Source organism: Streptomyces sp. enrichment culture (assembly GCF_964272895.1).
Lineage (GTDB): Bacteria > Actinomycetota > Actinomycetes > Streptomycetales > Streptomycetaceae > Streptomyces.
On sequence record NZ_OZ186832.1, the window covers coordinates 287369 to 342407 of the forward strand.

52 protein-coding genes and 5 pseudogenes (1 of these 57 only partly in view) are annotated in these 55039 nt (G+C 72.4%); 25 read left to right on the forward strand and 32 right to left on the reverse strand.

Features of this window, described 5'->3' with window-relative positions; all coding sequences use genetic code 11:
• Window positions 1–183 precede the first annotated feature (183 nt).
• Window positions 184–1497, forward strand: a complete 1314-nt coding sequence (locus tag ACSU6M_RS01150) for a hypothetical protein (protein WP_437066206.1) — start codon at window positions 184–186, stop codon at window positions 1495–1497.
• A 54-nt stretch (window positions 1498–1551) separates the two neighbouring features.
• A complete protein-coding gene (locus ACSU6M_RS01155; protein ID WP_437066208.1) occupies window positions 1552–3177 on the forward strand; it encodes a gamma-glutamyltransferase in 1626 nt (541 codons plus the stop codon).
• Window positions 3178–3226: 49 nt separating this feature from the next.
• On the opposite strand, the gene ACSU6M_RS01160 is transcribed toward ACSU6M_RS01155, so the two are convergent.
• Together ACSU6M_RS01160 and ACSU6M_RS01165 are read right to left on the reverse strand one after the other, a co-directional pair.
• Entirely contained in the window at window positions 3227–4312 is a 1086-nt protein-coding gene (locus ACSU6M_RS01160; protein WP_437074952.1) for a hypothetical protein, read from the reverse strand.
• Window positions 4313–5099: 787 nt separating this feature from the next.
• Complete coding sequence (locus ACSU6M_RS01165; protein WP_437066209.1) at window positions 5100–5930, reverse strand: class I SAM-dependent methyltransferase; 831 nt, start codon at window positions 5928–5930, stop codon at window positions 5100–5102.
• 361 nt (window positions 5931–6291) lie between these two features.
• On the opposite strand from ACSU6M_RS01165, the gene ACSU6M_RS01170 reads away from it, so the two are divergent.
• Window positions 6292–7671, forward strand: a complete 1380-nt coding sequence (locus ACSU6M_RS01170) for an alpha/beta hydrolase domain-containing protein (RefSeq protein WP_437066211.1) — start codon at window positions 6292–6294, stop codon at window positions 7669–7671.
• A gap of 80 nt (window positions 7672–7751) precedes the next feature.
• Here ACSU6M_RS01170 and ACSU6M_RS01175 read toward each other — a convergent pair whose 3' ends face one another.
• The 7 genes from ACSU6M_RS01175 to ACSU6M_RS01205 form a co-directional block, all read right to left on the reverse strand.
• On the reverse strand, window positions 7752–9455 hold the full coding sequence (locus ACSU6M_RS01175) for a PP2C family protein-serine/threonine phosphatase (RefSeq protein ID WP_437066212.1): 1704 nt from the start codon (window positions 9453–9455) through the stop codon (window positions 7752–7754).
• Window positions 9455–10516, reverse strand: a complete 1062-nt coding sequence (locus ACSU6M_RS01180; RefSeq protein ID WP_437066214.1) for a SpoIIE family protein phosphatase — start codon at window positions 10514–10516, stop codon at window positions 9455–9457. Before ACSU6M_RS01180 ends, ACSU6M_RS01175 begins: the two co-directional genes overlap by 1 nt.
• Window positions 10516–10959: an anti-sigma regulatory factor gene (locus tag ACSU6M_RS01185; protein ID WP_437066215.1), complete on the reverse strand. Its 444-nt coding sequence runs from the start codon at window positions 10957–10959 to the stop codon at window positions 10516–10518. The genes ACSU6M_RS01180 and ACSU6M_RS01185 overlap by 1 nt, the downstream gene beginning before the upstream one ends.
• Entirely contained in the window at window positions 10956–11378 is a 423-nt protein-coding gene (locus ACSU6M_RS01190) for an STAS domain-containing protein (RefSeq protein WP_437066217.1), read from the reverse strand. The genes ACSU6M_RS01185 and ACSU6M_RS01190 overlap by 4 nt, the downstream gene beginning before the upstream one ends.
• On the reverse strand, window positions 11375–12265 hold the full coding sequence (locus ACSU6M_RS01195) for an STAS domain-containing protein (RefSeq protein WP_437066219.1): 891 nt from the start codon (window positions 12263–12265) through the stop codon (window positions 11375–11377). Before ACSU6M_RS01195 ends, ACSU6M_RS01190 begins: the two co-directional genes overlap by 4 nt.
• Before the next feature lie 216 nt (window positions 12266–12481).
• Window positions 12482–12844: an anti-sigma factor antagonist gene (locus tag ACSU6M_RS01200; RefSeq protein WP_437066221.1), complete on the reverse strand. Its 363-nt coding sequence runs from the start codon at window positions 12842–12844 to the stop codon at window positions 12482–12484.
• A 105-nt stretch (window positions 12845–12949) separates the two neighbouring features.
• Window positions 12950–13825 (reverse strand): RNA polymerase sigma factor SigF, encoded by an 876-nt coding sequence (locus tag ACSU6M_RS01205; protein ID WP_437066222.1) that lies wholly within the window; start codon window positions 13823–13825, stop codon window positions 12950–12952.
• Between the two features lie 285 nt (window positions 13826–14110).
• On the opposite strand from ACSU6M_RS01205, the gene ACSU6M_RS01210 reads away from it, so the two are divergent.
• Together ACSU6M_RS01210 and ACSU6M_RS01215 are read left to right on the forward strand one after the other, a co-directional pair.
• Window positions 14111–14971: a SigB/SigF/SigG family RNA polymerase sigma factor gene (locus tag ACSU6M_RS01210; RefSeq protein ID WP_437066224.1), complete on the forward strand. Its 861-nt coding sequence runs from the start codon at window positions 14111–14113 to the stop codon at window positions 14969–14971.
• A 201-nt stretch (window positions 14972–15172) separates the two neighbouring features.
• Window positions 15173–15619, forward strand: a complete 447-nt coding sequence (locus ACSU6M_RS01215) for an ATP-binding protein (protein ID WP_437066226.1) — start codon at window positions 15173–15175, stop codon at window positions 15617–15619.
• A 97-nt stretch (window positions 15620–15716) separates the two neighbouring features.
• Here the strand turns inward: ACSU6M_RS01215 and ACSU6M_RS01220 are convergent, their stop codons facing one another.
• On the reverse strand, window positions 15717–16151 hold the full coding sequence (locus tag ACSU6M_RS01220) for an ATP-binding protein (RefSeq protein WP_437066228.1): 435 nt from the start codon (window positions 16149–16151) through the stop codon (window positions 15717–15719).
• A gap of 251 nt (window positions 16152–16402) precedes the next feature.
• Between ACSU6M_RS01220 and ACSU6M_RS01225 the strand changes: the two genes are divergently transcribed.
• Window positions 16403–16759 carry a PRC-barrel domain-containing protein gene (locus ACSU6M_RS01225; RefSeq protein ID WP_437066229.1) on the forward strand — a complete coding sequence of 119 codons (357 nt, stop codon included), beginning with the start codon at window positions 16403–16405 and terminating at the stop codon, window positions 16757–16759.
• 15 nt (window positions 16760–16774) lie between these two features.
• Window positions 16775–16942 carry a hypothetical protein gene (locus tag ACSU6M_RS01230; protein WP_437066231.1) on the forward strand — a complete coding sequence of 56 codons (168 nt, stop codon included), beginning with the start codon at window positions 16775–16777 and terminating at the stop codon, window positions 16940–16942.
• A gap of 12 nt (window positions 16943–16954) precedes the next feature.
• Here ACSU6M_RS01230 and ACSU6M_RS01235 read toward each other — a convergent pair whose 3' ends face one another.
• The gene (locus ACSU6M_RS01235; RefSeq protein ID WP_437066232.1) at window positions 16955–18160 is read right to left on the reverse strand and encodes an FAD-dependent oxidoreductase; all 1206 of its coding nucleotides are present in this window, start codon (window positions 18158–18160) and stop codon (window positions 16955–16957) included.
• A gap of 87 nt (window positions 18161–18247) precedes the next feature.
• Here ACSU6M_RS01235 and ACSU6M_RS01240 point away from each other — a divergent pair, with 87 nt between their 5' ends.
• From ACSU6M_RS01240 to ACSU6M_RS01255, 4 genes are all read left to right on the forward strand, one after another.
• Complete coding sequence (locus ACSU6M_RS01240; RefSeq protein ID WP_437066234.1) at window positions 18248–19069, forward strand: GntR family transcriptional regulator; 822 nt, start codon at window positions 18248–18250, stop codon at window positions 19067–19069.
• 82 nt (window positions 19070–19151) lie between these two features.
• Window positions 19152–20507 (forward strand): rhodanese-like domain-containing protein, encoded by a 1356-nt coding sequence (locus tag ACSU6M_RS01245; protein ID WP_437066236.1) that lies wholly within the window; start codon window positions 19152–19154, stop codon window positions 20505–20507.
• 17 nt (window positions 20508–20524) lie between these two features.
• On the forward strand, window positions 20525–20890 hold the full coding sequence (locus tag ACSU6M_RS01250; protein WP_437066237.1) for a rhodanese-like domain-containing protein: 366 nt from the start codon (window positions 20525–20527) through the stop codon (window positions 20888–20890).
• Window positions 20887–21636: a sulfite exporter TauE/SafE family protein gene (locus ACSU6M_RS01255; protein ID WP_437066239.1), complete on the forward strand. Its 750-nt coding sequence runs from the start codon at window positions 20887–20889 to the stop codon at window positions 21634–21636. The genes ACSU6M_RS01250 and ACSU6M_RS01255 overlap by 4 nt, the downstream gene beginning before the upstream one ends.
• A gap of 54 nt (window positions 21637–21690) precedes the next feature.
• Here ACSU6M_RS01255 and ACSU6M_RS01260 read toward each other — a convergent pair whose 3' ends face one another.
• The 3 genes from ACSU6M_RS01260 to ACSU6M_RS01270 form a co-directional block, all read right to left on the reverse strand.
• Window positions 21691–22518: a DUF1206 domain-containing protein gene (locus ACSU6M_RS01260; protein WP_437066240.1), complete on the reverse strand. Its 828-nt coding sequence runs from the start codon at window positions 22516–22518 to the stop codon at window positions 21691–21693.
• A 96-nt stretch (window positions 22519–22614) separates the two neighbouring features.
• Entirely contained in the window at window positions 22615–22962 is a 348-nt protein-coding gene (locus ACSU6M_RS01265; RefSeq protein ID WP_437066242.1) for a hypothetical protein, read from the reverse strand.
• A gap of 43 nt (window positions 22963–23005) precedes the next feature.
• Window positions 23006–23254, reverse strand: a complete 249-nt coding sequence (locus ACSU6M_RS01270; RefSeq protein ID WP_437066243.1) for a hypothetical protein — start codon at window positions 23252–23254, stop codon at window positions 23006–23008.
• Window positions 23255–23546: 292 nt separating this feature from the next.
• Here ACSU6M_RS01270 and ACSU6M_RS01275 point away from each other — a divergent pair, with 292 nt between their 5' ends.
• Together ACSU6M_RS01275 and ACSU6M_RS01280 are read left to right on the forward strand one after the other, a co-directional pair.
• Window positions 23547–23762 (forward strand): mannan-binding protein, encoded by a 216-nt coding sequence (locus tag ACSU6M_RS01275; protein WP_437066245.1) that lies wholly within the window; start codon window positions 23547–23549, stop codon window positions 23760–23762.
• Complete coding sequence (locus ACSU6M_RS01280) at window positions 23711–24550, forward strand: terpene synthase family protein (protein WP_437074954.1); 840 nt, start codon at window positions 23711–23713, stop codon at window positions 24548–24550. The genes ACSU6M_RS01275 and ACSU6M_RS01280 overlap by 52 nt, the downstream gene beginning before the upstream one ends.
• A 1-nt stretch (window position 24551) precedes the next feature.
• On the opposite strand, the gene ACSU6M_RS01285 is transcribed toward ACSU6M_RS01280, so the two are convergent.
• Window positions 24552–24917: a CAP domain-containing protein gene (locus ACSU6M_RS01285; RefSeq protein ID WP_437066246.1), complete on the reverse strand. Its 366-nt coding sequence runs from the start codon at window positions 24915–24917 to the stop codon at window positions 24552–24554.
• A 266-nt stretch (window positions 24918–25183) separates the two neighbouring features.
• Here ACSU6M_RS01285 and ACSU6M_RS01290 point away from each other — a divergent pair, with 266 nt between their 5' ends.
• The gene (locus ACSU6M_RS01290) at window positions 25184–25426 is read left to right on the forward strand and encodes a hypothetical protein (RefSeq protein ID WP_437066247.1); all 243 of its coding nucleotides are present in this window, start codon (window positions 25184–25186) and stop codon (window positions 25424–25426) included.
• A gap of 80 nt (window positions 25427–25506) precedes the next feature.
• Here ACSU6M_RS01290 and ACSU6M_RS01295 read toward each other — a convergent pair whose 3' ends face one another.
• From ACSU6M_RS01295 to ACSU6M_RS01305, 3 genes are all read right to left on the reverse strand, one after another.
• On the reverse strand, window positions 25507–26268 hold the full coding sequence (locus ACSU6M_RS01295; protein WP_437066249.1) for an ABC transporter permease: 762 nt from the start codon (window positions 26266–26268) through the stop codon (window positions 25507–25509).
• Window positions 26265–27137: an ABC transporter ATP-binding protein gene (locus ACSU6M_RS01300; RefSeq protein WP_437074955.1), complete on the reverse strand. Its 873-nt coding sequence runs from the start codon at window positions 27135–27137 to the stop codon at window positions 26265–26267. The genes ACSU6M_RS01295 and ACSU6M_RS01300 overlap by 4 nt, the downstream gene beginning before the upstream one ends.
• 200 nt (window positions 27138–27337) lie before the next feature.
• On the reverse strand, window positions 27338–28381 hold the full coding sequence (locus tag ACSU6M_RS01305; RefSeq protein ID WP_437066251.1) for a polyprenyl synthetase family protein: 1044 nt from the start codon (window positions 28379–28381) through the stop codon (window positions 27338–27340).
• A 241-nt stretch (window positions 28382–28622) separates the two neighbouring features.
• Between ACSU6M_RS01305 and ACSU6M_RS01310 the strand changes: the two genes are divergently transcribed.
• A complete protein-coding gene (locus ACSU6M_RS01310; RefSeq protein ID WP_437066253.1) occupies window positions 28623–29162 on the forward strand; it encodes a GNAT family N-acetyltransferase in 540 nt (179 codons plus the stop codon).
• 51 nt (window positions 29163–29213) lie between these two features.
• Here ACSU6M_RS01310 and ACSU6M_RS01315 read toward each other — a convergent pair whose 3' ends face one another.
• The gene (locus ACSU6M_RS01315; protein WP_437066255.1) at window positions 29214–31994 is read right to left on the reverse strand and encodes a SpoIIE family protein phosphatase; all 2781 of its coding nucleotides are present in this window, start codon (window positions 31992–31994) and stop codon (window positions 29214–29216) included.
• Between the two features lie 222 nt (window positions 31995–32216).
• Here ACSU6M_RS01315 and ACSU6M_RS01320 point away from each other — a divergent pair, with 222 nt between their 5' ends.
• Window positions 32217–32537 carry a hypothetical protein gene (locus ACSU6M_RS01320; protein ID WP_437066257.1) on the forward strand — a complete coding sequence of 107 codons (321 nt, stop codon included), beginning with the start codon at window positions 32217–32219 and terminating at the stop codon, window positions 32535–32537.
• 58 nt (window positions 32538–32595) lie between these two features.
• On the opposite strand, the gene ACSU6M_RS01325 is transcribed toward ACSU6M_RS01320, so the two are convergent.
• The 3 genes and pseudogenes from ACSU6M_RS01325 to ACSU6M_RS01335 form a co-directional block, all read right to left on the reverse strand.
• Window positions 32596–33867 carry a cellulase family glycosylhydrolase gene (locus ACSU6M_RS01325; protein WP_437074956.1) on the reverse strand — a complete coding sequence of 424 codons (1272 nt, stop codon included), beginning with the start codon at window positions 33865–33867 and terminating at the stop codon, window positions 32596–32598.
• Between the two features lie 3 nt (window positions 33868–33870).
• Window positions 33871–34128 (reverse strand): annotated as a pseudogene (locus tag ACSU6M_RS01330) (carbohydrate-binding protein); the annotation flags it as partial.
• A 62-nt stretch (window positions 34129–34190) separates the two neighbouring features.
• Window positions 34191–35114: a Tat pathway signal sequence domain protein gene (locus tag ACSU6M_RS01335; RefSeq protein ID WP_437066259.1), complete on the reverse strand. Its 924-nt coding sequence runs from the start codon at window positions 35112–35114 to the stop codon at window positions 34191–34193.
• Window positions 35115–35318: 204 nt separating this feature from the next.
• Between ACSU6M_RS01335 and ACSU6M_RS01340 the strand changes: the two genes are divergently transcribed.
• On the forward strand, window positions 35319–36422 hold the full coding sequence (locus ACSU6M_RS01340) for an ABC transporter substrate-binding protein (protein ID WP_437066261.1): 1104 nt from the start codon (window positions 35319–35321) through the stop codon (window positions 36420–36422).
• A 378-nt stretch (window positions 36423–36800) separates the two neighbouring features.
• Window positions 36801–37398: pseudogene (locus ACSU6M_RS01345) on the forward strand (ATP-binding cassette domain-containing protein); the annotation flags it as partial.
• A gap of 84 nt (window positions 37399–37482) precedes the next feature.
• Here ACSU6M_RS01345 and ACSU6M_RS01350 read toward each other — a convergent pair.
• On the reverse strand, window positions 37483–38373 hold the full coding sequence (locus ACSU6M_RS01350) for a Gfo/Idh/MocA family protein (protein ID WP_437074957.1): 891 nt from the start codon (window positions 38371–38373) through the stop codon (window positions 37483–37485).
• Between the two features lie 211 nt (window positions 38374–38584).
• On the opposite strand from ACSU6M_RS01350, the gene ACSU6M_RS01355 reads away from it, so the two are divergent.
• A complete protein-coding gene (locus ACSU6M_RS01355) occupies window positions 38585–40018 on the forward strand; it encodes a Gfo/Idh/MocA family protein (RefSeq protein ID WP_437066262.1) in 1434 nt (477 codons plus the stop codon).
• A 70-nt stretch (window positions 40019–40088) separates the two neighbouring features.
• Here the strand turns inward: ACSU6M_RS01355 and ACSU6M_RS01360 are convergent, their stop codons facing one another.
• A complete protein-coding gene (locus ACSU6M_RS01360) occupies window positions 40089–44243 on the reverse strand; it encodes a molybdopterin-dependent oxidoreductase (protein ID WP_437066264.1) in 4155 nt (1384 codons plus the stop codon).
• Between the two features lie 500 nt (window positions 44244–44743).
• Here ACSU6M_RS01360 and ACSU6M_RS01365 point away from each other — a divergent pair, with 500 nt between their 5' ends.
• The 6 genes and pseudogenes from ACSU6M_RS01365 to ACSU6M_RS01390 all read left to right on the forward strand — a co-directional run.
• Window positions 44744–46441, forward strand: a complete 1698-nt coding sequence (locus ACSU6M_RS01365) for an ATP-binding SpoIIE family protein phosphatase (RefSeq protein WP_437066266.1) — start codon at window positions 44744–44746, stop codon at window positions 46439–46441.
• Between the two features lie 125 nt (window positions 46442–46566).
• The gene (locus ACSU6M_RS01370) at window positions 46567–46998 is read left to right on the forward strand and encodes a hypothetical protein (RefSeq protein ID WP_437066268.1); all 432 of its coding nucleotides are present in this window, start codon (window positions 46567–46569) and stop codon (window positions 46996–46998) included.
• Between the two features lie 218 nt (window positions 46999–47216).
• On the forward strand, window positions 47217–47588 hold the full coding sequence (locus ACSU6M_RS01375; RefSeq protein WP_437074959.1) for a phage holin family protein: 372 nt from the start codon (window positions 47217–47219) through the stop codon (window positions 47586–47588).
• Complete coding sequence (locus ACSU6M_RS01380) at window positions 47585–48067, forward strand: DUF3618 domain-containing protein (protein WP_437066270.1); 483 nt, start codon at window positions 47585–47587, stop codon at window positions 48065–48067. The genes ACSU6M_RS01375 and ACSU6M_RS01380 overlap by 4 nt, the downstream gene beginning before the upstream one ends.
• A gap of 185 nt (window positions 48068–48252) precedes the next feature.
• Entirely contained in the window at window positions 48253–48666 is a 414-nt protein-coding gene (locus ACSU6M_RS01385; protein ID WP_437066272.1) for a cytidine deaminase family protein, read from the forward strand.
• A 71-nt stretch (window positions 48667–48737) separates the two neighbouring features.
• A pseudogene (locus ACSU6M_RS01390) lies at window positions 48738–48875 on the forward strand (Cmx/CmrA family chloramphenicol efflux MFS transporter); the annotation flags it as partial.
• On the opposite strand, the pseudogene ACSU6M_RS01395 reads toward ACSU6M_RS01390, so the two are convergent.
• From ACSU6M_RS01395 to ACSU6M_RS01430, 8 genes and pseudogenes are all read right to left on the reverse strand, one after another.
• Window positions 48825–49019 (reverse strand): annotated as a pseudogene (locus ACSU6M_RS01395) (LLM class flavin-dependent oxidoreductase); the annotation flags it as partial. The pseudogenes ACSU6M_RS01390 and ACSU6M_RS01395 overlap by 51 nt on opposite strands.
• 32 nt (window positions 49020–49051) lie before the next feature.
• Complete coding sequence (ssuE, locus tag ACSU6M_RS01400) at window positions 49052–49609, reverse strand: NADPH-dependent FMN reductase (RefSeq protein WP_437066274.1); 558 nt, start codon at window positions 49607–49609, stop codon at window positions 49052–49054.
• A 49-nt stretch (window positions 49610–49658) separates the two neighbouring features.
• Window positions 49659–49976, reverse strand: a pseudogene (locus ACSU6M_RS01405) (F420-dependent methylene-tetrahydromethanopterin reductase); the annotation flags it as partial.
• 79 nt (window positions 49977–50055) lie between these two features.
• Window positions 50056–51039 (reverse strand): ABC transporter substrate-binding protein, encoded by a 984-nt coding sequence (locus ACSU6M_RS01410; RefSeq protein ID WP_437066276.1) that lies wholly within the window; start codon window positions 51037–51039, stop codon window positions 50056–50058.
• Between the two features lie 38 nt (window positions 51040–51077).
• Window positions 51078–51884: an amino acid ABC transporter ATP-binding protein gene (locus ACSU6M_RS01415; protein WP_437066278.1), complete on the reverse strand. Its 807-nt coding sequence runs from the start codon at window positions 51882–51884 to the stop codon at window positions 51078–51080.
• Window positions 51881–52903: an amino acid ABC transporter permease gene (locus ACSU6M_RS01420; RefSeq protein ID WP_437066280.1), complete on the reverse strand. Its 1023-nt coding sequence runs from the start codon at window positions 52901–52903 to the stop codon at window positions 51881–51883. Before ACSU6M_RS01420 ends, ACSU6M_RS01415 begins: the two co-directional genes overlap by 4 nt.
• A 21-nt stretch (window positions 52904–52924) precedes the next feature.
• Entirely contained in the window at window positions 52925–53911 is a 987-nt protein-coding gene (locus ACSU6M_RS01425) for an ABC transporter substrate-binding protein (protein ID WP_437066281.1), read from the reverse strand.
• Window positions 53908–55039, reverse strand: the 3' portion of a protein-coding gene (locus tag ACSU6M_RS01430; RefSeq protein ID WP_437074961.1) for an LLM class flavin-dependent oxidoreductase. It continues 5 nt past the right edge of the window; the window shows 1132 of its 1137 coding nt (coding positions 6–1137); its start codon lies beyond the right edge, outside the window — the gene reads right to left on this strand; the stop codon is at window positions 53908–53910. Before ACSU6M_RS01430 ends, ACSU6M_RS01425 begins: the two co-directional genes overlap by 4 nt.

Consider the following 55039-nt stretch of genomic DNA (forward strand, 5'->3'; position numbering starts at 1 on the left):
GCAGGCGGTGCAGGAAGATGGTGCCGGGGTCTACGCGCGTTGGCCAGAGGACAAAACGCCCGGTTCTCGAGAAGCATTCTTGGGGATGCCTGGCCACCCGCAACGTCACCTGAAGGGAGAGGGGTGGCCAACTAGAGGCCCGGAGGTGCAAGCTGATCCGTTTCCCATCGTGAGGAGAAGTACATGGAGATCCGGTCGCTTAAGGAGTTGCGCGCTGCGGACGATCTTTCGCTGGCGTTCAGCCCCTGGGGGCTCGGCGGCCGTATGAGGCCCGAGGACGCCACGGAGTTCCAGCAGCGGCAGATCGCCGACTGCGACTTGGCGGAGGGCGTCGCGGCAGGAACGCGCGACTCCTTCGAGCGGCTGCGCACCGTCTTCGCCTACGGCGTGCTGTGTTACGACGTGTACACCATGGTCGGCGACCAGGCGCTCTTGATCTACGAGCAGGCGTTGCGCGACCGCTTCATGGAGTGGTGCTCCGGCACCATCACCTTCCGTCTCACCCACGCCTCGGACGTCTCCTACACCGTCACGTCGTACGACGACGTCAAGAAGCGCGCGGACAGGATGATGCGGCAACGGGCGAAGCTGGTCGTCGACACCCAAGCCATCGAGTTCAACGGGATGCTGCACGGGCTCCGCCTGTGGGCGCGTACGGCGGGTCTGCTCCGCGGGCGGCGCAGCCGAGCGGTCGAAGACGCGCTGGCCAAGCTGCGCAACCACGTTGCCCATCCCTCCGGCCACCATGTCGACACTCCTGTCGGGGCGGCCCGAACGGTGCGGGATCTGGCGGAGCTGATCAACCAGCTGTGGGGGCAGGCCACCCCCGATGGGCGCCTGTACCCGGCACCTCTGCACCGGGAGATCACCGTGCTGAGCTGGAACGGTTCCGGGCAGGCACGGATGGAACCCGCCGACGCGCTCATCACCCCCGACACCATGGAAGATCACGAGAGCGACGAGTACCAATACGTCGTGGTGCGGGCCGTCCCGTTCATTCCGGGCAGTCGCTGGAATGACGCTCACTGGGCGGAGTTCGACACCCGCTACGAGACCACACGGTTCCCGACGGATTACCTGTGGGGCCCGGGCACCCGCGAGGAGGCTCGTGCGTGGCTGGAGCAGGAGCGCCCCGAGGGGGACGGCGTCGACTTCACTGACCGGGTGTTCCTCGTCCAGGACCGCGGGCGCCTGCTGCCGCCGATGCGGCCGGAGGTAGCGGCCGGGCTGCCCGAGGACGAACGGGCCGGGGTCTGGCATGCCGTGCGGGCCGACTTTCCTGACGACGCCTTCGCGCACGTCCGAGGCTCCGGGGATCGCAGCGCCGGTCACGCCCGCCGCCGCGGAGACTGTCCTGCCTGCTCTGCTGAGGTCCTCGGCTCCGGCACCTACGACGAAGCCCTTCGTGCTGCTGCCATCGCTCTGGGGCCAATCCAGGCGGTGCACCTGCCCTCTGTCCGGCTCCCCTCGTCGATCTTCTGGCCCGACCGACCGTGAGCAGTAGAACGTGGGTAGCCGGTGGCAGGCCGACAACACCAGTCACCATGAATCTTGTCCCGACTGCGCAACGGCCTCAAGAGCCATGCAGAGCGGCAGCCCGCCGTCGGCCCCCGGGAGGGCCCGAGTCCGTGCCAGGGTTATCCCATGGACCCCATGATCCCCGCACACGTCGCCGACAAGCCGCCGCTCACCTACGCCGACAGCTTCGACATACCGGTTCTTTTTCGTAATGGGCCCGCGGACAAGCCCAAAAGGCAGTGGCGGACAGCCGAGCACAAGGCGTGGACCGGGTCGGACGGGTTCCCTGCAGCGAATGGCTGGTATGCCCCGACCACCACATGGCGCGAGATCATCAAGGCCGCCACCGAGGTCGGCCGCGACGTCACCCCGCACCTGCAGAACCAGCCGCGGTACGCGCACGGGGAACTCGTCGCCCGGGTCGCCCCCCTGTACGCCTACCTCGGTGCGCACCTCGTCGAGCCCCGGCACCCCGTAGCGGGCGCCAAGGGCCGACGCCTGACGCTGAACCCGGTCTACGCGCACGGCACCGAGCGCACGGCGAAGAACGCCGCTGCCTACCGGCTGGGCATGACGATGACCGAGTGGGCCTGCCGTTCGCTGCTCGGTCTCGGGCAGACCGAACACCTCGAACTCGGCGGCCCTGTCCCCGCCCTGAGCGAAACCTTCAAGGACCCGAAGAAGAGGCTGCCCGACCTGTGGGGACGGCACGAGAAGGAGGAGATGTACTGGCTTATCGAGGCCAAGGGCGGCAACGTCGGTGTCGACGTACTCCGCAAGGGGTGGGCACAACTGGCGGCCGGCAGCAAGATCCTCGGCTCGTACGCGCACCGCACCGTGCTGGTCGGTGCCTCCGTACGGCCCGGAGACGATCTCTTCCTCACCATCGACCACGACCTGCACCCCGGCCAGCCGCCGCTCATCCCAAGCGGATCCGACACCGACGACCAGGCAGCGGATCCGGGGAACCTCGAAGACCGTATCGGCGACAGCGACGACGCGCTCATCGGCGCGGCCCGTGCCCAGATGCTCGCTTACCTGGCGCTGCGGTCCGCTCCCGCCTCTCAGCTGCGCACGGTGCCTGTGCCGGCCGACCGCGCTTCGCGTCGCCGGCGCTCCGGTGTGACCACTCCCCTGGAAGACGACTCACTCACACTCGCCATGCGGGCCGATGCCCGCGGAGCGGCGCTTCACGAGGAAGAGCACAACGTGCGTACCGGGATCCGATCCATGGGGCTCGACGACTTCCTCATCTGTCGTATCCCAGGCACCGAGGTCCACCTCGGCATGTCCCGGAAGCTGTTCGCCGCCTGCGAGCGCCTCCACGAGGAAGATCTCGCCATCGCCCGGCGTACCCCGGGGCTGCGCGCCGAGGACCAACTGGCCGACGACTCAAGGCTCAGCGAGGATGCTCAGGAAGAACAGCGACTCACCCGGCGGCGGATCTTCCACGAGCAGCAGGAGGAAGCCCGTCCCCGGCTGCGCCCCCTGCTCCGTGAAGCGTACGAGCGGGGTGCGACGAGCGACTGGAGCGACCTGCTGCGCCGTCCGGAGGAACCGAAGCTTGATCTGGAGGGTGACGAGGGTCTTCTCGAAGCAGCGACGCCGGAGACGTACCTGGCCGTCAGCCGCTACGACGTACCCCCGATCCACGCCTAGCCCGTGGAGAGGTGACGGTGGTCTGGCGTTCTCAGCTCCGCTCCGGTGATCAACGGCTGCAGGGCGTGGGGATCTGGTTTCCCCAGCCGTGACCGCAGGTGGACCACTTACCGCGGCCGCAGGGGCAGGCGCGGCTGCCGCGCGTGGGATGGAAGGCGCGCCAGTACGTACGGCGGGTGAGCGTTGCCGCTGACGTCGTCAGGCCGAAGTCGTCCACGATGGCCAGGCCATCTTCGAGAACGTTCAACATGTGGGTGCCGGCGGAGATCAAGGAGTCCGCAACTGCGAAGGCGACAGTCGGTTCCAGAACTTGGACAGATCCTCCATCAGCGAGCGACATGGGAGATCGGGCATAACTGCGCACTGTGACAGCGTTTGAGGTGTGTACGAGCGGAGGTGTGGCGAAGGCGATTCTGGCTCCGAAGGCGGGGTGCGCGGCGTCGGAGAGCAGGTCATACCACTTCGGGAACCGGTCATCGCCCGTCGCTTTGGTCAGCTTCTTCACGAGAGTCAGGACGTTGGTGGCCTGGAGCTGTTCGTTGCTGCCGTTCATCCTTGAGCCAAACCCGGCCTTCAGCAGGACAGGAGCAAGCATCTCGCGGACAAGGGCGGGACGTTTCAAGGAGTCTTTGGCGGCGGCTTTGCCGATCCGCCATGCCTCAGCGATGGCGTTCTGCTCGTCTACCAGGGCTCCTGCTTCTTCGATGAGAGCCCGGGCCGTGACCGCGCCGGAGGTGATGCGCCACCGGGTCAGGTTCTCCAGGGTGTCAGCGAGGAGGTCGGCACTGCGCCAGGCGTGGACGAGCCACCAGCTGACCAGTCGTGTGTGCAGCTCAGGGTAGACGACAGCTGCTGCCGGATCGCGGACTCCGGCTTCGGACGCCTGGTCCACTGCAAGGACGGTTGCACCATCGTCGGAACGGACATACACCCAGTCCTCAGCCTCCCGCCGGGCAAGTCGTTCCCACTTTTCCGCAGCGCGGCCTTTCAGCGGGGCCAACAGCACTTCGGTGGTTCCCGCGTCCTCGGTCATGGAGCGCAGCGCGGTGACACGCTCGGTGAGTTCCGTTAGGGCAGTGGTGCGCTGAGCGCCCAGCGCCTCAGCAACCGCCTTGGTCAGTCCAGGTTCATCCATGCTCACCACACGAGACCTTAGCGGCATGTCCCCTTGCCCGTGACGTGTTGGTGTGGCTGAGTACACGCTGAGCTGGTCGGCACCTGGCCAAGTGCGACCGGGTCGGCGCCTCACGCGCCGACTTCACGCAGCCGTAGCGGCTGCCGCTCCAGTCGATGGTCTCCGGAGGGCCGGGTGAAGAGCAGGCGGTGACGCCGCTTCCCTCACCGCACAGGACCCGTCGTCCCAGCCGATCCGGAGGACATCGTCGCAGCGATACGTCCGGGCGGGCAGCAGGACGGTGCCGCCGTGCTGCCCCACCTTGCGGATGACCCGGTTGATGGCCGGGGCCGCGTCCTCCGAACCGTCGTACTTGGCGCCGTAGCGCAGCACGTGGCGCGCGGACGGGCGGGGGGAAGGGCGGCGGAGCGGCCCGAACGGAATCCTGCTAACACGATGTGGGGGATCTGCGCGTGGGTGAACGGGTCCGCGGTGAAGTTCTGCCGCAGCTGCGGGACGTGGAGCGGCGCCGCCAGGACCGGTGAGGCGCTGCCGGCCACAACCGCACGGCCGCGAGTCCGACAGCGCCGCCGAGGAGACTCCGTCTGCTGATCGCCATGACACGCCTTTCCCGGCAGGTGCGCACCCGCCTCGGCGGGCGAACGCGTCCTGAGCGGGAAGCGGCCGGCGAGTGCCCTGGCCCTCCGGCCAAGAAGATTTTTTAGCAGTTTGGGGGCGTTGGAGCGCGCGACAGGACGCATCAATACACCACGCCACCGCTGGGCGCGCTACACGGTCGGGGGTCCCGTCAGTGCGGCCGGTCCGGTTCCGGGTCCTGGTGCGGGGTCGGTGTGCCGTGCGTGACGCGGAGCTTGGACTGGCCGTGCGGCAGGCGCTCCCAGTCGTCCATGAAGCGTGCCTGAAGGCCGTGTCTGCGGGCCAGTTGGACGAGGGTCTGGGTGCGGTAGTAGAAGTCCTCGCGCAGCACCTGGTGCCCGGCGCTCTCCGTGCGGTCGAAGGTGAAGTCGAAGAAGCCGCCCGGCGCGAGGACCCGGCCCACATGGGCCAGGCACTCGTCGATGACCTCCAGCGGCGAGTGCGAGAAGACGCTGTGCGCGTGGACGACCGTGAACCAGGCGTCCGGGAGGAAGTCCAGCCGCAGATCGTCCACCACGGTCAGGTAAGGCACCTTGTGCTGGAGCCCGTAGCGCACCAGGGTCCTCTTCGCCTCGATCAGGATGTCGGGCGAGATGTCGATGCCGTAGTAGTGGCCTGGTTCCAGATGGCCGATGAAGCGCCAGCCGGCGCGCAGATTGCCGCAGCCGATCTCCAGCATCCGGTCCTGCGGCCGCAGGCCGTGCCCGAGGAGGTAGTCGAACTGCATCCGGCCGATCTCCAGCCACCGCTCCTGCGAGGGGTTCCCGCCGACCGCCGCCTGCGGGCTGCGGGCGGTGTCCCTGGCCATCACCGCCCTGTAGTAGGCCACATGGCTGCCCCGGTGCTTCAGCCGTAGCCAGGCGTCCCGGCCCGCGCGCCGCATGTACGGCACCACCCGGTCCGGATGGCGCAGCGCGTAGCGCAGTCGGTAACCCAGCCGCGCCCGGTTCCGTGACAGACGCGCCTCGGGAGTTCCCGGCATGACACCCTCCTGCTCCGGCAGCCGCGTGACATCCCCACCATGCCCCGCGAGCCGGCGACCGGCAGCCTGGTGCGGTGCGGACGGCCGCCATGCCACCCGCGCGGGGGTGTCCGGTACGCCGTTCACCACCGCCGCAGCACCGCGGCCCGGACCTCGCCGGTCCACCGGCGACGCGCCGCCCGCCGAGCTCGTATGCCGGGCGCGGCGGCGGGAGCGCGGCCCTGTCCGCCCCGATCGGCTGCGCGAGTGAGGTGCCTCGCTCCTTCGGTCTTGCCGGAAGGCCGCCGCGGACGGCGGGTGGTCCGCTGGGCTCAGCGCCGGGGCCGTGCGAGTGCCCGTGGCGCGGAAGGAGAGGCACCTGATGTTCTGGCTGAGTCTCGCGCGCCGGCGAAGAGCGCGCTGTGTCCGGGTGGGTGTGCTGGTGACGGCGGCGCTGGCGGCCGCCCTGCCGGCCTCCCCCGCCCAGGCCGTCACCGAGGACCACCGTCCAGGTCATGATCCCCGTCCCGCTGTGAGCGGCCCTCACGGCGGCGGCGGGGACCGGCTGAGCGAACCGGTGGTCACGCCCCTCGGTTCGTACGGCGGCATCCGCTATGTGCAGTACGACGGTGTGTTCGAGGGCCGCACCTCGACGGGACGGTTCCGCGTCCCCTACCGGATCAGCGCGCCGGCCGATCCGCGCCGCGGCAACGGGACCGCCGTCGTGGAGCCGTCCCACTTCGTGGTGGGGCTCGGCGCCCTCGACGTCTATCTGCGCAGGGACTTCCTGTTCCGGCAGGGCTTCGTGCACGCCGGCATCGGCTGGAGCACCCTGGGCAACCGCATCCTCGACCCCACGGTCCGCGGCACCTACATCCGGGGCGGCGTGGCGGAGGACGGGGCCCGCGTCGACGACGAGATCATCTCCGACTTCGCCCGAGCGCTGTCCTCGCGCTCCTCCGGCGCGCGTCCGATGGTCGGCAAGGTGCACCGCCGTTACGGCACCGGCTTCTCCGACAGCTCGTACCCGCTGCTGCGTCTCGTCCGGTCCGGGGACGCCACGGGCGCGTTCGACCTGACGCTGCCGATCACTACGGAGGGCTTCGACCCGCAGGCCGACCTCGCCGCAGGCCGGTACAGGGGCAAGGTGCTCATCGTGAACTCTGAGGCCGACGACCCGACGGGGCTGACCGACCGGGGCGTCAGCCCCCACCGCTACCGGTTCTACGTCGTCGCCGGCAGCCCGCACATCCCCGATCCGCTGGACGCGCCGCTGAACGTGCCGTTCCCGGTGCGGCGTTCGACCCCTGCGAGCTTCGTGCCCCAGCTGCGGGCCCACTTCCAGCAGGCCCACCGGTGGGTGCACAAGGGGTCACCGCCGCCGCCGAGCACCCAGCTGCGCAGGGCGAGCGACAACAGCGTCGTCCGCGACGCCAACGGCAACGCCGTCACCGAGGACCGCACCGGACGGCGCGTGCCCCGGCTGCCCTTCGTCGAACTCGGCGAGGCCCGCTTCATCACCGGCTTCGTCGGCCGCTACGACCGCGTGCGCACCCTGCGGCAGCTGGGATTCCGCAGCCACGACGCCTATGCGGCGGCCTTCGCCCGCAAGCTGCGCGCCTACGGCGAGGCGGGCTTCATCCTCCCCGGTGACGCGCGCGAGATGAACCGCCGCGCCCGGCTGTGCCCGCCGTCCACGTTCACGCAGACCTACCGCGACCACTACACCGAGTTCGTCGCGGTCCGCCCCTGCGCCCCGTGACGGACCGCCGGCCCGGCGCAGCGGCGCACGGCAGCCCTTGAGGAACGGCCGCCCGCCGCTCGGGCCCGCTCGCGCCCCTCTCACTCCCCGTCGCGCACATGGCACAGCAACAGGCATACGTCGTCGTCGTGCTCGGAGTCGTCGAGCAGCGGATGCAGCAGCCGGTCGGCCGAGGCGTCGAGGTCGTCGGCGAGGTCCGCCGGGCGGACCGTGGACAGGGCGTGGGCCAGGCGGTGGATGCCGGGGTCTATGCCCTGGGCGCGGCGTTCCACGAGTCCGTCGGTGTAGAGGGCGAGCGTGGAGCCGGGCGGCAGGGGCACGGTGTGGTCGGGGATCCGCTGGTCGAGGGGGATGCCGAGCATCGCGCCGGGCCTGGCGTCCAGGGTGTGCACCTCGCCGTCGGGGGTGCGCAGTACGGGCGGGGGATGTCCGGCGGCGGCCCAGGTGAGCTCGGGCTCGTGCGGGCGGAAACGGGCGATGACCGCTGTGGCGTAGAGGTCGAGCCGCAGATGGTGGAGGAACTGGTGCAGCTGGGTCAGCAGCGCGCCGGGGCTCGCGCCGTCGACGGCGTAGGCGCGCAGGGCGGTGCGCAGTTGGCTCATCATCACCGCCGCGTGCAGTCCGTGGCCGGTGACGTCGCCGACCACGGCGATGAGGCTGCCGTCGGGCTGGCGGAAGGCGTCGTACCAGTCGCCGCCGATGTTCATGCCGCGGGTCGCGGGCAGGTAGCGGGCGGCGAGGTTCATGCCGGGGATGGTGGGCAACTCGGTGAGCAGGGCCCGCTGCAGGGTCTCGGCGATGTCGCGGTTGTGCTCGTAGCGGCGGGCGTTCTCCAGGGCGATGCCCGCCCGTCTGGTCAGCTCGATGAGCATGACGGCGTCGTCGGGGTCCCAGCGTTCGCCGGGCGGGGTGAGGGTGAGGACGCCGAGCGGTGTCCGGTGGGCTAGCACGGGGATGCAGAGCAGGGGCCGGTCGGGGGCGAGGGCCGACGGCGGGCGGTCGTCGACGCCGGGGAGCCCGCCCGGGTGGTCCGCGGCGTACTGCGGCCGGCCGCGCCGGGCGGCGACGACGGCGGCGGCCGGGCGCGGGTGGGTGGGGCGCTCGTCGTCGGGGTTGTCGAACAGCCAGACGTCCACGGTGCGGGCGTAGCGCGGCACCAGCAGGTCCGGCAGCAGCCCGACGATGGCGTCCGGGTCGAGCGAGGCGGTCAGGGCGGCGCTGGCGTCGGCGAGGAAGGTCAGTCTTCCCCGCGCGCTCTCCGCCTCCCTGCGGGCGCTCTGCTCGGCCGCGAACAGCTCGCGCTGCCGTTGCCCGGCGGCGTCCAGCTCGGCGTGCAGGACGAGGACGCCCTGGTTGGTCTGGTGCAGCTCCTCGCGGTGGAAGGCGACCAGTGCCTGCTGTTCGTCGAGCTTGTCCAGCAGCAGTCCGGCGTCCTCGTCGGCGGAGAACAGCGCCTCGGCGAGGGTGCCGACGTCCTCGGGCACGTGTTCGGCGGGCTCGGTGTCGGACTCCGCCGAGCGCACGGCGTACGCCTGCCAGACGGTGCGCCCGTCGGCGGGTCGCAGCTCGACGGTGAGGCGGCCGTCGTCGGACGGCTCGTCCGTGCGCGCGGTCACGATCCAGGTGCCGCCCTTGGTCAGGCTCTGTCTGAGCTGGGCGGTGAGCGCGACCACCAGGCGGGTGCGCTCAAGGGGGCTCACTCCGCAGGCCGCCGCCAGCCGTGCGGTCCCGATACGGGCCCGGGCGGCGTCGGTGACGGTGCGGACATACCAGGTCGGGTTCATCAGAGTCGGTCCGGCGGTGAGGGGCTCAGCACGACGACGGCCGTGTCGTCGCGCACCGGTAGGGCGGGGCTGCTGGCGTCGCGCACGATCGTGGCGGCGACGACAGCGGGGTCACGGGTGCGGTCGTGGTCGAAGGGTCCGTCGCTCCAGCGGCTGGGCAGGCCGTCGGAGTGCAGGACGAGCAGGCATTCGTCGGTCCACTCCTCGGTGTGCCAGGGGAGGTGGACGGGAAGGTGGGCGCCGACGATGCCGGGGTGCGAGAGCAGGGGACGCCAGCGGTCGCCGCGGCGCAGCCTGGCCCCTATGTTGCCGACGCCGGTGAAGGACAGCCGTCCGCTGGCGGTGTCGAGCTGGGCCACGGCCACGGCCGCGCCGCGGGTGCCGCGCAGTGCTCCGTGCAGCGCGCGCAGCAGCCGGTCGGCGGGCAGATGGGCGCAGCGGTGCACCTCGGCCACCGCCGCGGAGGAGGCCCGTGCGGCGTGCTCGCCGTGGCCGAGGCCGTCGGCCAGCATCAGCGTCAGCCGGTCGCCCGAGCGCACCCAGGCCCAGGCGTCGCCGGAGAACTCGGCTCCGGCGAAGGGGAAGTTGACGCCTCCGGCCCGCGCCGGGCCGGCGTCCGGCGGCGCACCCGCCCTGGTCCGGGGGGCGATCCTCGCCACCGCGATCGTCCCCCTGCCGGGAGTGCTGTGCAGGGCGAAGTCGTCGGCGGTACGCCGGCAGGTGCCCAGTCCCGCGCCGAGGGAGCCGGTGGTGGACTGGCCGTCGCGCAGGGCGGCGGCCACGTCGGCTATGCCGGGGCCGTGGTCGACGGCCATGATCTGCACGGTGGTGACGGCCCGTTCGCCGCTGTGCACGGGCACGGGCGGGCCCGTGGTCTCCAGCAGGACGCGGCCGCCGCCGGCGTGCTTGAGCAGGTTGGTGGCGAGTTCGGTGGCCACCAGTGCCGCCCCGGCGGTCCGGCTCTCGTCGAGGCCGGCCCGGACCGCGGCGGCCTCGGCGGCGACCCGCACATCACGGACGCGGGTCGAGTCGTGCACCGGCACCTCCCACACGCGCGGCATCAGCGGCCCTCGCGAGGACGGGGCGGGCGGGTGACCCACGAGGTCACCGTCACCGTCGTACCGGCGCCGGGGCGGCTGTCGATCTCGAAGTCGTGGACGAGGCGCCGTGCCCCGCCGAGACCCATGCCGAGCCCGCCCCCGGAGGTGTAGCCGTCACCGAGGGCCTGCTCCACATCGGCGATGCCGGGGCCGTCGTCGCTGAACGTCAGCCGCAGCCCCTGCACACCTCCCCGGCTGACCCGGGCGCACTCCACCTGGCCGCCGCCGCCGTGGACGAGGGCGTTGCGGGCCAGCTCACTGGCCGCGGTGACCAGTTTCGTCTGGTCGACGAGGCCGAATCCGACGCTGATCGCCAGTTGCCGCACCTGCTGGCGCACCCAGACCAGATCCAGGTCCGAGTGGATCGGCAGGCAGGCGGAGACCTCCCCGGCGGTGTGGGTCACGGACGCTCCCGGCGCTCATGAGCGTCGCCCACGAGGCTCGCGCCCTCGTTGCCGAGCATCCGCATCGCCTCCTCGGTGCTGAGCGCGGTGCGCAGCCCCGGCAGGGTCAGGCCCAGTTCCACCAGGGTGATGGCCACCGCGGGCCGCATGCCGGCCACCACCGTCTCGGCGGCCAGCAGCCGGGTCTGCGCGGCGATGTCGCTGAGCACGCGGCCCATGAACGAGTCGATGATCTCCACGCCGGACAGGTCGATGACGACCCCGGCGACGCCGCTGTTCGCGACCGTCTCGCCGATGTCCTGCTGGAGTTGCTCCGCCGTACCGTCGTGCAGATCGCCCTGGAGCGTCACCAGCAGGACGCCGCCGAGCCTGAGCACGGGGACGCGCCCTTCCTGGTGCGAGGCGAACAGGCCGCTCACCGCGGGTCCGCCACGTGCGGCACGATGTCGGCACCCTGCTGGCGCAGCGCGTAGGCCAGCGCGTCGGCGAGGCTGGCCCGGGTGAGCACGGAGCTCAGGTCGATGCCGAGGTGGACGATGGTCTGCGCGATGGCCGGGCGGATTCCGGAGACGATGCATTCCGCTCCCATCAGGCGCGCGGCGGCCACGGTCTTCATCAGGTGCTGCGCCACCAGGGAGTCGACGGTCGGCACCCCGGTGATGTCGAGGATGGCGAAGCGTGCCTGCTGCTCGACGACGGCGTTCAGCAGGGTCTCCATCACCACCTGGCTGCGGGCGCTGTCGAGCGTGCCGATCAGCGGCACGGCGACGATGCCGTCCCACAGCCTGATGACCGGCGTGGCGACCTCCATGAGCTGCATCCGCTGCCGGTTGATGAGTTCCTCCCCCGCGCTCGTCCCGGTGTCCTGGACGACCAGCCGGAGCGTGCCCATCAGGACCGTGAGCGCCGTCGTGCACTCAAGCACATGCTCGGCCGGCGCCTTCGCCAGGTCGGCGGCGAGGAGTTCGGCCACCGGCGGCCGCAACGCGTCCACCTCGACGGCGATCTGGGCCGCGCCGGCACCGGCCCGGGTCCGGGCGTCGGCGGTACGGCCCAACTGGTCGCGTACGACGGCGAAGCCGCCCGCGTCCGGGTCCTCCACGCGTCCGTCCGCGGCCACCGCGGCCAGGGCCTCCACGACGGCCCGGCCCGCCTCCACCGCCTCGTCCCGGGACACCGTGAAGACCGTGCGGAACAGCGCCGCATCGGCCCAGCGTTGGGCGATCTGCTCCCGCCGTCGCCGCAGGAATTCGGCGACCTCCTCTGTCGGCGGCGTCGGATGCGCTGGCGTCTGCTCCTGCGGCACGTACCTCTCTCCTCTATCTGTCAGACCGGCTCGGTGACCTCTCGGAGCATGCTCCGAACCGGTTCCGGGACGGCAACACCCCGCTGTGGGGACGCGTAGATCCGTTGCCGCCCTCGCGCCGGTGAAACCCCTCGGTCGGGTACAAGGTCTCATGCCGCAGGACCGGCCGTGCCCCCCGGGCCGCCGGTCCCCGTGCCCCGAGCCGTGGGGGCCCGGTCAACGCGCCGCCGCCGAGAGCGCCTCGTCGACGCTGTCGAGTATCGGGACGGTGAGGCTGACCCCGGTCAGGTCCAGGATGCGCCGGACCGCGGGCGTCGGTGAGATGACGTACACACCGCCGGAGGCGTCGCGGACCTCCTGGTAGACGCGCAGGATGATGTTCATGCCGGAGGAGTCCATGAAGGGCACACCGGCGATGTCGAGCAGGACATGGCGTCGACCCTGCCGGAGCTGCGCGGCGAGGTGCTGCTGCAGCTCGGCGGCGGTGACCGCGTCCAGGTCTCCCCCGACCGTGAGGAGCACGGCGTCCTCACGGGGCACTTCCACGGTGACGGACAGAGAGTTCTGGGCGTCGGACACGAGACCTCCCACAGGCGGCGGCGATCGGGACGAGTGCCCCGACGGACGGATTCGATGCGTCGGGGCGCATCGGCGCCCCGTGAACTGACCGGTTCTTCGCGTCGGTCAGGCCACGCCGGGCTCCAGCAGCCCGGTGCGCAGCCGCTTGATGATGCGGCTGATCAGCCGTGAGACATGCATCTGGGAGACGTCGAGCCGGGCGGCGATCTGCACCTGGGTGAGTTCCTCCACGAAGCGCATGTGGATGATCCGCCGGTCCCGTTCGTCGAGTTCGGCGATGAGCGGGGCGAGGGACCTGAGGTCCTCCACGAGCTCCAGCGACGGGTCCTCCTCGCCGAGGCGGTCGGCCAGCGGCATCTCGGCGCCGTCCGCCTCGGTCGTCAGCGCCGCGTCCAGGGAGGCGGACTGGTAGCCGTTGGCCGCCTTGCGGGCCTCGACGACCTCGTCCTCCGACAGGGACATCAGCTCGGCCAGTTCGCGGGTGGTCGGCGTGCGGCCGAGCCGTGAGCGCAGTTCGTCCGTCGCCTTGGCCAGCTCCACCCGCGCCTCCTGCAGCCGGCGCGGCACATGGACGGCCCAGGTGGTGTCGCGGAAGAAGCGCTTGATCTCCCCCACGATGTAGGGCACGGCGAAGGTGGCGAACTCCACCTCGCGCGACAGCTCGAAGCGGTCGATGGCCTTGATCAGCCCGATGGTGCCGACCTGGACCACGTCTTCCTGCGAGTCCCCGCGGGCACGGAAGCGCGAGGCGGCGTAGCGCACCAGCGACAGGTTCAGCTCGATGAGCGTGTTGCGCACGTACTGGTGTTCGCGGGTGCCTTCCTCCAGCACGGCCAGCCGCTCGAAGAACCGCCGCGACAGCTCGCGCGCGTCCTTCGGTGTCACCCCGGACGGATCCTCGATGTACGGCAGCTCCGCCTCGCCGGTGGTCACCGTCTCCCCCGCCGTGGCCGTCGCCCGCGCCGCCGTCACGGCTGCCATGCGCCCTCCCCAAGTTCCGGAACAGTTGTCATCCACCCGACTGCCCGGCTTCCCGCGCTTCACTCCTCCCTTTTTTCGGAAAACCCTGCGTCGGCCAGGGATCGGCTCGATTCCACATGTCCGCCGCATGGCCCTGTTTGCGGGGCGAACGGCAGGGCAGGCGGGATTACGTGCTTCGGAGCAGAGGCACGCCGGCGAGGGCACCGTGCCCGTTCAGGGCCGTCGAGGGCCCCGCCGCGTTTCCCACGGCAACTCCTTGGCATCGGCGTTCAGGAGATCTTTCGCATGCTGGTCGAGACGTCCGCGAACAATTCCGCTCCCTCCCCCCACACCGCTCCTCCCCGCAGGCACCCCCACGACGACGCGCCCGACACGGGCGCGGACTTCGCGCGGCTCGCGGAACTGCCCGACGGGCCCGAGCGCGACGCGGTGCGCGAGGAACTCACCGAGGCATGGCTCCCCATGGCCCACCGCATCGCCGGCCGCTTCCGCAACCGCGGCGAGTCGCTGGAGGACCTGCGCCAGGTCGCGGCGCTCGGTCTGGTCAAGGCCATCGACCGGTACGAACCCGGCCGCGGCGCCTTCGAGAGCTACGCCGTGCCGACCATCACCGGCGAGATCAAGCGCCACTTCCGCGACCGTATGTGGGCCCTGCGCGTCCCCCGCCGGGTGCAGGACCTGCGCAACAAGGTGCGCCTGGCCCGGCACGAGCTGATGCAGTCGTCCGGCGGCGCCGAGCCGTCGGTCGCCGAGCTCGCCGACCGCACGGGGCTCACCGAGGATGAGGTCCGCGCCGGGCTGGAGGCGTTGGACAGCTACAGCACCCTCTCCCTCGACGCCGAGGTGTCCGGGGACGACGACGGCTACAGCCTCGCCGACACCCTCGGGGTGGCCGAGAAGGCGTACGACGTGGTCGTGGACCGCGAGGCCGCCAAGGAGGGGCTGCGGCGCCTGCCCGAACGGGAGCGTGCCATCCTCTACATGCGCTTCTTCGAGGACATGACACAGAGCCGCATCGCCGACCGGCTGGGCATCTCCCAGATGCATGTCTCCCGGCTGATCAGCCGCTCCTGCGCGCGGGTGCGGGCGGAGGTCATGGAGCAGGAGCACGGCGACGGCCCCGGCTCCGACGGCCGACGCGCCTGACGGCCCGGAAGGGGCCATGACATGACGGCCCGGAAGGGGCCATGACACGGACCCGAGCGGGTAGACGACACCCGCTACGATCCCCGAGTGGTGCGCGACGGAGGTGTACAGGCTCTTGGCCACGGAAAACACGCATTCGCCCCTGGGTCCCGGCGGTGTTCCGGCACCGCCGCACGTCCCGCCGACGGTCTCCGGAACACGATGACGGCCGCCGAGCACCGTCCGGCCGGGCCCGACCAGCGGTCGGCGGCCCCGGCCCGGCCGGTCGCGATCACGAGCGCGGCCGCGGCCCGGCGCTACGTACGGTCCCTGGTGGAGGAACGCTGGCGCGGACCTTCCGGACCCCCGGCCGAGGAGGCCGTGATCGACCTGATGCTGGTCGTCTCGGAACTCGTCACCAACGCCATCCGGCACGGCGGCGGACTCGCCCGCTTCGAGGTGACGCTGGTGCCCGACGGGGTCCGGCTGGGCGTGCACGACCACAGCGGCGTCGTGCCCTCGGCGGCCCTCGGTCACGGCGGCTTCCCGCGGCCGCGGGAGAACGGCGGCTACGGATGGCCGCTGATCATCCGCCTGGCCCGCGAGATCCAGGTCCGGGCGCACCGGGAGGGCGGCAAGGAGATCAACGTCCTGGTCCCGCTGACCTGATCCGCGCAGGCGTGCGGGGCCGGGCGGGGCGGCGCTCAGGCCCCCGCCCGGCCGTCGGCAGCCCTGGGCCGTCGCCGGGGCGGAGACAACCGGACCGTCACCAGGGCAGGAAGACGTGCACGTCCTTGCCGTTCTCCCGCCCGACCACGCTCACCTGGTCGCTCAGGGTCTGGATCAGATACCAGCCGATCCCCCCGCTGCCCTTGCCGGGGCTGAAGGAGCGGGGGGCGGGAAGAGTGGTGCTGGTGTCGGCCACCGTCACATGGACGCCGTCGAACGTCCTGCGCATGGTCAGCACGAAGGGACCGGGCGCGTACTGGATCGCGTTGGCCGCCAGTTCCGTGACCACCAGCAGGATGTCGTCCCAGTGCTCCATGGCCGACGGGGGGTCCGACCGGCCGAGGCGGGCGAGGAATGCCTCCGCCGTCAGCCGGGCGTCCGTGACGTTCTCCAGCCGCCCGTCGAACGCGGCGATGCACTCCCACGTCCTGTCGTACGACGGCTTCTCGCTCCACCGCGGTTCGGTCGACATCGCACCTTCCCGGCCGTTCCACTGCGCACCGTGTGACTTCGGGTCTCTTCCCTGCTGCTGGTTCCCCGCGTGGGACGGTCTACGCGCGGGGAGGGCGTGAGGAATCCGCGACCGGCATGTGCCCGTTCCGCGGCCCGGCGCTCGTATGCATGAGCCACCGCGTCCTGGTGACCCGTACGTGGACGGCAGCGGCCGCGGCCCGGCATCTCGGCGGGCGGCGGGAACCGGAGCGGGAACACGGAGGCCGGCGGATGATCCAGATCGCAGACATCCGGGAGTGGCGCGACCACGACGTGGTCGACGAGCAGGGCAAGAAGATCGGCACGCTCGAATCGGTCTACGTCGACACCGCGACCGACGAGCCCTCGTTCGCGACCGTCACCGTGGGCCTGCCGACCCGGCATCGCCTGGTCTTCGTGCCCCTCGCCGACGCCACCGTGGGCCCCGGCTATGTGAAGGTCGCCCACCCCAAGGCACTCGTCAAGGACGCTCCTTCCATCGGCACCGACGGGGTGCTGGCGGCCGAGGAGGAGCCGCCCGTCTTCGCCCACTACGCGCTCGAGTACGCGCCCGGCGCGGGCGGCGAGCGCCGGCTCGCGCGTCGCTGACGGCGGAGGGCGGACATGGCCTGGGTGCTCTTCCTGATCCTCGCGGCCGTCGTGCTCGGCCTCATCGGTGCCGTGGCCGACGGGCTGTTCTATCTGCTGCTCATCGGGATCGCCGTGTTCCTGGCCGCGCTCGCCCTGGCGGGCGTCCTGCTGCGCCGCACCGGCCGCCGCCCCACCCGCTGAGGGCCCACCGGGTCAGGCCCGGCCGCGCAGCATCAGATGCCAGTACAGCAACGGCAGTCCGTAGCGCTTGAGGTACCACATGTCGCGGCGTTCGCGCGTGGTGTCGATGAGGGGGAAGGTGGGGCGGTGCCGCAGCGCGTAGTCGAACTCGGCGAGCAGCATCCGGTGCCGTGAGGTGGTGATCGGGCAGGAGGAGTACCCGTCGTACGAGGCGGGCGGCGGGCCGCCGTGCACGAGTCCGGCGGCGATGTTCCGGGCGACGACGGGTGCCTGCTTGCGGATCGCGGCGCCCGTCTTGGAGTTGGGGGACGATCCGGCGTCGCCGAGGGCGAAGACCTCGGGGTAGCGCACATGGCGCAGCGTGTGCCTGTCGATCTCCACATAGCCGGCCGGGTCCGCGGGGTCGGCGAGCGGTGTGGCCTTGAGCCAGTCCGGTGCCGACTGGGGCGGGACGACGTGCATCATGTCGAACCGCAGGGACTCCTCGGCCCCGGAGCTGTGGTCGACGACGACGGCGTCACGGCCGTCCGGGTCGACCTCGGTCAGTTCGCTGTTCGTGCGCACCTCGATGCCGTAGCGGGCCGCGACCCGCTGGAGTTCCGCGGCGAAGACGGGGACGCCGAACAGGCCGGGTGTGGGCAGCACGAGCACCACACGGATGTTCTTCAGCACCCCCTGCTCGCGCCAGTGGTCGGCGGCGAGGTAGGCGATCTTCTGGGGTGCCCCGCCGCATTTGATCGGGCCGGAGGGCATGGTGAACACGGCGGTCCCCGAGCGCAGCGAGCGGATCAACTCCCAGGTCTTGGGCGCGAGTTCGTAGGAGTAGTTGCTCGACGTGTGCGGTGCCACGACCGCCTGCGCCATGCCGGGCACGGTGTCCCAGTCGAGCTGGATGCCGGGGCAGACGACGAGCCTGTCGTAGCCGACGGTCCGTCCGTCGGCCAGGCCGACCGTGCGCTGCTCGGGGTCCACGGTCTCCGCCCTGCCGCGCAACCAGGACACGCCCTTGGGCATGACGGACCGCTGGGGGCGGGCACTCGCCCTTGCCCGTGCGCGTCCGCCGCCGACCAGCGTCCACAGCGGTTGGTAGTAGTGCGTGGTCGAGGGTTCGACGAGCCCGATGTCGCGTAAGCCCAGGCGCAGCAGACGCGCCGCGACGGTCACGCCGGCCGCTCCCCCGCCGACGATGAGCACCTTGTGGTGAGCATGCGTGGTCATGGAGTTCTCCGTCCGCCCGGTCTTGCCTCCCGCCAGCTAATGTACGTACATTAGCTTTCGAAATGTACGTACACAAGGACGGGCATCATGCGTGAGGACCCCTCTCCCCCGGCCGGCGGGGGCCGCGGCGGCACCCCGCTGTGGCGTCATGTGCGGGACGACCTGCGGGCCCGGCTGGAGCGGGGCGAGTTCGTCGACTTCTTCCCCGGTGAGAACGAGCTGGCCGCGCGGTACGGGGTGAGCCGGCACACCGTGCGCGCGGCGCTGCGCGAGCTGCGGGAGGCGGGTCTGGTCACCGCGGCGCGGGGCCGCCGGCCGCGACCGGTGGGCGAGGCGCTGATAGAGCAGCCCGTCGGCGCGCTGTACAGCCTGTTCGCCTCCGTGGAGGAGGCCGGCCTCGAACAGCGCAGCATCGTCCGTACGCTCGACATCCGCGCCGACGCCCATGTGGCGGTCCGGCTGGGCCTGGAGGAGTCCACACCGCTGCTGTACCTGGAGCGCATCCGCCTGGCCGACGGCGAACCGCTCGCCCACGACAAGGTGTGGCTGCCGGCCGCGGACGCCCGGCCGCTGCTGGACGCCGACTTCGGTCACACCGCGCTCTACGACGAGCTCGCCGAGCGCTGCGGCCTCCGGCTGGCCGGCGGGGAGGAGCACATCAAGGCCGTCGTTCCCACGGCCGCCGAACAGCGGCTGCTCGGCCTGCCCGAGGGCGTGGCGGCCTTCTCCATCGAGCGGCTCGGCCATGCGCGGGGCCGGACCGTCGAGTGGCGCAGGACCCTCATCCGCGGCGACCGGTTCAGCGTCGTCGCCCGGTTCGACGCCCGCGCCGGGTACCGCCTCGACCCGGCGGCGGTCCCCTTCACCCGCCCGGCCCGCCGGGTACGACGGCTCGACCCGGCGCGGTGAGCGGCCCCGTCCGCACGAGCCGGCCGACCACGCTCACGCCCCGCGCTCTCGGGCTCGAGGGGCGCCGGAAGGAGTGCTGCCCATGTTCTTCATCGACACGATCGAGGTCGCGGGGCTCGGCAACCGCGGCTATCTGGCGGGAGGCGAGCGCACGGCCGTGGCCGTCGACCCGCCGCGCGACGTCGACCGCGTGCTGACGGCCGCCGCACGCAGGGGGGTGCGGATCTCGCACGTCGTCGAGACGCACATCCACAACGACTACCTCACCGGCGGCCTGGAACTGGCCCGTCTCACCGGTGCGGCCTACGGCGTCCCCGCCGGTGCCACCGTGTCCTTCGAGCGCACACCGGTCCACGACGGCGACCGCACGCACATCGACACGGACCTGACCCTGCTGGCGCTGGCGACACCGGGCCACACCCCGCACCACACCGCCTACGCGCTCGAAGAACAGGGCACCGCGGTCGCGGTGTTCACGGGAGGTTCGCTGCTGATCGGCACGGTGGGCCGCCCCGACCTGGTCGAGCCCCGCCTGACCGAGGACCTGGCCCGCGCCCAGCACGCCTCCGCGCACCGCCTCGCCGCGCAACTCCCCGACACCGCCGCCGTACTGCCCACGCACGGGTTCGGCAGCTTCTGCTCCGCCGGTCCGGCCACCGGCGAGGACACCACCATCGGGAAGGAGAAGGCGTCCAACGCGGCCCTCACCCAGGACGTCGACACCTTCGTCGCCCGCCTGCTCCGGGGGCTGGACGACTTTCCCGCGTACTACGCCCATATGAGCCCCGCCAACTCCGCCGGCCCCGCCCCCGTCGACCTCACCCCGCCGGCCGTCGCCGACGCCGGGGAGATCGCGGCACGGCTGGCGGCCGGGGAGTGGGTGGTCGACGTGCGCCACCGGATCGCGTTCGCCGAAGGGCATGTCAGGGGCACCTACAACTTCGAGGCCGACGGTCGACTGGCCACCTATCTGGCCTGGTTGATCCCCTGGGGCAAGCCGGTCACCCTGCTCGCCGAATCGGCGGAACAACTGGCCCGGGCCCAGCGCGAGTTGGTGCGCGTCGGCATCGACCGTCCGGCCGCCGCGGCCACCGGCGGCCCCGCCTCCTGGACCCCCGAGGGCACGGAACCGGCCCGTTTCCCGCGCGCCGCCTTCGCGGACCTGGCCCGGCGCCGCGCGGACGTGGTCGTGCTGGACGTCCGCCGTGCCTCCGAGCGGGCCGCCGGATACATCGAGGGCTCGGTCCACATCCCCCTGCACGCGCTGCACCGGCGCCTCGGCGACGTGCCGCCGGGCCAGGTGTGGGTGCACTGCGCCGGCGGTCTGCGGGCCGCCATCGCCGCCTCGCTGCTGGACGCGGCGGGCCGCGACGTCGTCGCCGTGGACGACTCCTTCACCGCCGCCGGACAGGCCGGCCTTCCCCTCCGTACCGGCTGAAGGGCGAGGACCCCTCCATGCACACATCCCCTTCCGGCACGGGCCGGGTCACCGCGGAGGAAGCCGCCGAACGCACCGGTGGGGCCGCGGGCAGCTGGGTCCTGCTCGATGTGCGGGAATCCGACGAATGGCGGGCCGGTCACGCCCCCGGAGCCGTCCACGTCCCCCTCTACCGGCTCGCCGAAGGCGTGCCCCTGCCTCCCGAGGCCCAGGGCCGGGGCCTGGTCGTGATCTGCCGGTCGGGCAACCGTTCCCGACGGGCCGCGGAGCTGCTGGCCCACCTCGGGATCGAGGCCGTGGACGTGATCGGCGGCCTGCACGCGTGGGCACGGGCGGGGCTGCCCGTGGTGGACGGGCGGGGCCGGCCCGGTACGGTCGCGTGAGCGCACTGGTCCTCGCCCTCGCGGCCGGCGCGGCGGTCGGGCTGACGCTCGGCGCCCTCGGCGGCGGAGGCGGTGTGGTGGCCGTCCCCGCCCTGATCTACCTGCTCGGCCTCACACCCGTGGCGGCCACCACCGCCGCCCTGGTGATCGTGAGCCTCACCTCGGCGACGGCTCTGACCGCGCACGCCCGTGCGGGGCACGTGCGCTGGGGCGCGGGGCTGCTGTTCGCCCTGGCCGGGGTCGGCCCGGCCATGCTGGGCTCCGCGCTCGCCGCCCAGCTGCCGGCGCGTGTCCTGCAAGCGGCCTTCGCGCTGGTCGCCGCGGGAGCGGCGGCACGGATGCTGCGCCCCGGCCCGCAGCAGCGGGCCGCCCGGCGCGCCCGGCCCGGTCGGGCCGCGGGGGCCGGCGCGGGACTCGGCGCGGTCACCGGTGTCCTCGGTGTCGGCGGGGGCTTCCTCGCCGTGCCGGCGCTGGTGGCGTTGCTCGGCCTTCGGATGCGCGAGGCGGTCGGCACCAGCCTGCTGGTGATCACGGTCACCTCGCCCGCCGCGCTCTGCCTGCGCGGCGGCACCCTGGCCGGGCTGGACTGGGCGGTCCTCGCCCCCTTCGCCGGGGCGGCGGTGCTGGGGGCGTGGGACGGCCGGCGGCTGGCGTCGAAGGTCACCGGGGAGACCTTGCGGAGGGCCTTCGCCGTGGGGCTGCTGGCCGTGGCCGCGTTCATGGCCCTCGACGCCGTGCCGCTCTGAGGGGCCCGGGCCGCCGCGTGCGCCGAGGGGCCGGGGGCCGCTGCCGGGTGCGGATCACACCCGGCGCCACCTGGCCTGCCCGAAGGAGAACACCCCGAACAGCGCGAGGCCCACCGCCACCGCGACGAGCAGCCACGGCCCCGCAGGGGTCTGCGCGAACGCCCGGAGCGCGTCGTCCATGCCCTTGGCCTCGGCGGGGTCGAACTCGGCGGCCGCCTTGAGGCCGAAGTAGCCGATCGCGGCGAGGACGACTCCCCGGCCGACGCCGCCCGCGATGCCCGTGACATCCATGAGGCGCCGCTGGTTCCTGGACATGCTCCCCCAGCTCAGATGCTTGCGGTACGTCCGCATCACGGCCCGTACGGCGATCACGGCACCCGTGCCCAGGACGACGGCGGCCACCGCGCCCACCCACCACGGCCCGCCCGGCAGCTCCAGCAACCGGCCGGTGATGTCCTGGCTCTGGCGGTCGGTCGAGCCCGCGCCGCTGCCCCGGTCGCCCGTCGCGAAGGACAGCACCAGGAACGCGATCACTCCGTAGAAGAGGAACCGCGCACCGGCCGCGAGCCGCTTCGCCGTGCCGCTGTCGGAACCGGCCGCCCCGAACAGTGCCTCCGACAGCCGCCACAGCGCCATGCCGGCCAGCCCCAGCCCGAGGGCCCACAGCAGGACGGCACCGAACGGCGTGGCGGCGACCTCCGTCAGCGCCCCGCCCCGGTCGGCCTGCTCCTTGGAACCCGTCAGGGCGACCCGTACCGCGAGCACCCCGACGAGCAGGTACAGCAGTCCCCGCGCCACGAATCCCGCGCGTGCGCCCGTCCGCACCGCGTCCTGCCGGGAAGCGCGTCTCGCCATGGCCGTCGCGGACCCCGCGTTCGTCATACACCCTCACCCCACTCGCTCGGTCACACCGAGTGCCCCGCGTCCACCTGCCGAATCCTCGGCGGCGTGCGGGACGGGGCGAGCGGCGTGCGCAGGTCAGCCACGGCCCTCCAGGGCCTCCGCCCGGCTCACCAGGTCGGCCGCGACGGCGTCCCAGTCCGGACCGTGCGTCCACAGGCTCTGGGCGGCCTCGCGCAACAGGGCCGGGTCGTCCGGCCGTTGCAGCAGCACCAGCCGGTAGGCGAGGTTCCGGATCCGGACCGGGAGCCGGCCGTCGACCACGTGCGGGCAGAGCTCGCGGAGCATGGCGAGGATGGTGTCCGCGTCGGCGAACGTCAGCTCCTCGATGAAGTAGTGCTCGTCGTGCTCCAGCCCGCACTCCGGCGTGGGCCGGTACTCGTCTCCGTAGAGACACCGGGCGTGCTCCGTCAGCGTGCTGTGCATGCCCGGAGCCTACTGAGGGGCCGGGGGTGGCCGGGGGGTGCCTTCAGCCCCTCGGGAAGAAGACGTCGCTGGCCGCGTTGACGAAGGGCGCGGTCATCTGGGCGAACCTCGCCGCGCCCTGGGCGAAGGGGGTCAGCGGGTCGATCGAGCCGGAGTGGCCGCCTCGGGGGTCGGAGGGGGCGGCCGGGCGGGGGCGGGGGTCCTTGGTGTCGGCCACGGCACTGGCACCGCCTTGGACGGCGAGCAGGACGGTGAGCAGGACAGCGGCACGGCGGTAGGTGGAAAGTCGCATGCCCGGCACAACGAGGGGGTGATTCCCCGGTCACCGGACCACCGGAAGTGTGATCTGAAGGTGAGCCGCATGGCGTGCGGTCAACGCGTCGACGCATGCCCCTTCCTTCGGTGGACGCGGGAAATACCTGGGCATGGCTGGTCGCACCGCTCTGCGAAGTCCCACATGATCGAGTGCACTTCCCGCCCCTTTCCCTCAATTCGCCGGAAGGTTCACGCCGCCATGGGACTGCCACTGTCCGAAGTGGAATTGCCACCGCTGTTCTGCCCCCTGGAATCCGCCGTCCATCCCCGTGTCCGGGAGGTCGAGAAACGCGCCGAGGAATGGGTCGGCGCCATCGGTATGTGCGCGTCGGAACGGGAGCTGGCGTGGGTCGTGGCGACGCACAGCGCCGACTTCTACGCCCGCTTCGCCCCGGTCGCCGACGACGACCGGCTCCTGGCTGCGGCCCTGTGGGTGTACTGGGGTTTCGCGTTCGACGACGCGCGCTGCGACAGCGGACCGCTGAGCACCCGCCCGGCGCAGTTCAACGTCCTGGCCGGGCAGGTGCAGCGGGCCTGCGAGACCGACTCCGCCGACCCCGGCGACCGGTACGCCCGCGCCCTGCAGGACATCGTCCGCCGCTTCCGCTCCTTCGCCGCCCCCGCCCAGGTCGCCCGCTTCCAGCACGCCCACCGCACCTGGCTGTCCGGGGTCGCCTGGCAGATCGCGAACCAGGCGATGGGCCGGATGCCGGGGCTCGACGAGTTCCTGACCATGCGGTTGCAAGCGGCGGGCGGCCACCCGACGTACGCGCTGCTGGAACTCGCCACCGGGGCCCAGGTCCCCGACCGTGAGCTGTACCGGCCGGCCGTGCGGGCGCTGTCCGAGATGGCGATGATGGTGGCCGCCCTCGACAACGACCGGCACTCGCTGCACAAGGAGCTGGCCCGGGGCCACACCGACCAGAACGTCTACACCGTGCTGATGGCCGAGCGGGGCATCGGTCTGCAGCAGGCCGTCGTCGAGGCCGCGCGCCTGCGCGACCGCATCCTGCTGCGCTTCCTCCGTCTCCACGACCGGGTGCGCCCGACGGCCGGCCAGGAGCTCGCCGTCTATCTGCAGGGGCTGCGGTACGGGCTGCGCGGGAACAACGAGTGGGGAATGCGGGTGCCCCGGTACCTCAGCCAGGGGCACTGGCCGGACAGCATGGAGGACCTGGCCCTGGCGTACGCCGAGGAGCCGACGGACACCCGGCCGGGGCCCGTGCCGGGGGCGCCCGGCATCGCGTGGTGGTGGGATCAGGATCTGGCGTGAGTCACCGCGGGGCGGCCAGGTCCAGGGTCCACCAGGGGCCGTCGGGGCCCGCCGCCGTGCCGGCGCCGGCGTCCGTGTAGCGGCAGCTGAGCAGGATCGCGCGGTGCGGGGGGCTGTCCATCCAGTCCCCGACGACGGCCGACGCGGTGGCCAGGCCCACGGCGATCACCTCGCCGGTGGGCCCCGGCTCGTAGCCCGCGGCCCGCATCCGGTCGTCGGGGCCGCTGCCGTCCGTGCCCACATGGCTGAGCCGGCCGTGCGCGGCCATGTCGGCACTGTGGGCCTCGGCCGCCCGGTTCAGGGCGGCCCGCTGCCGCAGCGCCGGGCATCCGGCCGTCGCCCGATGCCGGTTGACCTCGGAGACCACCCGCGTCGCCGCGTCGAGCGCGCCGGGTGAGTCAGGGGGCGTGAATTCCTGCCCGGCCGCCGGCGAGAGCGCGCAGCCACAGCGCGGCTAGAGCGGCGGCTCCCGCAAAGAACACTTTTCCCAACGTTGCGGTCATGCTTTTATTGGCCCTTCTTTCCCTTTCGGGGGAACTCGGCATTTCCTTGTCCGGAGCGTCGATCCCGAACGATAGGCTCAAAGCTCAATTCCCCTCTCTCTTTCCGTGTCTGTCGCACAGGAGGCTTTTCATGTCATTGCGAATTCGCCGTCTTGTCGTCGTCTCGCTCGCGGCCGTGGCCGTCGCCGCGGGCGGCGCCGAAGTCGCTTCCGCCGCCGTCGCCGAGCGGCCGGCCGAGCAAGTGGCCTACCCCGGCCCGGACTTCGACGGCTACCCGGGCAGCGGTCATGACCGGCCGCTGCGCTTCGGCCCGTTCGAGTTCCCCAGCGCCGGGGCCGTCTCGGGCGGCTTCAAGTGGGACATGCGGCACTGAGGGACACCCTCCCCGCGGCCTCCTCCCCGTGCCGGGAGGAGGCCGTCGCCATGTCGGTACGAGGCTGCGGGCCGGGCGCCTCAGCGCTTGAGCGTGGCCGCGCTGGCCACCAGCACCAGGATCACGCAGCCCAGGATCAGCAGGGCGTCGCGGACGAACAGGCCGGTGACGCCGGTGTGCGTGGCCGCCTCGCCGGCGGCCTGGACCCCGTAGGTCATGGGCATCACCTTGGCGGCGGCCGACAGCGCGCCCTGCATCTGGTCGCGGGGCACGAACAGCCCGCACACGAGGAACTGGGGCAGGACACCGGCGGGAAGGAACTGCACGGCCTGGAACTCGTTGCGGGCGAAGGCGCTCACCAGCAGTCCGAGGGCCAGCCCCAGCAGTGCGCCCAGTATGGCGATGACCATCAGCAGGTACGCCGGTCCCTTGATGTCCAGCCCCAGCGGCCCCACGGACAGCAGCGTGGACAGCACGGCCTGCAACAGGGCCAGCAGGGCGAAGGCGAGGCTGTAGCCGAGGACGATGTCGAGCCGCGCCACCGGCATGGTCAGCAGCCGCTCCGCGGTGCCGGTGGTCCGCTCGCGCAGCATCGACACGGACGCCACCAGATACATCACGATGACCGGGAAGACGCCGAAGACCTGCGGCCCGACGCGCTGGAAGGACGCCTCCGAGTCATGGAACATCAGCTTGAGCAGCACCATCAGCATGCACGGGATGACCAGCAGCAGAGCCGTGCTCCCCCGGTCCCGGGAGATCTGCTGGAGCACCCGGACCGCGGTCGCCGCGGTGATGGTGGGCGAGAACGGGAGCCGGTCGGCCAGCGGGGTGCCGTTCACGAGCGGGTGTCCGCCGCGAAGAAGGACTGCGGGGCGGCGGGCACGCTCGCCTCGTCCAGCAGTCCCGTCAGCCCGCCCAGTTCCGGCGGCAGGCTCTGGGCGGCCGCTCGCCGGCGGGCGCGTGCCTCGGCGGCCGTGGCGGCCTCCACCAGGTGCATGAACGCCTGCTCCACATCGGCGCAGCCGGTGTGCTCCAGCAGGGTGTGCCGGTCGGCGCTGGCCAGCAGCCGGCCGGAGCGCATCAGCAGCAGCCGGTCGCAGCGGTCGGCCTCGTCCATGACATGGCTGGAGATCAGCAGGGTGGTGCCCTCCATCGCCAGCCGCTGGAACACCAGCCACAGCTCCCGGCGCACCATCGGATCGAGTCCGACGGTGGGCTCGTCCATCACCAGCAGATCGGGCCGGTTGAGCAGGGCCACGGCCAGCGAGACGCGGGAGTACTGGCCGCCGGAGAGGCGGGAGACGAGCTTGTCGGCGTATCCCGCGAGGTCGACCTCCTTGACGACCCGCACCACCGCGTCCTCCCGGCGCCAGCCGCGCAGGCCCAGGGCCGCGGCGAAGTAGCGCAGGTTCTCCAGCACGGTCAGGTCCGCGTACACCGACGGGGCCTGGGTGACATAGCCGACCCGGGTCTGCAACTGCGGTGCGCCGGCCGCGAATCCGAGGACCTGCACATGGCCGGCGGTGGCCCGTTGGACGCCGACCACGGAGCGCAGCAGGGTGGTCTTGCCGCAGCCGCTCGGTCCGAGCAGGCCGACGATGCAGCCGCGGGGGATGGTGAAGGTGACGTCGGCCAGGACCGTGTGGGTGCCGCGGACCACCTGAAGTCCGTAGGCGGACACGGCCGGAAGGTCACCCGACAGGGGCATACTGCGTTCGGTCTGCTGCACAGCTCCACTGTGTTTCGTCACGAAGAGTCCCGTTGTGGATGGTCAGGGTGCGGCCGGACAGGCACCGCGAAACGGCGTACGGCCGGACAGACGCCGCAGAACGGCCCACCGCACGGACAACGGCCCACGGGGGCCGAAGTCACGCCCGGAACACGACCGTCTTGCGGCGCCTGCGGAGGTCAGGAGTCGCGGCGCACCATCGCCCAGGCGATCTCCTGCAACTGGCGGTAGGCGTCCGCGGTCGGGGCGGCGTACGACAGGGCCCGCAGCGCGGCCCGCAGTTGGCGCCGCGCCTCCTCCTCGGCCGCCTGCCTGCCGCCCGCCTTCTCCAGCAGGTCGCGCACGAGGTCCAGCTCCTCCTCGCCCAGCGGCCGCTCACCGCGGTACAGCTCCCGCAGCCGTTCGGCGGCGGAGTCGGTGCCCTGGAGGGCGGCGGCCACGGGCAGGGACTTCTTGCGGGCGGCGAGGTCGGCGCCGACGGGCTTGCCGCTGCGGGCGGTTCGGCCCCAGATGCCGAGCAGGTCGTCGGCGCACTGGAAGGCGACGCCGAGCCGGCGGCCGAACTCCCGGAGCTCGCCGACCCGTTCGCCGTCCGCTCCGGCCAGCAGCCCGCCCAGGGCGCAGGCGCAGCCCATCAAGGAGCCGGTCTTGCCCTCGGCCATGGCGAGATACTCGGCCACCGACACCTCCGCCGCGTCCTCGAAGGCGACGTCCCGGCTCTGTCCCTCCACCAGTTCCAGCAGGGCGGCGACCAGTTCCCGCACCGCTGCCGCGGCGTGTCCGCCCGGGGCGTCGCACACCACCCGCATCGCCGCGACCAGCAGCGCGTCGCCGGCCAGTACGGCGGCCGGGGTGCCGAAGACCGACCAGGCGGCCGGGCGGTGCCGGCGCAGTCCGTCACCGTCGATGACGTCGTCGTGCAGCAGCGTGAAGTCGTGCACCAGCTCCACGGCCACCGCGCCCGGCAGCGCGCTGCGGGCACTGCCGCCGACCGCCTGCGCGGACAGCAGCGCCAGCGCCGGCCGCACCGCCTTGCCCCTCCCGGCGACCGACACCACCGGGGTGCCGTCCGCCTCGCACCAGCCGCGGTGGTACCGGGCGACCGTGCTCTCGGCCTCGGGCAGGGCGGCCACGGCCTCCCTCAGCGCCGGGGTCAGCAGGTCCTCGGCCCAGGTCAGGCGGGGGAACACGGGGGTCGGGGAGGCGTCGGTGATCTGCGGCATGGGCTGCTCCTCGTCACGAGGGGGGACGGCGGGGGTACCCACCACAGTCAACCGGCGCCGACCGGCGCCGTCGGGGCGCCGCACACCGTGGGGCCGCACAGGATCACCGCAGCGGCCCAGACGTCATACGGTGCACTGAATCGACCATCGGAGGACCACCGGCCCGAACCGCTTCTCCGTCAAGTGGGCTGGAATTCTTATGGGTTTGCCGCCTTGCGGTCCGGTCGGATAGGAAGCTTGCATGCTGAAGGGCGACAAGGTCGGGCTGAGGGCCCGGCACGAGGACGACATACCGGTCCTGCGGGCGGAGCTGTACGACGACGTGGTCAACGCCGCGCGGGCCGAGGGCGGACCGTGGCGGCCGATCACGCCCGGCTCGCAGGATCCGCGGCTCGTGGTGGACGAGAAGAACCAGGGGCTCGTCCAGTTCTCCGTGGTGGAGCTCGCCGGTGACACGCTGGTCGGCACCGCGACCCTGTGGGGCATCGACAACCACAACCGCTGTGCGCACATCGGGCTGGGGCTGCTGCCGTCCTGCCGCGGCAAGGGTTACGGCACCGATGTGGTCGCGGTGCTGTGCCACTACGGCTTCGTCGTGCGCGGGTTGCATCGGCTGCAGATCGAGACGCTGGCGGACAACCACGGGATGCTGCGCTCCGCCGAGCGCAACGGCTTCGTGCGCGAGGGCCTGCTGCGCTCCTCCTCCTGGGTCCTGGGCGGGTTCCAGGACGAGGTGATCCTCGGCCTGCTCGCCTCGGAGTGGAAACCGGCGAAGGGCTGATCTCTCGTCGGTTTCGGAAACCGGCGGCGAAGGGCTGACCCCTCGCCGGTGTCACCAGGCCAGTTCGTCGATCAGTGCGGTCGGGTCCGGCTCCGAGGTGCGGTCCAGGGTCTGCTCGGCCCAGATGACCTTGCCGCGGGCCACGTAGCGGGTGCCCCAGCGGTCGGCGAACTGGGAGACGAGGAACAGGCCGCGGCCTCCCTCGTCGGTGGTGGAGGCGTGGCGCAGCCGGGGTGAGGTGTTGCTGCCGTCGGAGACCTCCAGGACGAGGGTGCGGCCGAGCAGCAGGCGGACCCGGACGGGCGGGGCGCCGTAGCGGATCGCGTTGGTGAGGAGCTCGCTGAGGATGAGTTCCGTGGTGAAGGACAACTCGTCCAGGCCCCACTCGCCGAGCCGGCGGCTGACCTCCGTACGGACCCGGGAGACGGCGGTGACATCGACCGGGACGTCCCAGGCCGCGACGCGGGACGGGTCCAGCAGCCGGGTCCGGGCGACCAGCAGCGCCACGTCGTCGCCGGGGTGACCGGGCATCACCGTCTCCATGACGGCGCGGCAGATCTCCTCCGGTGTGCGGTCCGGGCCGGCGACCGCCGAGCCGAGCCGGCGCAGCCCCTCGTCGATGTCGGTGTCGCGGCCCTCGATCAGTCCGTCGGTGAACAGCACCAGCCGGCTGCCCTCGGGCAGCTCCAGCTCACCGGCCTCGAAGGGGTGCCCGCCCACGCCCAGGGGCGGTGACAGGGGGAGGTCGGCGAAGGTCACCCGGCCGTCGGGGTCGACGACGGCCGGTGCCAGGTGCCCGGCGCGGGCGAGGGTGCAGCGCCCGCCGACCGGGTCGTAGACGGCGTACAGGCAGGTGGCTCCGGTGACCGGGGCGCCGTTGCTGTCGGCGTTCGAGGTCTGGGTGTCCAGGAGGGTCACCATCTCGTCGAGGCGGCCCAGCAGTTCGTCGGGGGCGAGGTCGAGCGAGGAGAAGTTCAGTACGGCGGTCCGCAGCCGGCCCATGGTCACCGCGGCGTGCAGCCCGTGCCCCACGATGTCGCCGACCACCAGCGCCACCCGGAAGCCCGGCAGCGGGATGACGTCGAACCAGTCGCCGCCCACGCCGGCCTGGGCGGGCACATAGCGCCAGGCGATCTCCAGGGCGTCCTGGTCGGGGACGTCCCGCGGGAGGAGGCTGCGCTGCAGGGTGACGGCCATGGCGTGCTCGCGGGCGTAGCGGCGGGCGTTGTCGATGGCGACGGCGGCGCGGGCCACCAGTTCCTCGGCGACCGCGACATCCTCCTCCTCGAACGGCGGGGAGCCCTCGCCGCGCCAGAAGTTGACCATGCCGAGGACCACGCCGCGGGCGCGCAGGGGGACGGTGATCAGCGAGTGGATGCCGTACTCCAGCGCCTGGCGGGCACCCGCCGGGTCATGGGCCCGCCAGTCGTGGGCGCTGTGCAGGTCGGCCACGCGGACGGCCTTGCCGCGGTGCAGTGCCGCCACCATCGGTGTGTCGGCCACCACGAACTGGATCAGGTCTCCGACCGGCTGCAGGGGGTGCCCGGCCTGCCGCCCGCTCAGAGCGGTGCGCCGCATGCGTCGTACGGCGCCGGTGGGCTCCTCGCCGCGCAGGACGGAGTCGAGGAGTTCGACGGTGACGAAGTCGGCCATCCGGGGGACCGCGACCTCGGCGAGCTCCTCCGCCGTCCGCCGGATGTCCAGCGTGGTGCCGATGCGTACGCCCGCCTCGTACAGCAGGGTGAGCCGTCCCTGGGCCACCTCGGCCTGCCCGGACAGGGCGCGCAGCTCGGTGGTGTCGCGGAAGGTGGCCACCAGGCCGGGGGCGCCGCCGTAGGGCTCGGTGAGCCGGGTGTTGACGGCCAGGAGCCGCTCCCCGGCCGGGAGGACCTCGTCGGAGACGGGTTCGGCGGACTTCAGCAGCCGGGTCAGGCGGGGGCTGAGGCCCAGTTCCGTGACCGGCCGCTGGTCGGCGCCCTCGGGGAGGTCCAGCAGCCGGCGGGCCTCGTCGTTGGCGAGCATCAGCCGCCCGTCACCGACGATCAGCACGCCCTCGCGCACGGCGTGCAGGACGGCGTCGTGGTGCTCGAACATGCGGGTCATCTCGGCCGGGCCCAGACCGTGCGTCTGGCGGCGCAGCCTCCGGCTGACCAGGGCCGTGCCCGCGACGGCCAGGGCCAGGGCGCCCGCGGCCGCGGCCAGCATCACCGGCAGCTGCTCGTTCAGCACGTCGCCCAGCGTCTCGAACTGGATGCCGGCGCTGACCATGCCGACGACGCGCCCGTCGGCGTCCCGTACGGGGACCACGGCGCGTACGGCGTCGGCGGGCTCGCCGTGGAAGGTCTCGGTGAACGCCTCTCCCGCGGCGGCCCGCTCCACGCCCTCCGCCCTGGTGCCGATCAGCTCGGGCTGCGGGTCGGTGATCCGTACGCCGTCCGTGTCCAGGACGGTGATGAAGTCGACGCCGGATCCGCGTCTGGCCGCCTCCGCCACCGGCTGGAGCTGTGCCGTCGGATCGCGTGACTGGAGGGCGGCGGCCGTGCTCGGCGGGTGCGCGAACGCCTCCGCCGCGGCCAGGCAGCGGTTCTTGGCGCCCTGCTCGGCCTCGTAGCGTCCCTGCACCACCAGGGCCGCGACCGCCACCGCGACGAGCACCACCATGATCAGGATCTGGAGGAGGAAGACCTGCGCGGCGAGCGTGCGCACGCTCAGGGACGGCGGCAGATGGCGTCCGGGGGAATGCCGCGCCCCCGAACGGCGGGACGAGTCGAAGGAGCGCCCTTCGCCGAACGGCTCCGCTCTCGTCCGGGACCGGCGAGCAGGACCGATCATGTCCCATTTCTAGCACTATGCGAGCTTTACGGGCGAATGCTGAAGGTCCCCGAGGACACCCTCGGACGGGCCGGCGGCAGGCGGGCACCACCGGTCGGCAGGAGTACGAGTAAGCCTACTTATTCGGGCATCAGGGGGATCCCCGGCCCATCGCGCAACCGGGTCCGCCCGCCCCCACGACTCACCGTGCAGACAGACACCCCCGAGCGAGGGAGACCAGCGGTGAACCCGTACAGCGACACGCTCACCCCGGCCCAGGACGTCTGGCCCATGTGCGACCCCTACACCTCCACCCTGGATCTCGGGCACCCCGCCGCCCCCGAGCGTCAGGACGACTACCTCCTTCCGCCCCCCGACCCCAAGCAGCGCCTCGACATCCCCGTCAGCGCCGCCGACCACCGCCGCCTGGAGCTGTACGCCGCCCTCACCGTCCGCGGCATCGCTCCCCTGCCCGGCGACCAGTACGCCGTCACGGCGATCAGCTCGCTCGGTGACGCGGTGACCGGCGCGGTCCTGCGCTGGATGTCCCACCCCGCCGGGTGACCCCCGCTCGCGCCGCAGGGGCGCAGGCCGACCGCCGGCCTGCGCCCCTGCCGTGCCGTCAGTTCGTGGGGAAGGAGTCCGGGGTGCGGATGCGGTCGCGGATCCAGGTGCCGGCCGGCTTGAGGGCGGTGGTGCCGGCCCAGGGACCGTTGTTGTCGCACGTGCCCGGCTTGAACACGGCGCCGGAGCGGTGGTCGTCGGAGAAGTTCCAGTTGACCCAGCTGATCTTCTTGGCGGCCATCAGGTCGAGGTACTGCTGGGTGCGGGCGAAGTCGTTCGGGCCGTCACCGGAGGCTTCCTGGGTGCCGAACTCGGTGACGAAGACCGGGATCCGGTCCGAGGCCCGGTCGAGGGCGTCCAGGTACTCCTGCCCGTGCGAGGCGGCGTAGAAGTGGAAGGTGTACATGATGTTGGCGGCGCGGACCGGGTTGTCGATGACGTCGGTCTCGTCCCGTCCGTCGGAGATGCCGAGGGAGCCCCAGCCGTGGGTGCCGACGAGGATCGGGGTGGCGGGGTCCTGGGCGCGGATGACGGGGATCAGCTGCTCGGCGTAGGACCTGATCCGTGACCAGCTGACGCCGTTGGGCTCGTTGGCGATGTCGTACAGGAGATTGGTCTTGCCGCGGTGGCGCTGGGCGATCTCGGTGAAGAACGTCTTGGCGCGCTCCAGGTTGTGGTTCGGGTCGCCGGGGGTCAGCTGATGCCAGTCGACGAGGGCGTACATGCCGCGGGCCGTCGCCATCTCGATGAGCTGGTGCACCCGGTCGGTGAACATGCGGGGGTTGGTCTCGTAGCCGCCCTCCTGGACGTAGAGGGAGATGCGCAGCACATCGGCGTTCCAGTCGCCGGCCAGCGCGTCCAGGGAGCCGTTGGTCAGGCACTGGCTGTACCACTGCAGGCCGTGGCTGCTCATGCCGCGCAGCTGGATCGGCTTGCCGTACTGGTTGCACAGCTTCACACCGCAGACCTTCAGGCGGCCGTTGATCGCGGCGGGTGTGGTGCCCGGCGACCCGTCTCCGGCGCTGCGCGTGGTCGCGGTGACGGCGCCGGAGGCCGGGGACAGGTTGCCCGCCGCGTCCCGGGCGCGGACGGTGAAGGCGTACGCCGTGCTCGGTGACAGCCCGCCAACGGTGTACGAGGTGCCGCCGGCCGTGGCGACCTGGGTGCCGTCGCGGTAGAGGACGTAGCCGGTCACCCCGACATTGTCGCTGGACGCGCTCCAGGACAGGGACACGCTGGAGGACGTGGTGCCGGTGACGCGAAGGCCGGCCGGGGCGGAGGGGGCCGTGGTGTCCGTGCCGCCGCCGCTGTCGCCGAGCGGCTTCCACAGGGCGGGGGTGGTGGAGGGCTCCCAGCCCGTCAGCGAGGTGTGGCTCTGCAGGCACTCGTAGTCCTGGCCGCCGTAGGACACGCGTGCGCCCACGGCGTACCAGGTGTTCGGCTGCCACTGGGGGTGGGCGGCGGCACGGACGGCCGGGGCGGAGGCGGACGGGGATCCGGGGGTGGAGGCGGCGGCCGGTGGAGTGACGAGGCCGAGCCCGAGGCCGGCGAGCAGCGCGCCGGCGAGGAGGGTGGGCAGGGGGGTGCGCATGGCGTCCTCTCGGTGGGGGTCAACCGGACGTGGGGGGGGCGAGGCGGTGGTGCGGGCGTCGCTCACCCGGCGGGCCGCACGCGCGCCGCGGCGGCGTCGACGAGCTGGTAGCCGCGCAGGTTCCGCAGCAGCAGATGGCAGTCCCGCAGGGAGCCGGAGGTGTCGCCCAGGGAGCGGTAGATGCCCCACTTGGGGCGCACCCGGTCCAGGAGGAAGGTGTCGACGCCCGTCCTGGTGCCGTCGACGAGCGTGACGCCGTCCTTGCGGAGGATCCAGCGCACGCTGCCGGCCGTGCCGTCGCCGATCCTCATCCGGAAGTCGACGTCGACCCAGGAGTCGTGCAGCGGCACCAGGTCGGTGCGGCCGACGAGGAGGTCGGGTTCGAACAGCTTCAGCTCGATGGTCTGCGCCCCGTTCACCCGGCGCAGCGACATCACGGTGATGGGCGAGGTGCCGGTGCCGGGCTGCTTGGTCTGCATGATGTGCGTGAAGGTCGTGGTCGCCCGCAGCGAGCTGGGGATGTACATCTGGTACGTCACACGCCAGGTCTCGCCCGGCAGCCAGCGCAGGAAGGAGCCGCTGGAGGTGCGCATGCCGGTGACTTCCTGACGCTGGCGGTCGGTGGAGGTGTCCCGGTCGACCAGGTGCATGTCGAACCGGAAGGTGTCGCCCGCCGGGCGGATGTGCGGCCGGCCGCCGGGGTGGGAGTCCGCACGGTCGTCCTCGATCGTCTCGAACGCGCCCAGACCGACGCTCGCCGCAGCGGGCGCCCAGCGCAATGCCCAGGTCGGGGCGAGGGGGGCGGCCGCCGCGGTGGCCGAGGGCAGGTGCAGGGAGGCGGGGAGGGCGGCCGCGGCGAACCCGGCGGTCGCGGCGGTCGCGGCGCCGAGCAGGGCGCGGCGGGAGGGACGGCGGCGGTCGTGGGGGTGATGTGGCTCGTGGGGGTCGGGGAGGTGACGGGGGTCGTGGGGGTGGCTGTCCGGCATCAGGGACTCCTCGCTGTGGGGTGGAGGTGTGCCGTGCGGGAGACTGTTAGGAAAGTTTCCTTACATTGCTCGGGAGGGTAGGGGGCTGACAGAACACGGTCAAGGGGGTGGGCTCGACCCGGTGGGTTGACGGCACGGGCCGGGCGTCTGGATGATCTTGACCGGGCACGACGCCACCGACCGTCACACGGAAGACGCCACCTGATGACTACGCCACCCGCCACCGAGCGGACCCCCATGCCGCCCGTCCGGATCGGTGCACTCGCTCCGCTGACCCGGCCCGGTTGGGCGGAGGCCGGCCGGCACTTGCTCGCCGGGCTTGAGCTGGCCGTCGGGGACGTGAACGAGGCCGGCGGGATCGACGGCAGGCCGCTCGAACTCGTCGTACGCGACACCGCGGCCGATCCGCGCAGAGCCGAGGCGGCGGTGGAGGAACTCGCGCGCCTCGGTGTGGCCGCCCTGGCCGGGGAGTACCACAGCGTCGTCGCGCGCGCCGCCGCCGCGCGGGCCGACGCTCTCGGCCTGCCGTTCCTGTGCTCCTCGGCGGTGCTGGACGCGCTCACCGAAGCGCCCACGCAACGGGTGGCACGCCTGTGCCCGCCGCAGTCCCGTGGCTGGCGGACGTACGCGGACTTCCTCCTCGGCGCGGGGCACCGGCACATCGCCGTGGCCGCGCAGGCGAGTGTCTACTGGGCCGCCGGCACCCGCGTCCTGCGGGACCACCTCACCGCGCACGGCGGCGTCCTCACCGAACTCGACCTGGGCGAACTCACCCCCGAGGCCGTCCCCGAAGCGCTCGTCGACCGTCGCGCCACCGCTCTGCTGCTGCTGGTCGGCCACCCGGACCCGGCCGTCCCGATCGTCCGGTCCGTCCGCGGCGACCGGCGCCTCGACGGCGTCCTGATCGGCGCTCCCGCCGGACAGCCGGAGTTCCCCGCATGGGCGACGCTGCTCGGCGCCGACGGAGCCGCGATCCCCTTCCTGCGCTATCTGCCCGAGCGCCTCACTCCCCTCGGCGCCCGTGTCGACAAGGCGCTCCGCGCACGGCTGGCCGAGGCGCCCTCCTTCGTCGCGTTCGAGGGCTACGACACGATCGCCGTCCTCGCCGGGGCGCTGCTGTCCCACGGCGTGGACCGGGCGCGCATCGCCGACGCCTGGGCGGACGTCGCCGTCGACGGCACGCGCGGACGGATCCGGTTCTCACGGGTTCCGGGCATCGACGTGTGGCAGTGGGCCGGGACGCCCGTCCAGGTCGTCGACCGCGACCCGGCCTTCCCCGCCCGCTTCCGGGTCCTCCACACAGGCTGAGCGGGTCGAGGAAGTAACAGCCGCGCGTCGCCGAGCGGGTGACGGCGTGGCCCTGGGGTGGTGTCCCCCAGGGCCGTGGAGGTGTCGGCGCCGGTCGGCGTCCGCCCGCGTCATCTCGAGCCGGGCCGTGTTCCCGTCGGCGGCGCACCGGCGGAAGCCGGCCTTCTCCAGCACGCGCAGCGATGACGGGTTCGACAGTTCCACGTCCGCGCAGACGGTCGGGGTACCGATCGAGCAGGCCCGCGACGATGCGGTCGCCTTCGGCCGGGAAGTCGTCCGCCCAGTGCGCGCGGCGGGTGTCGTCGAGGACCCCGGCGGCCTCGCCTGCGGTCCAGGACCGCAGGATCAGACGCTCGCCCGTCAGGTCGGCGGGGGCGGGTGAAGAGGATAGGAAGACACGTGTCGTTCGCCTGGCCCGACGACACCCTGCCTTCCACGACCTGTCCTTCTCCCTCACGGCCGGCAGCACCGGCCTGGTCGCACCCAACGGCTCCGGGCAAGAGCACCCTGCTGAAGCTGATCGCCGGTCGACTGCGGCCCGCCACCGGCACGGTGTCCGTCGGCGGCACCCTCGGCTACCTGCCGCAGACCCTTCCCCTGACCGGGGATCTGACGGTGGCCGAGGTGCTCGGCGTCGCCGATGTCATCCGCGCCCTGGACGCCGTCGAGTCCGGAGACGTCAGCGAGGAGCACTTCACGACGATCGGCGACGACTGGGACATCGAGGACCGCACCCGCGCCCAGCTCGACCGGCTGGGACTCGGCGGCCTCGCCCTCGACCGGAGCCTGAGCACGCTCAGCGGCGGTCAGGTCGTCTCCCTGGGTCTGGCCGCCCAGTTGCTGCGACGCCCGGACGTCCTGCTGCTCGACGAGCCGACGAACAATCTCGACCTGGTCGGGTGTGGGCCAGTTGGAGGGCGCGCTCCACTCCTACCGGGGCGCGTTCCTGGTGGTCAGCCACGACGAGCGGTTCCTCGCCGAGATCGGGGTGAACCGCCGGCTGCGGCTGGCCGACGGCAGGCTTGAGGAGACGGGAGCCCCGGTGGAGTGAACGGCCGGGCTACGCGCTCAGGAGCCGGTCGATGATCTCCTCGCACCACTCATGGGTGACCAGGGCGTCCCCCGCGTCGATCCGCTCGCCGGTGCGCACGGCGTTCAGGAAGTACCGGCACATGCCTTCGAAGCCGCGGCGCCGGCCGACGGATTCCCAGTCGGCGCCGCGGCGCAGTGCCGGGACGGTGTCGTGGTCGATGACGTCGGTGAGGTTGACGACGTCCAGACGGTGGTCGGCGCCCGCGGTCTGCAGGGTCTCGCCGGCCGAGCCGCCGGCACGGTTCATGACGGCGAGCCCGGTGAAGCCGGGGCCCGTGGCGCGCAGGACCGCGTGGTGCAGCTGCCCGTCCTCGACCTTGCCGTGGACGTCGTACGCGACGCCCTCGGGGGCGAGCATGCGCAGGGTGTCGACCAGGTGGATGAAGTCGTCCAGGACGATGGTGCGGACGTCGCCGGTCCTGGCGCGGCGGTCCTTCTGGAGCACCACGAGATCGCGGGGGGTGTCGAGGGCCTGGAGGTAGGCGGGGGCGTGGCGGCGGTTGAAGCCGACCATGAGGGACCGGCCGCGTTCGCGCGCCAGTTCCGCCGTCTGCCGGCTCTCGCTCAGCGTGTACGACAGCGGCTTGTCCACCAGGACGTCGACACCGGCGTCCAGCAGGCGGGTGACGATGTCATGGTGGGTCTCCGTGGGCGTGTGCACGAAGGCCGCCCGGATGCCGGAGTCGATGAGCGCGTCCAGGTCGGTGAAGAGCCGGTGGGCCCGGTAGGACTGCCCGATCCTGGCGAGCTTGTCCGCGTCCCGTGTCATCAGGCGCAGATCCAGCTCCGGCATCGCGCCCAGGACGGGCAGATACGCCTTCTGCGCGATGCCGCCCAGGCCGATGACGCCAACCGGCAGGGCTCCCGGCGCCGGGGTGTGGGCCGTTCGTTCCACCTGCGTTCCCTCCACAAGGATGTCTAGACCACTGCCCACCCTACAGGGGCCCGTGCATGCGCGATCCATGCTTGATGTTGCGCGAAGCGGGCTGTTTTTGAACATGTATTGACATGGACGCGCGGCGCCGTCAGAGTCGTGCCGCAACACGCCCGTCTCGATGCAGAGGAGCGTCATGCCCAACCCCTTTTCGTTCTCCCGCCGTTCGCTCATCGGGGGCGCGGTGGCCGGCGGTGTGGCCGCGACCGGTGTCGGTTCGGTGGCGCGGGCCGAGGACGCCGCCGCGGCGGTGGACCCGGTCCCGCGGCGCAGGCCCGGTCAGAAGAGCATGGTCAATGTCGCGTACGACGTGTATCCGACCGTGGGTGTCGGGGTCATCGGCCTGGGGAACCGCGGGTCGGGCATGACGCCCGGGTGGTCCGCGGTGCCCGGGTGCGTGGTGACCGCCGTCTGCGACATCCGCGCGGACCGGGTGACCCGGACCGCCGATCGGCTGGTGGCCAAGGGCAAGCCCCGGCCGGCCGAGTTCGGGGGCTCGGCGGACGCGTACACCCGGCTGCTCGCACGCGACGACGTCGATCTCGTGTACATCGCGACGCCCTGGGAGTTCCACTACGAGCACAGCAGGGCCGCGCTGCTCGCCGGCAAGCACGTCATCGTCGAACTGCCCATCGCCACCGAGCTGCACGAGCTGTGGGACCTCGTCGACAACAGCGAACGCACCCGCCGGCACCTGATGCTCGCGGAGAACTGCAACTACGGCCGCAACGAGCTGGCCATGCTCAAGATGGCCCACGCGGGCCTCTTCGGCGAGGTGACCAACGGCCACGGCGGCTATCTGCACGACCTGCGGGCCCTGCTGTTCTCCGACACGTACTACACCGACTCCTGGCGACGGCTGTGGCACACCCGCAGCACCGCCAGCCTCTACCCGATGCACGGACTCGCGCCCATCGCCGCCGCCATGGACATCAACCGCGGCGACCGGGTCATGACGCTGCGCGCCACGGCGACCGAGCCCAAGGGCCTCGCCGACTACCGGGCCCGCTTCGTCGACCCGTCCCACCCGTCGTGGAAGGAGACCTACATCAACGGTGACCTGGTCACCTGTCTCCTCGAAACGGCACAGGGCCGCGTCATCCGGGCCGAGCACGACGTCAGCTCACCGCGCCCGTACAGCCGTATCAACTCCCTGGCCGGCAGCCGCGGCATCTTCGAGGACTACGCGGGCGTCGCCTCGGCGGGCGGCGGGCGGATCTATCTGGAGCCGGACCACAGCGGCCACACCTGGCGGGACTTCGGCGCGTACCGCAGGGAGTTCGACCACTGGCTGTGGCAGAAGGTCGGGGACGACGCCGCCAACAACGGCGGGCACGGCGGCATGGACTACGTCCTGCAGTGGCGGACGATCCAGCTGATGCGGGCCGGGCTGGTCCCCGACATCGACGTCTACGACTCCGCGGTGTGGTGCTCCGCGGTCCCGCTGAGCGTCAGGTCGCTGGCCGCGGGCGGGCGTCCGGTGCAGGTCCCCGACTTCACCCGCGGCGAGTGGGCCAAGCCGCGCCCCGGCCTCGACTCGCGCCCCTCGGACATGCCGCCGCTCCCCTGAGCCCGGCGGAGGCGAGCCCGGGCCGTCCTGTCGCCGCCGGCCGGCGGCTCGGCGGCCCCGCCTCACCCGGTCAGTACACGTCCCGCACATACCGCTTGTCGGCGGCGAGCTGTCTCACGTACGCCGCGGCCTCCGCCCAGTCCAGGCCGCCATGGACGACGGCGATCTCCCGCAGGGCCCGGTCGACGGCCTCGGCCATGCGGGAGGCGTCGCCGCAGACATAGAAGTGGGCGCCGTCCCGCAGCCAGGACCACAGCAGCCGGCCGTGCTGGCGCATCCGGTCCTGGACGTAGACCTTGGAGCGCTGGTCGCGGGAGAAGGCGGTGTCCAGCCGGGTGAGGGTGCCGTCGGCGAGGAACGCGTCCAGCTCGTCCTCGTGGTAGAAGTCGGTCGCCCGGTGCCGTTCCCCGAAGAACAGCCAGTTGGGGGCCCGGTGGCCGCGCGCCCGGCGGTCCTGGAGGAAGCCGAGGAAGGGCGCGACACCGGTGCCGGGGCCCACCATGACGGCCGGGGTGGCCGCGTCGGCGGGCGGACGGAAGTGGGGCACCCGTTGGACGCGCACCGGCACCGCGGTGCCGGGCTCCGCGTCGGCGAGGAACGAGGAACACACCCCCTGGCGCAGTCGGCCGCTCTCGCTCTTGTAGCGGACGACGGACACCGTCAGCGACAGCTCGTGCGGGGCGATCAGCGGACTGGACGATATGGAGTACATCCGGGGCCGCAGCCGTCCCAGCGCGTCCGTCCACTCCTGCGCCCCCGCGCGGACCGCGAACTCCGCGACCACGTCGACCGCCTGCCGCCCCCAGGACCACTGCGCCAACGCGCCCTTGTCGTCCGTCCGCAGGAGGTTGCGCAGCTCGTACGGGTCACGCGCGCGGTCGGCGACGAACCGCAGCAGGCCGGGCGTGACACGGGTGATGTCCAGGTGCCGCAGCAGGGCCTCGGCGAACGGTATCTCCCCGGCCTTGTCGACCTTGACGGCCGTGTCCCCGTCCAGGCCGGTGACGGCCAGCCACTCCGCCACCAGCTCCGGCCAGTTGACCGGGTGCACGGCGAGCGCGTCCCCCGCCTCGTAGACCAGCGGGGTCTCGCTGTCGCGGGTGTCGAAGGTGAAGTGCCGTACCTCCTTGCCCGCGCCGGGCAGACTCAGCAGCCGGTTGCCGGTGAGGCGGGCGGTGACCGGGGCGCGCCGGCCGGAGCGGGGCGCGGTCGGCGGGGCGGGGTGCGGTCCGGGTGCCGGCTGCCGGGTGCCGCGCAGGGCGGTGCGGACCCGGTCGAGCCACGCCTGTGCGTCCGCCTCGTAGTCGGGTTCGCAGTCGGTGCGCGGGGCCAGCCGTGTCGCGCCCAGCTCCGCCATCCGCCGGTCCAGACGGCGGCCGTGCCCGCAGAAGTCGTCGTAGGCGGAGTCGCCGAGGGCCAGCACGCTGTAGCGCCGGTCCTTCAGGCTCGGGGCGCCGGGTGAGGCGAGGGCCGTCCAGAACGCGGTGCCGTTGTCGGGCGCCTCGCCGTCGCCGAAGGTGCTGGTGATCAGCAGCAGGTCGGCGCCGGGCGGGAGGGCGGCGGGGTCCGCCTCGGCCATGGGCAGGAGGGAGGCATCGTGTCCGTCCGCGGCGAGCCGCTCGGCCGTGGCGGTGGCGAACACCTCGGCGTTCCCGGTCTGCGACGCCCACAGGACGACCACCTGGCGGTGCGGGGCCGGGGCCGAGTCCGCCCGTGGCGCCGAGGAGACGCCGGGCCCGCCGTACGAGGCGGAGGCCGTCGCCTCGGGGTGGGGCGCCCGTGAGTGCATCCCCGCGAGGACGCCGTTCACCCACAGCGCGTGCTCGGGGCTCAGGGGGGCGTCGGGCGGCAGGACGGGGACGCCGGGGGCGCCGGACGGGATGCCGGTCAGGAAGCCGGTCAGATAACGGCGTTCGTGTGCGGCCAGGTCGGGCGCGGGCACGGGCTCCAGCCCGAACGCGGCGAGGAGGGGGGCGGGGGGTGTGGGGGCCGCTGTCTGTGCGGGCGCCGCCTCCCTCGGCGTCGGGACCGTCGCTGTCGCCTCCGCCGGTGCCCGGACCGCCGTCGCGGTGGGCGCCTTCGCCAGGGACACCGCGCACACCTTCAACTCGGGCTGGAACGACAGGGGGTCGACGGCGTCGTTCGTCACCGCGTTCACACTGAGGTGCTCCCCGAACAGGTCGTTCCAGTGGAACGGGGCGAAACAGCAGCCGGGGCGCACCCGGTCGGTGACGGCCGCCGGGAGGACGGCCCGCCCGCGCCGCGAGACGATCTCCACCGGATCCCCGTCCACCAGGCCCAGCTCGGCGGCGTCCTGCGGATGCACCTCCACGAAGGGGCCGGGGTTCAGCTTGTTGAGCTTGTCGACCTTGCCCGTCTTGGTCAGGGTGTGCCACTGGTGCTGGAGCCGGCCGGTGTTCAGCAGGTACGGGTACGTGTCGTCGGGCATCTCCGCCGGCGGCAGGTGCGGCCGGGCGTGGAAGACCGCACGGCCGCTCGGCGTCGGGAAGAGCGGGGAGCGGTCCGCGCCGACGTACCGGATGGGATTGCGGCCGTCGCCGTCGGGGGTGGCCGCCGGCCACTGCACCGGCGTACCGCGCAACCGCTCGTAGCTCACTCCGCGCAGGTCCCAGCCGGTGACCGGGTTCCAGGCACGCTTGATCTCCTCGAAGACCTCCTCGGCGCTGTCGTGCGCGAAGCCCTTCTCGAAGCCCATCGCGCGGGCCACGGCGGCGATGATCCGCCAGTCGGCCATCGCCTGGCCGGGCGGGTCGGCGGCCGGGGAGGCGAGCGTGAGGGTGCGCTCGCTGTTGACCAGGACGCCCTCGGTCTCCGTCCACAGGGCGGCGGGCAGCACGACATCGGCGTACGCGTTGGTCTCCGTGTCGGCGAACGCGTCCTGGGTGACGACGAATTCGGCCGCCTCCAGGCCCTCGACGACGGTCGCGCGGTTGGCGACGGAGGCGACCGGGTTGGTGCAGATGATCCAGCACGCCTTGATCTCCCCGTCGGCCATCCTCCGGAACAGCTCGACCGTGCCCCGGCCGGTGCCGTCGGCGCGCAGGGTGCCCGGCTCCAGCTCCCACAGCTCCTCGACGAAGGCCCGGTCGGCGTCGACGAGCACGGAGCGCTGGCCCGGCAGCCCCGGTCCCATGTAGCCCATCTCCCGGCCGCCCATGGCGTTGGGCTGGCCGGTCAGCGAGAACGGGCCGGAGCCGGGGCGGCAGATGGCGCCGGTGGCGAGGTGGAGGTTGATCAGGGCGTTGGTGTTCCAGGTGCCGTGCGTGGACTGGTTGAGGCCCATCGTCCAGCAGCTCGTCCACTCCCCCGCCTCGCCGATCAGCCGGGCCGCCTCGCGGATGTCCTCCTCCGCCAGGCCGGTGATCGCGGCGACGGTGGCGGGCGGATAGTCGGCGAGGAGGCCGGGCATCGCCTCCCAGCCCTCGGTGTGCTCGGCGATGAACTCCTCGTCGATGTCGCCGTTCTCGACGAGGAGGTGCAGCAGCCCGTTGAGGAGGGCGAGATCCGTGCCCGGCCTGATCTGCAGGAAGAGGTCGGCCTTGGCGGCCGTCGCGGTGCGTCGCGGGTCGACGACGATGAGCTTGGCGCCCGCCGACCTCACCCGGTCCATCATCCGCAGGAACAGGACGGGATGGCAGTCGGCCATGTTGGAGCCGATGACGAGGAACAGATCGGCCCTGTCGAAGTCCTCGTACGAGCCCGGCGGGCCGTCCGCGCCGAGGGACAGCTTGTAGCCGGTACCGGCGGACGCCATGCACAGCCGCGAGTTGGACTCGATCTGGTTGGTGCGCAGGAAGCCCTTGGCCAGCTTGTTCGCCAAGTACTGCGCCTCCAGGCTCAGTTGTCCCGAGACGTAGAGCGCGACGGAGTCGGGGCCGTGCTCGTCGACGATCGCCCGGAGCCGGTCCGCCGTCTCGGCGATCGCCTCGTCCACCGGGACGGGCAGCGGCTCCTGCCCGCGGCGCGCTCGCCGCAGGGCCGTCGTCAGCCGGCCGGGCGCGGCGAGCATGTCCGCCGTGGTCGCGCCCTTGGTGCACAACCGGCCGAAGTTCGCCGGGTGTTCCTTGTCCCCGGACGCCTTCAGGACCGTACGCCGCCCGTCCGGCCCCGTACCGACGTCGAGGACCAGGCCGCAGCCCACTCCGCAGTACGAGCAGACCGTCCGCACCTTCGGGCCCTGTCCGGGCAAACCCGGCGCGGTCACGGACACCTCCCTTGCCGTGCTCGACCCGATCTCACCGCTCGTGACATACGACCGCTCATTACCTCGGTGTCCTGCACCCGATCCCCCGGAGGCTGCGTGCACCGCACAGAACCAGCAGGGCAGTGTGGGCGCACGGTCCAGCTGACGGAGCCTGCAACGGGATGATCCCGCCTGCGCCGCGACCGGGGCCGGAGCTCACCTGGAGGATTGCTCGAACGCCGGCGGCGGGGGGCGGCCGGCCTCACGGTGGGGCGTCCGGCGGTGCGGGGCGGCGCGACGTGCGCAGCGGCGGTCCTCGGCGTTGCGGGGTCCGGCACCCCGCCGTAGGGTGCGGGTCCTGCGCGGACGGATCCGGGGGTCCCGCAGGCGGGGAGACAGGCGGCGTCGCGGTGCAGCGGGCAGAATCGGCTACAGGAGAACGTGATGGAGGTGCCGTGTGCGCACGACAGCGGGCCGCCGGCCAGCCAGGCGCTGTCCAGCGGTTCCTTCAAGGTCATCGGGTGCTGCGCGGTGTCCTGGCGCCGGTCACCGAGGTGCTGGCGGCGCGGGACCGGCTGGCCTGGCTGAACGCGGCCGGCCTGAGCATCGGCACCACGCTCGACCTGCGCCGCACCGCCGAGGAGCTGGCCGACTTCACGGTGCCCGAACTCGCCGACGGCTGCGCCGTCGACCTGCTGGAATCGGTCCTGCGGTTCCAGGAGGGCCACCGCACCAAGGCCCCCGAGGTGCCCTTGCTGCGGGCCATGGCGGTGTCCGAGATCGAGGGGCTGGACCTCGCCCCCGACCCGGTGGGGCAGCTGGCCGTGCACACCCCTCAGCGGCTGGGCGTCCAGTGCCTGACCTCCCGGCGACCGGTCCTGATCAGCCGAATGACCCCGGCCGACTTCGTCGGGGTGGCCCCCAGCCCCGAGGCCGCGGAGCTGCTGCGCCGGGCGGGGGTGCACTCGTACATGGCGGTCCCGCTGGTGGCCCGCGGGATGCTGCTGGGACTGGCCGACTTCATCCGCGTCGGCAGGCGTCCCCCCTTCACCCGCTCCGACCTGGCCCTGGCCACCGAGCTGGCCTCCAAGGCGGCCGTGTACATCGACAACGCACGGCTGTACGGGCGTGAGCGCATCCAGGTCGTCACGCTGCAGCGCACCCTGCTCCCCCGGGCCACCCCTCACACGCCGGGGCTGGAGGTGTCCTCCTGCTACACGCCCACGACCGACCCGGCGGGGGTCGGCGGCGACTGGTTCGACGTGGTGGCGCTGCCGAGCGGGCGCAGTGCGGTGATGGTCGGGGACGTGATGGGGCGCGGGCTGGCCGCGGCGGCGACCATGGGCCGGCTGCGCACGGTGGCCCGGACGCTGATGGCGCTCGACATCGCCCCCGAGCGGGTGCTGGCCCGCCTCGACCTCGCCGTGCGGGACCTGGAGGAGGACCAGGTGGCCACCTGCCTGTGCGCGGTCTACGACCCGTGCGGCAGTACGTTCCGCATCGCCAGCGCCGGTCACCCGCCGCCGCTGCTGACCCGCCCCGACGGCACCGCGGAGTTCCTGGACGTGCCGGTCGGGGCGCCGCTGGGGACCGGGGTGATCCCGTACGACCCGGTCGAGTGCGCGGTGCGGCCGGGCGGGCGGCTGATGCTGTACACCGACGGGCTGATCAGGTCCCGCACGGCCGATGTCGACGCGCAGCTGGCCGATCTGCTGCGGACCGCCCGTGCGACCCTGCCGCAGGCGGCGGCCGTCTGCGACGCGGTCCGGGCCGGGGCGGGCGGGGACCCCGCGGACGACGCGATCGTGCTGATCGCGGGCACGGTGCCGCTGGCGCCGGCCGGGGACGCGTATGTGCTCGCCCTGCCCTCGGACGGGTCGGCCGCCTCGCAGGCCCGTCGCACGGTGCGTGACCTGCTGACGAAGTGGGGGCTGGAGGACCTGGTCGACAGCACCGAACTGGTGGTGAGCGAGCTCGTGGGCAACGCCCTGCGCTACGGGCACGCGCCGGGTGAGCTGCGGCTGGTACGGCACGAGCGGCTGTCGGTGGAGGTCTCCGACACCGGCCCCGACCTGCCGCAGATCCAGCATGCCGACCTCAGTGACGAGGGCGGCCGCGGACTCCAGTTGATCAACATGCTGTGCCGGCGCTGGGGGGCGTGCCGGACGCCGACCGGGAAGGTCGTCTGGGCGGAGCAGGATCTGCCCTCCGGACGCTGAGGCCATCGGGCGGGGGCGGCTGGCGGCCCCTCACCGGACCTTCACACGGCCGGGCGATGCGCCGGGCCCTGGGGGGCACCCGGCCCCTGTCGTCCGCGTCCGGGTCCGCGGGAAGGGGCCGTGGGGTGATCACCGTCGCTGTGCTGCTGCTGCCCTTGCTGGGTCTGATGCTCTACGGGCTCGACCGCGTCGAGGACTGGATGTCCCACGAGGCTCGGGGGGCCCGCCATGCCGCGGACCGCCGCAGGGCGCACGGACCCGCCACGGGAGGCCGCACGGCCGACCGCCAGGCCGCCGACCACCACACGGCCGACAGCGACGCCGGGGACCATCACACGGCCGACAGCCAGGCCCTGGACCACCACACGGCCGACCGCCAGGCCCTGGACCACCACACGGCCGACGGGCGCACCGCGGACCGTCGTACGGCCGGTCGGCACACCGCCGCCGAGCGCCGTGCCGGGGACCGGCCTCTGCGGCTGGTCCCCGGCACGGGCCGGCTCCGCGCCGGCCGCCGCCCGGACACGCGGCGGGGCCGCCACCGGCACGCGGCGTGATGCCCGGAGCCCCTGGCGACGGCCGGTCGGAAGCCACGGCGGTCCCCGGCACCTGAACCGGCCCGTTGTGGGTACTCGCCCGATCGGCAAGCGCCGGGGACGCCGAAGGGCGGACCGGTGAGCAGGGACGACCCCGATGGGAGGTGATCGTCGTGTCGAGCACACAGTCGCACCGCACGGCTAGCGGACCTCAGGCGCACGGTGCCGGACAGGAGCCGGTGAGCGAGCTGGTGCAGCGGGCCTCGCAGCAGCTGACGGAGCTGGTGCGCGGGGAACTGCGTTTGGCGCAGGCGGAGATGAAGGAGAAGGGCAAGCGGTACGGCAAGGGCGGCGGACTGTTCGGCGGTGCCTCGGTGGTCGGCTTTCTGATGCTCCAGGCGCTGGTGGCCACCGCGATCGCGGCGCTGGCGGTCCCGCTGCCGGTGTGGGCGGCGGCGCTGATCGTCACCGCGGTCCTCGGCGTGATCGCCGCGGTCATGGCCATGAGCGGCAAGAAGCAGGTCGACCGGGCCGCACCGCCGGCGCCCCAGCAGACGATCGAGAACGTCAAGGCCGATGTGGCCACGATCAAGGAGAGTGCACACCGATGACCCAGCCGCCCCACGACGAGCAGACCACCTCCAGCCCCGAGGAACTGCGAGAACAGGTCGAGCGGACCAGGGCCGAGCTCGGTGACACCGTCGAGGCACTGGCGGCGAAGACCGACGTCAAGGCCCGTGCCCAGGACAAGGCCGCCGAGCTCAAGGAACAGGCCGCCGCCAAGGCGGGCAAGCTGAAGGAACAGGCCGGTGAGCAGGCCGGGGAGATGAAGGCCAAGGCCGCGGACCTGGCACACCGGGCGCAGGACAAGCTGCCCGATCCGCTCAAGGACAAGGCCGCCCACGCCGCCGACCAGGCCCGCGCGGGCGCGGCGCACGCCGGCCAGCTGTGGGAGGACAAGGCGCCGGAGCCGGTGCGCCACACCACGGCCCAGGCCGCGCAGCTGGCCCGCGACCACCGCAACCTGCTCCTCGCCGCCGCGGGCGCCGCGGCCGTCGTGACCTGGCTGGCCTGCCGCCGCTCCGGCTGAGCCTGTCGCAGGCCCATGGGCGAGGGCGCCGAAGGGCAGCCCTGTGGCGGTCTCGCCTCCGTCTTGGCACGTGGCCGGGCTCCTTCCGTTCGGAGGGAGCCCGGCCTGTCGTTCGATACTCGCTTGCGCACCCGTCGTCCCCTGCGTCAGCCTCGGCTGACCCCCCTTCGAAGGCAGAGAAGAAGATGACCGCGCAGCTCCCGCACGTCGACCACGAACTCGTCCAGGCCGCGGCCCAGGTCGCCCGCACGCGCTGCCGCGGGGACAACCACACCGTGGCCGCCGCGGGACGCGCCCCGGACGGCCGGATCGTCACCGCCGTGAACGCGTACCACTTCACGGGAGGTCCGTGCGCCGAGCTGGTGCTCATCGGCGCGGCGGCCGCCCAGGGCGTCTACGAACTGGACACCGTCGTGGCCGTGGGCGACCGCGACCGCGGGGTCGTTCCCCCGTGCGGCCGCTGCCGTCAGGCCCTTCTCGACTATTTCCCCGCCCTCAAGGTCGTCGTCGGAGCGGGCGAGGCCCTCCGCACCGTCGCCATCAGGGACCTGCTGCCCGAGAGCTATGTCTGGGCCGACCACCAGCTCGACACGGAGTGAACCGCCTCGCTCGGCACGGCCCCGGAAATGCGCGGGCCCCGACGAGGCGGGTCCGGTAGCGCGCCCGCGCGGCGGAGGGCGCCCCCACCATGGCCGGTTCGTACGCGGCCGTCGCGCTCAATGTCGGAGCGGCGACCGGGCCTCTCGTCGCCGCCGCCCTCGGCACCGGCGCCGGGGATCTCGGGCGCGCCCACGAAGCCCAACTCCTCGGCGGCGCGGGCGATCTGGCTCAGATAGGCGACCGTCGGCGGCCGGTCGCCGCCGGTCGTGGTGACCGGGGTGCCGTGGCCGCCGCCGACGACGTGGCGGCTGTCGCCGTTGGTGGGCAGGAACCAGTGGAAGGTGAGGGACACGCGGGCTTCCGATGGGGGGAATCGGGCGGCGCTCATCCGGTGGCCGCCAGCAGGGTCGGGCGGCCGCCGAGCGCCAGCGAGAACTGGTCGGTGACCTGGGCCAGGGCCTCGGCGGGGCCCGGTGCGACGGTGAGGGTGCCGTCGTCGGCCACGCTGATGTCCTGGTCGAGCGTGAACCAGCCGGGCGTGATGTGGGCGGGCCCCATGGAGTTCAGTACGGGGCGCAGGGCGTAGTCGATGGCCAGGACGTGGGCGGTGGTGCCGCCGGTGGCCAGCGGGAGGACGGTCTTGCCGACCAGCGCGTACTGCGGGAGCAGGTCCAGCAGCGCCTTCAGCAGCCCGGAGTAGGCGGCCTTGTAGACGGGGGTGCCGATCACGATCCCGTCCGCCCGTTCGAACAGGGCGGTGGCCTCGACGATCGCCGGATGCCGGAAGTCGGCGTGCAGCAGGGCCTCGGGCGGGAGCGTACGGACGTCGAAGGGGAGGACGTCGTGCCCCTGGGCCCTGAGCCGGTCGTCGAGGTGGCGCAGCAGCCGGGCGGTGCGGGAGGTGGCGGAGGGGCTTCCGGAGACGGACAGGACGGTGGCCATGCGAGGACCTTTCGGGGTCGGGTCGGATGCGGACGGCGGTCGGACCCCTTCACGACGCTGCCCGTTCGTCACGGATGTCGTCGGGGTGGGCGAGGCCGAGGTGGTCGCACAGGGCGGGGCCCTCGTACTCCGTGCGGAACACGCCTTGTTCCCGCAGGAGCGGGACGGCCTTGTCGGCGAACTCGTCGAGGCCGGTGGGGGTGAGGTGCGGGACGAGGAGGAAGCCGTCGCTCGCGTCGGCCCCGGGCGCGGCCCTGGCGATGTGCCGGTCGCTGACGTCCGGGGCGATGTCGGGGAGCGGCCCGTCCGGGTCGTAGGCGGACAGGTCCCGGTTGCGGACGAGCTCCAGGTGTCCGAGGGCGGTGGCCGGCGCATGAGTGCGGCCAGTTCCTGCGTACACGCGCGGGGGTGCGCAGGTGTCTGCGGCCTGTGCACCCCGCGGTCGGCTACTTGTTGGTCCTGGGCAGGCCGGGCGGGTTGATCTCGGACTTGGTCACGGCCTCGTCGGACAGGCCCCAGCGCTCCAGCACCTTCGCGTAGGTGCCGTTGTCGATGACGTGGTTGAGGGCGTCGGCGAGCGGCTCGACCAGGCCGCTGTCCTTCTTGGTGGTGGCCGCGATGAGGCCCTGGAGGGTGGAGCCGGCGCCGGAGTAGGTGCCGACCACTTCTGTCTTCCCGGTGGTGGCCGCATGGTAGGCGGCGGTCGGGTGGGGGCCGAGGTAGAGGTCGATGCGGCCGGACTGGAGGGCGAGGTAGGTGTCGCTGTCGTTCTGGTAGTACTTGATGTCCACCGGCTGACGGCCGGCCTTCTCGTTCTCCTTGCTCCACTCGATGAGCAGCTTCTCCTGGTTGGTGCCGCTGCCCACGGCGACCGTCCTGCCCGCCACGTCCTCGGGCCCGGTGATCTTCAGGCCGCTGCCCTTCTTCGCCTCGAAGGCCAGGTTGTCCTCGCGGTAGGTGGCGAAGTCGTACTTCTCCTTGCGCTCCTCGGTGACGGTGATGTTGCTGAAGCCGACGTCGTACTTGGCGCTGTCCAGGCCGACGAAGATGTTCTCCCAGGACACCGTGTTGATGTGCAGCTTGAGGCCGAGCACATCGGCGACCAGGGAGGCGATGTCGGGCTCGACGCCGATGACGGTCTTGTTGTCGGTGGCGAAGAAGGTCAGCGGCGCGGCGGAGCCGGAGGAGTCGACGATCTCCAGGGTGCCTCTCTTGCGGATCTCCTCGGGGACCTCGGCGGCGATGGAGTCGACCTTGTCGGTGGTGATGCGGTTCTGGTCGGGACTGATGTTGATCTTCGTCTTGCCGCCCGGTGCGGCCGCGACCTCGGTCGTGCCGCCGTCGTCGGGGTTGCTGCACGCGGCGAGGACGAGGGCGGTGGCGAGTCCGAGCGCGGCTGCGGCGGTGCGGCGGGTGATCGAGGTGGACATGGTCGTGCTCCTTGCTTGCGGGAAGGGGTGGAGGTCGGTCAGAGGACCTTGGAGAGGAAGGCGCGGGTTCGCTCGTGCTGCGGGGCGTCCAGGACGGCCGCGGGCGGGCCCTGCTCCACGACGACACCGCCGTCCATGAACACCACGGTGTCGGCGACCTCGCGGGCGAAGCCGATCTCGTGGGTCACGACGATCATGGTGGTTCCGGTGCGGGCCAGGTCCTTGATGACGTCGAGGACCTCGCCGACCAGTTCCGGGTCGAGCGCCGAGGTGGGCTCGTCGAAGAGCAGCACCTTCGGTTCGAGGGCGAGCGCGCGGGCGATGGCCACGCGCTGCTGCTGCCCGCCGGAGAGCTGCCGGGGGTAGGCGTCGGCCTTGTCCGCGAGGCCGACCCGGTCGAGGAGCCGGCGGGCGGTCTCCTCCGCCGCCTTGCGCGGGCGGCGCAGTGCGGAGACGGGGGCCTCGATCAGGTTGTCCAGCACGGTCAGATGCGGGAAGAGGTTGAAGTTCTGGAAGACGAACCCGATGTGGGTGCGCTGCTTCAGTACGTCCTTCTCCTTCAGCTCGTGCAGCCTGTTGCCGGAGCGGCGGTAGCCGATGAGTTCGCCGTCGATGCTGATCCAGCCGCTGTCGACCTTCTCCAGGTGGTTGATGGTGCGCAGCAGTGTGGACTTCCCCGACCCGGACGGGCCGAGGATCACCGTGACGTCGCCGGCCCGGACCCTCAGGTCGACACCGCGCAGCACCTCTAGAGGGCCGAAGCTCTTGTGGACGCCGTGGACGTCCACCATCACGTCGTCGACCGTCGGCGTCGCGTCCTCGACGGCCACCGTCACCTCGCTCATCGGCTGTCTCCCAAGGTCTTCAGGGGTACGACGGGCTGGTTGCGCCGGGCGGCGGCCGCGCGCAGGGTGCGGGCGAAGCGGCGGGCGCGCTGGATCGGGGTGGGCGGCGGGGTGCGGTCGGCGCCTCGGGCGTAGCGGCGCTCCACGTAGTACTGGGCGATCGACAGCAGGGAGGTGAGGACGACGTACCAGGCGGTGGCGACCAGCAGCAGCGGGATCACCCGGCCGTTGCGGCCGTAGATCACCTGCACCTGGTAGAACAGCTCGCCGATGGACATCACGTAGACCACCGAGGTGCCCTTGAGCAGGCCGATGATCTCGTTGCCGGCCGTGGGCAGGATGGCGCGCATGGCCTGCGGCAGCACGATCCGGCGGATCTGCCGCAGCCGGGGGATGCCCAGCGCGGCGGCCGCCTCCAGCTGCCCGTGGTCGACGGCGATGACACCACCGCGCACGATCTCGGCGGCATAGGCGGCCTGGTGCAGCGTCAGCCCGATGACGGCGGCGCCCATGGTGCCGATGATGCTGTTGCTGTCGACGGACCAGAACACCGGGCCGAAGGGGATGCCGAAGCCCAACTCCTCGTACAGCGCGCTCAGGTTGAACCAGAACACCAGCTGGACGATCATCGGGATGGACCGGAAGATCCAGATGTAGGTCCAGGCGACGGTCTGCAGCACCGGGCTGCGCGACAGCCGCATGAAGGCCAGGACGGTGCCGAGGAGGAAGCCCAGTACGGTGGCGTAGGCGGTGAGCTGAAGGGTCACCCACACCGCCTGGACGATCGTCTCCGACAGCACGTAGTCGCTGAAGACGCCCCACTCCCAGACGGGGTTGGTGGCCAGACCGTGCACGAACTGGGCGACCAGCACGGTCACGGCGACGGCCGCGACCCAGCGGGCGTGGTGGCGGGCGGGGACGACCTTGAGGGAGGCCGGATCGTCCGGGGCGGGCGGGGCCCCGGAGCCGGTGCCCGGAGTGGCCGCGCCGGGCGGTGCGGTGTCGGTGAGGGATGCCATGGTGGTGTTCCTGCTCAACTCTCAGGTGTGCTCGGGCGGGTTGATCCGCGAGGTGTCGATCGCGGAGGCGGAGGTGCCCCACTTGTGGAGGATCCGGGTGTACGTGCCGTCCTTGATCAGCTCGTTGACGGCGGCCTGGAACGCCTTGGTGAGGGGGGAGCCCTTCTTGAAGGCGAAGCCGACGTCGAGGCGGTGGAACTCGCCGAGGAAGGTGGTCTGCGAGGCGGGCTGGGCCGCCTGGTGGCGCAGGCCGTTGATGGTCGACATGATCACGTCGATCCGGCCCTGCTGGAGCGCGGTGAGGGTGGCCGCGTTCTCCGCGTAGACCTTCACGTCGTACGGCTTCTTCCCCGCCTTCGCGCACACGCCCTTCTGCGCGGTGAGGGTCGCTTCGAAGGTGGTGCCGGCTCCGGTGCCGATGGTCAGCCCGCACAGCTGGGTGAGGTCGGTGACCTTCGAGGTGAGCTCGGTGTTGCCCTTCCTCACCGCGAAGCCCTGGCCGTCGTTGATGTAGGTGACGAAGTCGACGGTCTTCAGGCGTTCGCTGGTGACGCCGAAGTTGCCGGTGCCGAAGTCGTACTTGCCGCTGCCCAGGGCGGGCAGGATCGTCTCGAACGAGGCGTCCTGCCGCTCCAGCTTCACGCCGAGGACCTTGGCCACCGCGTCGGCGAGGTCGATGTCCTGGCCCGCGGGCGGCTTGTCCTGCCCGTTCGGGTAGTACGCTCCGGGCGGGAATCCGACCGAGCTGCCGACCCGCAGCGTGCCCGCCTCGCGGACGTCGGCGGGCAGCAGGGCGGCGGCGGAGTCCACCTTGTGCACGGCGGCGACCGGGTCGTCGGTGGGCACGGGAGATGCCTGAGCGCCCGCCGGCGTGGGGGCGGAGATGCCGCCGGAGCCACAGGCGGTCAGCGCCACGGGCAGCAGCGCGACGGCCGCGACGATACGCAGGCGGGTTCCGATGGGACGAAGGCCCGCAGGCCGGCCGCCTTGCCCGTGCGTGGCGGTCATGCGCCCACCTCCGCGAGGGTTTGCGTTCCGCGTGCCGCCCGCTCGGCGTCGCGCTTGGCGACCTCCTCTCGGACGATCGGGATCACGTACCGGCCGAAGTCGATGGCGTCGCCCAGCAGGTCGTAGCCGCGGGCCGAGAGGATGTCGACGCCGAGGTCGTAGTAGTCGAGGAGCGCCTGGGCCACGGTCTCGGGCGTGCCGACCAGGGCATTGGAGTTGCCCGCGCCGCCGGTCGCGGCGGCGGTCGGGGTCCACAGGGCGCGGTCGTAGCGCTCGCCGGCCTCGGCGATGGCGAGCAGCCGCTGCGATCCGGTGTTCTGCGGCTGGGTGTGCCCGTTGTGGCGCTTGGTGACCGCCTCGCCCCTGTCCCTGCGGGCCTTGATCGCGCCGACCGTGCGGTGGGCCTTCTCCCAGGCCAGTTCCTCGGTCGGGGCGATGATCGGACGGAAGGCGACCTGGATGCGGGGCACGTCGGTGCGGCCCGCGGCCCGCGCGGCGGCCTTCACGTTCTCGATCTGCTCGGCGGTCTTCGCCAGGGGCTCGCCCCACAGGCAGTAGATGTCGGCCTCGGCGCCTCCGGCGGCGTACGCGGCAGGGGACGAGCCGCCGAACGACAGGTCCGGGCGGGGCTGTTGGACGGGGAACACGTCGCTGACGAAGTCGTGGAAGCGGTAGTGCTCGCCCTCGTGGTCGAAGGGCTCGCGGGTGGTCCAGATCTTCTTGACGATCCGGATGTACTCACGGGTGCGGGCGTACCGCTCGTCCTTGGTGAGGGTGTCGCCCTCGCGGCGCTGCTCGTGGTCGTTGCCGCCGGTGATGAAGTGCACGGTCAGCCGGCCCTCGCTGATCTGGTCGAGGGTGGCGAAGGTCTTCGCCGCGAAGGTCGGGTACGAGACGTTGGGCCGGTGGGCGAGCAGGATCTGCAGGCGCTCCAGCCTGGCGGCGAGGTACGCGGCGGCCGGTGCGGGGTCCGGGGATCCGGATCCGTAGGCGAACAGCACACGGTCCCAGCCGTGGTCCTCGTGTGCGCGGGCGAGCCGGAGCGTGTACTCCTTGTCGAACGCGGCGCCGGAGCGGGGGGTGGTTTCGGAGCCGTCGTTGGTGGCGGCGATGCCGAGGAACTCCACG

Coding starts and splice junctions, on each gene's coding strand:
- ACSU6M_RS01355 (WP_437066262.1), top strand. CDS start 38,585: ATGCCCAACCCCTTTTCGTTCTCCCGCCGTTCGCTCATCGGGGGCGCG.
- ACSU6M_RS01175 (WP_437066212.1), bottom strand. CDS start 9,455: ATGAACCCGACCTGGTATGTCCGCACCGTCACCGACGCCGCCCGGGCC.
- ACSU6M_RS01170 (WP_437066211.1), top strand. CDS start 6,292: ATGTTCTGGCTGAGTCTCGCGCGCCGGCGAAGAGCGCGCTGTGTCCGG.
- ACSU6M_RS01415 (WP_437066278.1), bottom strand. CDS start 51,884: ATGAGCGAGGTGACGGTGGCCGTCGAGGACGCGACGCCGACGGTCGAC.
- ACSU6M_RS01220 (WP_437066228.1), bottom strand. CDS start 16,151: ATGTCGACCGAACCGCGGTGGAGCGAGAAGCCGTCGTACGACAGGACG.
- ACSU6M_RS01230 (WP_437066231.1), top strand. CDS start 16,775: ATGGCCTGGGTGCTCTTCCTGATCCTCGCGGCCGTCGTGCTCGGCCTC.
- ACSU6M_RS01240 (WP_437066234.1), top strand. CDS start 18,248: ATGCGTGAGGACCCCTCTCCCCCGGCCGGCGGGGGCCGCGGCGGCACC.
- ACSU6M_RS01420 (WP_437066280.1), bottom strand. CDS start 52,903: ATGGCATCCCTCACCGACACCGCACCGCCCGGCGCGGCCACTCCGGGC.
- ACSU6M_RS01340 (WP_437066261.1), top strand. CDS start 35,319: ATGACTACGCCACCCGCCACCGAGCGGACCCCCATGCCGCCCGTCCGG.
- ACSU6M_RS01260 (WP_437066240.1), bottom strand. CDS start 22,518: ATGACGAACGCGGGGTCCGCGACGGCCATGGCGAGACGCGCTTCCCGG.
- ACSU6M_RS01215 (WP_437066226.1), top strand. CDS start 15,173: ATGACGGCCGCCGAGCACCGTCCGGCCGGGCCCGACCAGCGGTCGGCG.
- ACSU6M_RS01300 (WP_437074955.1), bottom strand. CDS start 27,137: ATGCCCCTGTCGGGTGACCTTCCGGCCGTGTCCGCCTACGGACTTCAG.
- ACSU6M_RS01425 (WP_437066281.1), bottom strand. CDS start 53,911: ATGACCGCCACGCACGGGCAAGGCGGCCGGCCTGCGGGCCTTCGTCCC.
- ACSU6M_RS01305 (WP_437066251.1), bottom strand. CDS start 28,381: ATGCCGCAGATCACCGACGCCTCCCCGACCCCCGTGTTCCCCCGCCTG.
- ACSU6M_RS01315 (WP_437066255.1), bottom strand. CDS start 31,994: ATGATCGGTCCTGCTCGCCGGTCCCGGACGAGAGCGGAGCCGTTCGGC.
- ACSU6M_RS01165 (WP_437066209.1), bottom strand. CDS start 5,930: ATGCCGGGAACTCCCGAGGCGCGTCTGTCACGGAACCGGGCGCGGCTG.
- ACSU6M_RS01235 (WP_437066232.1), bottom strand. CDS start 18,160: ATGACCACGCATGCTCACCACAAGGTGCTCATCGTCGGCGGGGGAGCG.
- ACSU6M_RS01335 (WP_437066259.1), bottom strand. CDS start 35,114: ATGCCGGACAGCCACCCCCACGACCCCCGTCACCTCCCCGACCCCCAC.
- ACSU6M_RS01150 (WP_437066206.1), top strand. CDS start 184: ATGGAGATCCGGTCGCTTAAGGAGTTGCGCGCTGCGGACGATCTTTCG.
- ACSU6M_RS01380 (WP_437066270.1), top strand. CDS start 47,585: ATGACCCAGCCGCCCCACGACGAGCAGACCACCTCCAGCCCCGAGGAA.
- ACSU6M_RS01290 (WP_437066247.1), top strand. CDS start 25,184: ATGTCATTGCGAATTCGCCGTCTTGTCGTCGTCTCGCTCGCGGCCGTG.
- ACSU6M_RS01250 (WP_437066237.1), top strand. CDS start 20,525: ATGCACACATCCCCTTCCGGCACGGGCCGGGTCACCGCGGAGGAAGCC.
- ACSU6M_RS01265 (WP_437066242.1), bottom strand. CDS start 22,962: ATGCACAGCACGCTGACGGAGCACGCCCGGTGTCTCTACGGAGACGAG.
- ssuE (WP_437066274.1), bottom strand. CDS start 49,609: ATGGCCACCGTCCTGTCCGTCTCCGGAAGCCCCTCCGCCACCTCCCGC.
- ACSU6M_RS01205 (WP_437066222.1), bottom strand. CDS start 13,825: ATGGCAGCCGTGACGGCGGCGCGGGCGACGGCCACGGCGGGGGAGACG.
- ACSU6M_RS01270 (WP_437066243.1), bottom strand. CDS start 23,254: ATGCGACTTTCCACCTACCGCCGTGCCGCTGTCCTGCTCACCGTCCTG.
- ACSU6M_RS01410 (WP_437066276.1), bottom strand. CDS start 51,039: ATGTCCACCTCGATCACCCGCCGCACCGCCGCAGCCGCGCTCGGACTC.
- ACSU6M_RS01180 (WP_437066214.1), bottom strand. CDS start 10,516: ATGCCGCGCGTGTGGGAGGTGCCGGTGCACGACTCGACCCGCGTCCGT.
- ACSU6M_RS01245 (WP_437066236.1), top strand. CDS start 19,152: ATGTTCTTCATCGACACGATCGAGGTCGCGGGGCTCGGCAACCGCGGC.
- ACSU6M_RS01225 (WP_437066229.1), top strand. CDS start 16,403: ATGATCCAGATCGCAGACATCCGGGAGTGGCGCGACCACGACGTGGTC.
- ACSU6M_RS01210 (WP_437066224.1), top strand. CDS start 14,111: ATGCTGGTCGAGACGTCCGCGAACAATTCCGCTCCCTCCCCCCACACC.
- ACSU6M_RS01385 (WP_437066272.1), top strand. CDS start 48,253: ATGACCGCGCAGCTCCCGCACGTCGACCACGAACTCGTCCAGGCCGCG.
- ACSU6M_RS01160 (WP_437074952.1), bottom strand. CDS start 4,312: ATGGATGAACCTGGACTGACCAAGGCGGTTGCTGAGGCGCTGGGCGCT.
- ACSU6M_RS01310 (WP_437066253.1), top strand. CDS start 28,623: ATGCTGAAGGGCGACAAGGTCGGGCTGAGGGCCCGGCACGAGGACGAC.